This window comes from Klebsiella sp. Q11 (assembly GCF_964241505.1).
Taxonomy (GTDB): Bacteria; Pseudomonadota; Gammaproteobacteria; order Enterobacterales; family Enterobacteriaceae; genus Klebsiella; species Klebsiella michiganensis.
On the sequence record NZ_CAXSXW010000002.1, the window covers coordinates 404,737 to 462,407 of the forward strand.

Annotated in this window: 44 protein-coding genes (1 of these 44 running past the window's edge); 28 read left to right on the forward strand and 16 right to left on the reverse strand. The window is 57.0% G+C overall.

Annotated features, from left to right (window positions below):
- Window positions 1–208: 208 nt before the first annotated feature.
- The gene (panM, locus tag ACESQ2_RS04265) at window positions 209–595 is read right to left on the reverse strand and encodes an aspartate 1-decarboxylase autocleavage activator PanM (protein WP_032751578.1); all 387 of its coding nucleotides are present in this window, start codon (window positions 593–595) and stop codon (window positions 209–211) included.
- A 420-nt stretch (window positions 596–1,015) separates the two neighbouring features.
- Between panM and livK the strand changes: the two genes are divergently transcribed.
- The 5 genes from livK to livF are packed head-to-tail and all read left to right on the forward strand — an operon-like array spanning window position 1,016 to window position 5,884.
- A complete protein-coding gene (livK, locus tag ACESQ2_RS04270; protein ID WP_046877934.1) occupies window positions 1,016–2,125 on the forward strand; it encodes a high-affinity branched-chain amino acid ABC transporter substrate-binding protein LivK in 1,110 nt (369 codons plus the stop codon).
- 60 nt (window positions 2,126–2,185) lie between these two features.
- Window positions 2,186–3,112 (forward strand): high-affinity branched-chain amino acid ABC transporter permease LivH, encoded by a 927-nt coding sequence (gene livH / locus ACESQ2_RS04275; protein WP_014227088.1) that lies wholly within the window; start codon window positions 2,186–2,188, stop codon window positions 3,110–3,112.
- Window positions 3,109–4,389 carry a branched chain amino acid ABC transporter permease LivM gene (gene livM, locus ACESQ2_RS04280; protein ID WP_032751575.1) on the forward strand — a complete coding sequence of 427 codons (1,281 nt, stop codon included), beginning with the start codon at window positions 3,109–3,111 and terminating at the stop codon, window positions 4,387–4,389. The genes livH and livM overlap by 4 nt, the downstream gene beginning before the upstream one ends.
- Window positions 4,386–5,153, forward strand: a complete 768-nt coding sequence (gene livG / locus ACESQ2_RS04285) for a high-affinity branched-chain amino acid ABC transporter ATP-binding protein LivG (RefSeq protein WP_004855045.1) — start codon at window positions 4,386–4,388, stop codon at window positions 5,151–5,153. Before livM ends, livG begins: the two co-directional genes overlap by 4 nt.
- Window positions 5,154–5,170: 17 nt before the next feature.
- A complete protein-coding gene (livF, locus tag ACESQ2_RS04290) occupies window positions 5,171–5,884 on the forward strand; it encodes a high-affinity branched-chain amino acid ABC transporter ATP-binding protein LivF (RefSeq protein ID WP_004126158.1) in 714 nt (237 codons plus the stop codon).
- A 44-nt stretch (window positions 5,885–5,928) separates the two neighbouring features.
- Here livF and ACESQ2_RS04295 read toward each other — a convergent pair whose 3' ends face one another.
- The 4 genes from ACESQ2_RS04295 to ACESQ2_RS04310 form a co-directional block, all read right to left on the reverse strand.
- Entirely contained in the window at window positions 5,929–7,524 is a 1,596-nt protein-coding gene (locus ACESQ2_RS04295) for a UxaA family hydrolase (RefSeq protein ID WP_014839706.1), read from the reverse strand.
- A 33-nt stretch (window positions 7,525–7,557) separates the two neighbouring features.
- Window positions 7,558–8,868 carry an MFS transporter gene (locus ACESQ2_RS04300; protein WP_009654269.1) on the reverse strand — a complete coding sequence of 437 codons (1,311 nt, stop codon included), beginning with the start codon at window positions 8,866–8,868 and terminating at the stop codon, window positions 7,558–7,560.
- A gap of 18 nt (window positions 8,869–8,886) precedes the next feature.
- The gene (locus ACESQ2_RS04305) at window positions 8,887–9,786 is read right to left on the reverse strand and encodes a dihydrodipicolinate synthase family protein (protein ID WP_373170182.1); all 900 of its coding nucleotides are present in this window, start codon (window positions 9,784–9,786) and stop codon (window positions 8,887–8,889) included.
- 228 nt (window positions 9,787–10,014) lie between these two features.
- A complete protein-coding gene (locus ACESQ2_RS04310; protein WP_014227084.1) occupies window positions 10,015–10,782 on the reverse strand; it encodes an IclR family transcriptional regulator in 768 nt (255 codons plus the stop codon).
- Window positions 10,783–11,053: 271 nt separating this feature from the next.
- Between ACESQ2_RS04310 and ugpB the strand changes: the two genes are divergently transcribed.
- From ugpB to ugpQ, 5 genes are all read left to right on the forward strand, one after another.
- The gene (gene ugpB, locus ACESQ2_RS04315; protein ID WP_004855028.1) at window positions 11,054–12,370 is read left to right on the forward strand and encodes a sn-glycerol-3-phosphate ABC transporter substrate-binding protein UgpB; all 1,317 of its coding nucleotides are present in this window, start codon (window positions 11,054–11,056) and stop codon (window positions 12,368–12,370) included.
- 122 nt (window positions 12,371–12,492) lie between these two features.
- On the forward strand, window positions 12,493–13,380 hold the full coding sequence (gene ugpA / locus ACESQ2_RS04320) for a sn-glycerol-3-phosphate ABC transporter permease UgpA (RefSeq protein ID WP_046877931.1): 888 nt from the start codon (window positions 12,493–12,495) through the stop codon (window positions 13,378–13,380).
- Entirely contained in the window at window positions 13,377–14,222 is an 846-nt protein-coding gene (gene ugpE / locus ACESQ2_RS04325; RefSeq protein ID WP_004116045.1) for a sn-glycerol-3-phosphate ABC transporter permease UgpE, read from the forward strand. The genes ugpA and ugpE overlap by 4 nt, the downstream gene beginning before the upstream one ends.
- Window position 14,223: 1 nt before the next feature.
- Window positions 14,224–15,294, forward strand: a complete 1,071-nt coding sequence (locus ACESQ2_RS04330) for a sn-glycerol-3-phosphate import ATP-binding protein UgpC (protein ID WP_025107858.1) — start codon at window positions 14,224–14,226, stop codon at window positions 15,292–15,294.
- Complete coding sequence (gene ugpQ, locus ACESQ2_RS04335; protein WP_049070350.1) at window positions 15,291–16,031, forward strand: glycerophosphodiester phosphodiesterase; 741 nt, start codon at window positions 15,291–15,293, stop codon at window positions 16,029–16,031. The genes ACESQ2_RS04330 and ugpQ overlap by 4 nt, the downstream gene beginning before the upstream one ends.
- Window positions 16,032–16,054: 23 nt before the next feature.
- On the opposite strand, the gene ACESQ2_RS04340 is transcribed toward ugpQ, so the two are convergent.
- Window positions 16,055–16,375: a DUF2756 family protein gene (locus ACESQ2_RS04340; RefSeq protein WP_004855016.1), complete on the reverse strand. Its 321-nt coding sequence runs from the start codon at window positions 16,373–16,375 to the stop codon at window positions 16,055–16,057.
- Between the two features lie 299 nt (window positions 16,376–16,674).
- Between ACESQ2_RS04340 and ggt the strand changes: the two genes are divergently transcribed.
- Complete coding sequence (ggt, locus tag ACESQ2_RS04345; RefSeq protein ID WP_004855015.1) at window positions 16,675–18,417, forward strand: gamma-glutamyltransferase; 1,743 nt, start codon at window positions 16,675–16,677, stop codon at window positions 18,415–18,417.
- A 50-nt stretch (window positions 18,418–18,467) separates the two neighbouring features.
- On the opposite strand, the gene yhhY is transcribed toward ggt, so the two are convergent.
- A complete protein-coding gene (yhhY, locus tag ACESQ2_RS04350) occupies window positions 18,468–18,959 on the reverse strand; it encodes an N-acetyltransferase (protein ID WP_014839699.1) in 492 nt (163 codons plus the stop codon).
- A gap of 246 nt (window positions 18,960–19,205) precedes the next feature.
- Window positions 19,206–19,865: a polymer-forming cytoskeletal protein gene (locus tag ACESQ2_RS04355; RefSeq protein WP_286115287.1), complete on the reverse strand. Its 660-nt coding sequence runs from the start codon at window positions 19,863–19,865 to the stop codon at window positions 19,206–19,208.
- Between the two features lie 253 nt (window positions 19,866–20,118).
- On the opposite strand from ACESQ2_RS04355, the gene ACESQ2_RS04360 reads away from it, so the two are divergent.
- The 11 genes from ACESQ2_RS04360 (at window position 20,119) to glgP (ending at window position 36,374) form a co-directional block, all read left to right on the forward strand.
- Entirely contained in the window at window positions 20,119–21,156 is a 1,038-nt protein-coding gene (locus ACESQ2_RS04360; protein ID WP_345911752.1) for an oxidoreductase, read from the forward strand.
- A 121-nt stretch (window positions 21,157–21,277) separates the two neighbouring features.
- The gene (locus tag ACESQ2_RS04365) at window positions 21,278–21,973 is read left to right on the forward strand and encodes a pirin family protein (RefSeq protein ID WP_025107853.1); all 696 of its coding nucleotides are present in this window, start codon (window positions 21,278–21,280) and stop codon (window positions 21,971–21,973) included.
- A gap of 114 nt (window positions 21,974–22,087) precedes the next feature.
- The gene (gene gntR, locus ACESQ2_RS04370; RefSeq protein ID WP_004106498.1) at window positions 22,088–23,083 is read left to right on the forward strand and encodes a gluconate operon transcriptional repressor GntR; all 996 of its coding nucleotides are present in this window, start codon (window positions 22,088–22,090) and stop codon (window positions 23,081–23,083) included.
- A 181-nt stretch (window positions 23,084–23,264) separates the two neighbouring features.
- On the forward strand, window positions 23,265–23,795 hold the full coding sequence (gene gntK / locus ACESQ2_RS04375; RefSeq protein ID WP_032694236.1) for a gluconokinase: 531 nt from the start codon (window positions 23,265–23,267) through the stop codon (window positions 23,793–23,795).
- Window positions 23,795–25,135 carry a gluconate transporter gene (gntU, locus tag ACESQ2_RS04380; protein ID WP_014227075.1) on the forward strand — a complete coding sequence of 447 codons (1,341 nt, stop codon included), beginning with the start codon at window positions 23,795–23,797 and terminating at the stop codon, window positions 25,133–25,135. Before gntK ends, gntU begins: the two co-directional genes overlap by 1 nt.
- A gap of 452 nt (window positions 25,136–25,587) precedes the next feature.
- Window positions 25,588–26,694 carry an aspartate-semialdehyde dehydrogenase gene (gene asd, locus ACESQ2_RS04385; RefSeq protein ID WP_004854992.1) on the forward strand — a complete coding sequence of 369 codons (1,107 nt, stop codon included), beginning with the start codon at window positions 25,588–25,590 and terminating at the stop codon, window positions 26,692–26,694.
- A gap of 248 nt (window positions 26,695–26,942) precedes the next feature.
- Complete coding sequence (gene glgB / locus ACESQ2_RS04390) at window positions 26,943–29,129, forward strand: 1,4-alpha-glucan branching enzyme (RefSeq protein WP_014227074.1); 2,187 nt, start codon at window positions 26,943–26,945, stop codon at window positions 29,127–29,129.
- On the forward strand, window positions 29,126–31,102 hold the full coding sequence (glgX, locus tag ACESQ2_RS04395; protein WP_038422958.1) for a glycogen debranching protein GlgX: 1,977 nt from the start codon (window positions 29,126–29,128) through the stop codon (window positions 31,100–31,102). The genes glgB and glgX overlap by 4 nt, the downstream gene beginning before the upstream one ends.
- Window positions 31,103–31,182: 80 nt before the next feature.
- The gene (gene glgC, locus ACESQ2_RS04400) at window positions 31,183–32,478 is read left to right on the forward strand and encodes a glucose-1-phosphate adenylyltransferase (RefSeq protein ID WP_004106488.1); all 1,296 of its coding nucleotides are present in this window, start codon (window positions 31,183–31,185) and stop codon (window positions 32,476–32,478) included.
- Window positions 32,478–33,911 (forward strand): glycogen synthase GlgA, encoded by a 1,434-nt coding sequence (gene glgA, locus ACESQ2_RS04405; RefSeq protein WP_004854984.1) that lies wholly within the window; start codon window positions 32,478–32,480, stop codon window positions 33,909–33,911. Before glgC ends, glgA begins: the two co-directional genes overlap by 1 nt.
- A 15-nt stretch (window positions 33,912–33,926) precedes the next feature.
- Window positions 33,927–36,374, forward strand: coding sequence for a glycogen phosphorylase (glgP, locus tag ACESQ2_RS04410; protein WP_014227071.1), 2,448 nt, complete (start codon window positions 33,927–33,929; stop codon window positions 36,372–36,374).
- A gap of 51 nt (window positions 36,375–36,425) precedes the next feature.
- Here glgP and glpD read toward each other — a convergent pair whose 3' ends face one another.
- Window positions 36,426–37,934, reverse strand: a complete 1,509-nt coding sequence (gene glpD, locus ACESQ2_RS04415) for a glycerol-3-phosphate dehydrogenase (protein ID WP_004854978.1) — start codon at window positions 37,932–37,934, stop codon at window positions 36,426–36,428.
- Window positions 37,935–38,146: 212 nt separating this feature from the next.
- On the opposite strand from glpD, the gene glpE reads away from it, so the two are divergent.
- From glpE to ACESQ2_RS04430, 3 genes are read left to right on the forward strand one after another with little or no spacing between them, the layout of a single operon-like run.
- Window positions 38,147–38,476 carry a thiosulfate sulfurtransferase GlpE gene (gene glpE, locus ACESQ2_RS04420; protein WP_004126086.1) on the forward strand — a complete coding sequence of 110 codons (330 nt, stop codon included), beginning with the start codon at window positions 38,147–38,149 and terminating at the stop codon, window positions 38,474–38,476.
- Window positions 38,477–38,535: 59 nt separating this feature from the next.
- Window positions 38,536–39,366, forward strand: a complete 831-nt coding sequence (gene glpG, locus ACESQ2_RS04425) for a rhomboid family intramembrane serine protease GlpG (protein WP_014227070.1) — start codon at window positions 38,536–38,538, stop codon at window positions 39,364–39,366.
- Window positions 39,367–39,385: 19 nt separating this feature from the next.
- Window positions 39,386–40,144: a DeoR/GlpR family transcriptional regulator gene (locus ACESQ2_RS04430; protein WP_025107850.1), complete on the forward strand. Its 759-nt coding sequence runs from the start codon at window positions 39,386–39,388 to the stop codon at window positions 40,142–40,144.
- A 165-nt stretch (window positions 40,145–40,309) separates the two neighbouring features.
- Here ACESQ2_RS04430 and malT read toward each other — a convergent pair whose 3' ends face one another.
- Window positions 40,310–43,015 carry an HTH-type transcriptional regulator MalT gene (gene malT / locus ACESQ2_RS04435; protein WP_014227069.1) on the reverse strand — a complete coding sequence of 902 codons (2,706 nt, stop codon included), beginning with the start codon at window positions 43,013–43,015 and terminating at the stop codon, window positions 40,310–40,312.
- A 619-nt stretch (window positions 43,016–43,634) separates the two neighbouring features.
- Here malT and malP point away from each other — a divergent pair.
- The gene (gene malP, locus ACESQ2_RS04440) at window positions 43,635–46,025 is read left to right on the forward strand and encodes a maltodextrin phosphorylase (protein ID WP_224259860.1); all 2,391 of its coding nucleotides are present in this window, start codon (window positions 43,635–43,637) and stop codon (window positions 46,023–46,025) included.
- Between the two features lie 10 nt (window positions 46,026–46,035).
- The gene (malQ, locus tag ACESQ2_RS04445; protein ID WP_224259859.1) at window positions 46,036–48,129 is read left to right on the forward strand and encodes a 4-alpha-glucanotransferase; all 2,094 of its coding nucleotides are present in this window, start codon (window positions 46,036–46,038) and stop codon (window positions 48,127–48,129) included.
- Window positions 48,130–48,189: 60 nt separating this feature from the next.
- Here the strand turns inward: malQ and pckA are convergent, their stop codons facing one another.
- The 5 genes from pckA to ACESQ2_RS04470 form a co-directional block, all read right to left on the reverse strand.
- The gene (pckA, locus tag ACESQ2_RS04450) at window positions 48,190–49,812 is read right to left on the reverse strand and encodes a phosphoenolpyruvate carboxykinase (ATP) (protein WP_014227066.1); all 1,623 of its coding nucleotides are present in this window, start codon (window positions 49,810–49,812) and stop codon (window positions 48,190–48,192) included.
- Window positions 49,813–50,160: 348 nt separating this feature from the next.
- The gene (hslO, locus tag ACESQ2_RS04455; RefSeq protein WP_160741635.1) at window positions 50,161–51,045 is read right to left on the reverse strand and encodes an Hsp33 family molecular chaperone HslO; all 885 of its coding nucleotides are present in this window, start codon (window positions 51,043–51,045) and stop codon (window positions 50,161–50,163) included.
- Between the two features lie 18 nt (window positions 51,046–51,063).
- Window positions 51,064–51,465, reverse strand: coding sequence for a ribosome-associated heat shock protein Hsp15 (hslR, locus tag ACESQ2_RS04460; RefSeq protein ID WP_014227064.1), 402 nt, complete (start codon window positions 51,463–51,465; stop codon window positions 51,064–51,066).
- 11 nt (window positions 51,466–51,476) lie between these two features.
- Window positions 51,477–52,148 (reverse strand): GMP/IMP nucleotidase, encoded by a 672-nt coding sequence (yrfG, locus tag ACESQ2_RS04465; RefSeq protein ID WP_029946960.1) that lies wholly within the window; start codon window positions 52,146–52,148, stop codon window positions 51,477–51,479.
- 61 nt (window positions 52,149–52,209) lie between these two features.
- On the reverse strand, window positions 52,210–54,339 hold the full coding sequence (locus tag ACESQ2_RS04470) for an intracellular growth attenuator family protein (protein WP_373170183.1): 2,130 nt from the start codon (window positions 54,337–54,339) through the stop codon (window positions 52,210–52,212).
- A 327-nt stretch (window positions 54,340–54,666) separates the two neighbouring features.
- On the opposite strand from ACESQ2_RS04470, the gene nudE reads away from it, so the two are divergent.
- Entirely contained in the window at window positions 54,667–55,227 is a 561-nt protein-coding gene (gene nudE / locus ACESQ2_RS04475; protein WP_004854946.1) for an ADP compounds hydrolase NudE, read from the forward strand.
- 144 nt (window positions 55,228–55,371) lie between these two features.
- On the opposite strand, the gene mrcA is transcribed toward nudE, so the two are convergent.
- Window positions 55,372–57,671, reverse strand: partial view of a peptidoglycan glycosyltransferase/peptidoglycan DD-transpeptidase MrcA gene (gene mrcA / locus ACESQ2_RS04480; protein ID WP_009654857.1) — the 3' portion only. The gene runs 259 nt beyond the window's last position; the window shows 2,300 of its 2,559 coding nt (coding positions 260–2,559); its start codon lies beyond the right edge, outside the window; its stop codon occupies window positions 55,372–55,374.

A 57,671-nucleotide genomic window follows, 5' to 3' on the forward strand; every position in this document is an offset into this window, starting at 1 on the left:
CTACAGGCTGGTGCGGTCTGGTTTTTTGTAGCCCGGGTAAGGCGTTACGCCGCAACCCGGGGAATGCGCCGGAGTTGATGCATTGGTACGGTTTCTTCCCGGGTCGCGCTGCGCTTACCCGGGCTACAGGCTGGTGCGGTCTGGTTTTTTGTAGCCCGGATAAGGCGTTACGCCGCAATCCGGGAATGTTCAGCCTTCTTTCGCCGATTTATTGCTTTTTTACCCAACCGCCGGTTTGCGCGTTAAAGCCCAGCGCCTGCATAAACGCCGCCATCACGCCGCGGTCTTCCGCGTCGGCATCCGCGATGCGCCAGCTGCTGATTTCCGGGTTATCCCTTAGCACCTCTTCCACTAAATACTGTCCGACGCCGCGACGGCGGGTCACTTCACGCACGCACAGCGCGCTGAGTTCGCCCTCAACGCCGTTTAGCGTTACGCGAACCGCGGCCAGCAGGCGCTCATTGAAGCGGGCGGCATAAATACGATGGCTCTCATCCAGAGCCAGCGCCGCGAGATCCTGCGACGGCCAGATTTTACCTAAGTCGATGCGATCCTGATCGCTGAAGTGCTGTAAACGAATAATGGTCAGTTTCATACGCGAGGGTCCAGTCAAAACAGAGGCGTTAGTGTATCCAAATTCCCCGCCAGGCGGAGCGCCGTTTTTTGCCTGTTCATCAGGGGATTCGTTTTCCTGGAAGGAGCAGGGTAGAGCAATTCATCATGGATCGAAAAATAAGCAGAATTTTAACCTAAAATGTAGCGTTTTATTCCGCCTTATGTATCGTTATTTTATGCTGTTTACTGGACTTTTTTTGTTTATCTTCCAGTAAATACAGAATATTATCTTTGCTTAATCGCCTGAAAAATAGAGATTTTACTCTGTATTCAGGCAAAAAACCTCGCTAAACCATTAAAGATAATGGTAAAAGTAGCGTTGTTTAATAAAAGTACAGAATGCTTTTTAACCATAAAAATACAAAATATTTACACCACATCACGAACGGGGTTCTGCAGCATGAAAAGGAACGCGAAAACGGTTATCGCGGGGTTAGTCGCACTGGCGATGTCCCAGGCGGCTTTTGCCAAAGATATTAAGGTCGCCGTTGTTGGCGCGATGTCTGGCCCGGTAGCCCAGTGGGGCGATATGGAATTCAACGGCGCGCGCCAGGCGATCAAAGATATTAATGCCCAGGGCGGCATCAAGGGCGATAAGCTGGTTGCCGTGGAGTACGATGACGCCTGCGACCCGAAACAGGCCGTTGCGGTGGCGAACAAAATCGTCAATGACGGCATTCAGTACGTTATCGGCCACCTCTGCTCTTCTTCCACCCAGCCGGCATCCGATATCTATGAAGATGAAGGCATTCTGATGATCTCCCCGGGCGCGACCAACCCGGAGCTGACCCAGCGTGGCTATCAGTACATCATGCGTACCGCCGGTCTGGACTCTTCGCAGGGGCCGACCGCCGCAAAATACATCATGGAAACCGTCAAGCCGCAGCGTATTGCTATCATTCATGATAAGCAGCAGTACGGCGAAGGCCTGGCGCGTTCCGTCCAGGATAGCCTGAAAAAAGGCGACGCGAATATCGTCTTCTTCGACGGCATTACCGCCGGTGAAAAAGACTTCTCCGCGCTGCTGGCGCGCCTGAAAAAAGAGAATATCGACTTCGTTTACTACGGCGGCTACTACCCGGAAATGGGCCAGATGCTGCGCCAGGCGCGCTCCGTGGGCCTGAAAACCGTGTTTATGGGCCCGGAAGGCGTGGGTAACGCGTCGCTGTCCAACATCGCGGGCGATGCGGCGGAAGGCATGCTGGTGACGATGCCAAAACGCTATGACCAGGACCCGGCCAACAGCGCTATCGTTGACGCGCTCAAAGCCGAGAAGAAAGACCCGAGCGGTCCGTATGTCTGGATCACCTACGCCGCCGTGCAGTCGCTGGCGCAGGCGATGGACCGGGCCGGAAGCCAGGAGCCGCTGGATTTAATCAAAGATCTAAAAGCTCACGGCGCGAAAACCGTGATTGGGCCGCTGAATTGGGACGAAAAAGGCGATTTGAAGGGATTTGAATTTGGTGTCTTCCAGTGGCACGCGGACGGGTCATCCACCCTCGCGAAATAAGCCATAAGACAAGTTATCCCACCGCCCGTGCAAAGCGGGCGGGTAGAAAAAGGTTACCTTATGTCCGAGCAGTTTCTCTATTTTCTGCAGCAGATGTTTAACGGCGTCACGCTGGGAAGCACCTACGCGCTGATTGCCATCGGCTATACCATGGTGTACGGCATTATCGGCATGATCAACTTCGCCCACGGCGAGGTCTATATGATTGGCAGCTACGTCTCCTTCATGATCATTGCCGCCCTGATGATGATGGGCATTGATACCAGCTGGCTGCTGGTTGCCGCCGGATTCGTCGGCGCTATCGTGATTGCCAGCGCCTACGGCTGGAGTATCGAACGCGTGGCCTACCGGCCGGTGCGCAGCTCAAAACGCCTGATTGCGCTGATCTCCGCCATCGGGATGTCCATCTTCCTGCAAAACTACGTCAGCCTGACGGAAGGTTCGCGCGATGTCGCGCTGCCGAGCCTGTTCAACGGCCAGTGGACGGTAGGCAGCAGCGATAACTTCACCGCCACTATCACCACCATGCAGCTGGTTATCTGGGTGGTGACGTTTATCGCCATGCTGGCGCTGACGCTCTTTATCCGCTATTCCCGCATGGGGCGCGCCTGCCGCGCCTGCGCTGAAGACCTGAAAATGGCCAGCCTGCTCGGCATCAACACCGACCGGGTGATTGCGCTGACGTTTGTGATCGGCGCGGCAATGGCGGCGGTTGCCGGCGTTCTGCTCGGTCAGTTCTACGGCGTAATCAACCCGTACATCGGCTTTATGGCCGGGATGAAGGCCTTCACCGCCGCGGTGTTGGGCGGCATCGGCAGCATTCCCGGGGCGATGATCGGCGGGCTGATCCTCGGTATCGCCGAAGCGCTCTCTTCTGCCTATCTCAGTACGGAATATAAAGACGTGGTCTCCTTCGCGCTGCTGATCCTGGTTCTGCTGGTGATGCCTACCGGTATCCTGGGCCGTCCGGAGGTAGAAAAAGTATGAAACCGATGCATTTTGCGATGGCGCTGCTGTCCGCGGTGATGTTCTTTATCCTGGCGGGCGTCTTTATGGGCGTGCAGCTGGAGCTGGACGGCACGAAGCTGGTGGTGGATACCGCCGCCGATATCCGCTGGCAGTGGATCTATATCGGTACCGCGGTGGTCTTCTTCTTCCAGCTGCTGCGTCCCGTTTTCCAGAAAACCATGAAGAACGTCTCCGGGCCGAAGTTTATTCTGCCGGCTATCGACGGTTCGACGGTAAAACAGAAGCTGTTCCTGATCGCCCTGCTGGTTATCGCCGTGGCGTGGCCGTTTATGGTGTCGCGCGGAACGGTGGATATCGCTACCCTGACGATGATCTATATCATCCTCGGCCTGGGCCTTAACGTGGTGGTGGGGCTTTCCGGCCTGCTGGTGCTGGGCTACGGCGGTTTCTACGCTATCGGCGCCTATACCTTCGCGCTGCTGAACCACTATTACGGTCTGGGCTTCTGGACCTGCCTGCCGCTGGCGGGGCTGGTGTCGGCGGCGGCGGGCTTCCTGCTTGGCTTCCCGGTCCTGCGCCTGCGCGGCGACTATCTGGCGATTGTCACGCTTGGCTTTGGCGAAATCGTGCGCATCCTGCTGCTTAACAACACCGAAATAACCGGCGGCCCGAACGGCATCAGCCAGATCCCGAAACCGACGCTGTTCGGCCTTGAATTTAGCCGCAGCGCCCGCGAAGGCGGCTGGGATACGTTCAGCAACTTCTTCGGCGTGAAGTACGACCCCTCCGATCGCGTGATTTTCCTCTACCTGGTCGCTTTGCTGCTGGTGGTGTTAAGCCTGTTCGTAATTAACCGCCTGCTGCGTATGCCGCTGGGCCGCGCGTGGGAAGCGCTGCGTGAAGATGAGATTGCCTGCCGCTCGCTGGGCCTCAGCCCGACGCGCATCAAGCTGACCGCCTTCACCATCAGCGCCGCGTTTGCCGGTTTTGCCGGCACCCTGTTCGCCGCCCGTCAGGGCTTCGTCAGTCCGGAATCCTTTACCTTCGCCGAGTCGGCCTTTGTGCTGGCGATTGTGGTTCTCGGCGGTATGGGCTCCCAGTTCGCGGTGATCCTGGCGGCGGTTCTGCTGGTCGTCTCGCGCGAGCTGATGCGTGATTTCAATGAATACAGCATGCTGATGCTGGGCGCGCTGATGGTACTGATGATGATCTGGCGTCCGCAGGGACTTCTGCCGATGACCCGTCCGCAGCTGAAGCTGAAAAATGGGCAGGCCAAAGAAGGAGAGCAGGCATGAGTCAGCCATTATTATCCGTAAACGGTTTGATGATGCGTTTTGGAGGCCTGCTGGCGGTCAACAACGTGTCGCTGGAGCTGCGCGAGCGGGAAATCGTTTCGCTTATCGGCCCTAACGGCGCGGGCAAAACCACCGTCTTCAACTGCCTGACCGGCTTCTATAAGCCAACCGGCGGCACCATTATGCTGCGCGACCAGCATCTGGAAGGGCTGCCGGGCCAGCAGATTGCCCGTATGGGCGTGGTGCGAACGTTCCAGCACGTGCGTCTGTTCCGCGAAATGACGGTGATTGAAAACCTGCTGGTGGCGCAGCATCAGCAGCTGAAAACCGGGGTTTTCTCCGGCCTGCTGAAGACGCCGTCCTTCCGCCGCGCCCAGAGCGAAGCGCTGGACCGCGCCGCGACCTGGCTTGAACGTATTGGCCTGCTTGAGCACGCCAACCGGCAGGCCAGTAACCTGGCCTACGGCGACCAGCGCCGTCTGGAGATTGCCCGCTGTATGGTGACCCAGCCGGAAATCCTGATGCTTGATGAGCCCGCGGCGGGGCTGAACCCGAAAGAGACCAAAGAGCTGGACGAGCTGATCGTCGAGCTGCGCAGCCATCACAACACCACCATCCTGCTGATTGAGCACGATATGAAGCTGGTGATGGGCATTTCCGACCGTATTTACGTGGTAAACCAGGGCACGCCGCTGGCCAACGGTACGCCGGAAGAGATCCGCAACAACCCGGACGTGATCCGCGCCTATTTAGGTGAAGCATAATGGTGGTGACGCATAAGATGGAAAAAGTGATGTTATCTTTTGACAACGTCAGCGCGCATTACGGCAAAATCCAGGCGCTGCACAACGTCAGTCTGCATATCAATCAGGGAGAGATTGTCACCCTGATTGGCGCCAACGGCGCGGGAAAAACTACTCTGCTGGGTACTCTGTGCGGCGACCCGCGCGCCTCCAGCGGCCGCGTGGTTTTCGACGGTAAAGATATTACCGACTGGCAGACGGCGAAAATCATGCGCGAAGCGGTGGCGATCGTGCCGGAAGGGCGCCGCGTTTTCTCGCGGATGACGGTGGAAGAGAACCTGGCGATGGGCGGTTTTTTTGCCGACCGCGACCAGTTCCAGACCCGCATCAAATGGGTGTATGAGCTGTTTCCGCGCCTGCATGAGCGCCGGGTTCAGCGGGCGGGCACCATGTCCGGCGGCGAGCAGCAGATGCTGGCTATCGGGCGCGCGCTGATGAGCCAGCCGCGCCTGCTGCTGCTGGATGAGCCTTCGCTCGGTCTGGCGCCGATTATCATTCAGCAAATCTTCGATACCATCGAACAGCTGCGCGAGCAGGGGATGACTATCTTCCTCGTCGAGCAGAACGCCAACCAGGCGCTGAAGCTGGCCGACCGCGGCTACGTGCTGGAAAACGGACACGTGGTGCTTGAGGATACCGGCGACGCGCTGCTGGCGAATGAAGCGGTACGCAGCGCCTATCTGGGCGGGTAGCGAAGACAAAACGCCCGGCATCTGCCGGGCGTTTTACTTGATTCCTACAGCTCCAGAGAGCGTTTCCATAGCATAAAATCATACTGTTCGAGCGCATCCGCTTTGGTGCGCCAGGTCCCACTGGCGGTGGCGATGATTTTCTCAAACAGGCCGTCGGCGATGTCCGCCAGCGGCGTGCCTTCGATAATCGGCCCGCAGTCATAATCGATAATATCCGGCATCTTTTTCGCCAGCGCGGAGTTGGTTGAAACCTTAAGCACCGGAACGATAGGGTTCCCCGTCGGCGTACCTAACCCGGTTGAGAAGATCACCACGTTGCACCCCGCCGCGACCAGGCCCGTTACCGCGTCCACATCGTTGCCCGGCGTGCAGACCAGCGAAAGGCCGCTTTCTCCCATCGGTTCGGCGTAGTCGCATACCGCGCTTACCGGCGCTCTGCCGCCTTTTTTCGCCGCGCCGGCGGATTTTATCGCGTCAGTGATCAGCCCATCGGCAATGTTTCCCGGGCTGGGGTTATCGGCGATGGTGGTGCCAAAGAAGTTCGCGACATGCTCATAGTTTTTCATCAGCGACAAAAACTTCTCTTTCAGCTCGCGGGTCGCGCAGCGTTGCACGATATCCCCTTCAGCGCCGCACAGCTCGGGGAATTCCGCCAGCCCCGACGCGCCGCCGAGGGCGACAAGACGATCCGACACTTCGCCCATCGCCGGGTTTGCGCTGATCCCCGAGAACCCGTCAGAAGCGCCGCACTTCACGCCGATTTTGAGGTGGGAGAGCGGGACGTCCTGCCGCTCGGCGACGGGGGCTTCGCGGATCGCGTTATAGGTTTCAGTCAACGCATCCTGCATCATTTTTTCTTCGCTACTCCAGTCCTGCTGTCTGAAGTAAATAATCGGTTTGTTGAAATTCGGGTTGCGCTTCGCCAGCGCGGCGTTGAAATCAACAATCCGCGCTTTTTCACAGCCGAGGGCAAAGACCGTCACGCCAAGAACGTTGGGATGATCGGAATAGGCGGCCAGCACGTCGCACATCGTCATGCTGTCCGAGGTGGCGCCGCCGCAGCCGGAATTGACGGTAATACAGCGGATGCCGTCAAGATGCGGGAAGGGCAGATGGCGGGTATCGTTTAATGCCCCTGCCGACGTCACCTGGCGAGCAAAATTTTTCAGGCCGTTATTGGCGTAGCCGAGGGCGTCGTTCAGCGCATCGGTGACGCGCTGAACGTTGCGGTTTTCACAGAATACCAGCGGAATGACCAGCCAGTAGTTCGCGGTGGCGACCCGGCCATCTTCGCGCACTATGCCCTTGAAAGTCCGCTGCTGCCAGGCTGAAACATCCGGCTGCTGCCAGTCATAGGGCGCGACGTCGTCAAGCGAAACCGGGGCCGCGTAGTGTTTGATATTCTCAGTGGTAATGGCTTCGCCGCGGGTGATGGGGCGCGTCGCTTTGCCGACCGGAACGCCGTACAGCGACACGATATCGCCGGGCGCAATATCCTCGGTGGCGAATTTATGTTTGGCTTTGACATCGCTACGCAGAACGTAGGCTTCATCGTTCCAGTGAACCCGCTGCTCTTTGCGTAAGTCCTGCAGCGCAACGATCAGGTTATCGGTAGGGTCAATTTTTAAGATGGTCTGCATGTTCATTATCCTTTGTTATAAGCGCATCAGGACTTAGTGATGGGGGACCGCGACGCCGTTTGTCGCTTTTCTGCCGGCAAGGGCGGCAATCAGCAGCGCGCAGCAGACGGTGATGAGCGACAGGGCGACCAGACCCGCCGAATCGTTGCCGAAGAAGGCATCGACCTCAACGCGAATCAGCGGCGCGAGGAAGCTGCAAAATGCGCCCATGGTGGTGCAAAAGCCGATACTGGCGGCCAGCGCCGAGCCTGACACAATCTGCGCCGGGAAAGTCCAGAAGATAGGTTGCACGGAGAGAAAGCCGATGGCCGACAGCGAGAGCGCGGCAATGGCGAGTACCGGGCCGGACCAGGCAGAAACAAACAGCCCCAGCGCCGCCGCCAGCATACAGATAACTGAAATCAGCACCCGACGGGCCGGCATTTTGTCCGCCAGACGCGGAATGTAATAGACGCCGACGGCGGAGCAGGCCCACGGAATGGCGGCGACCAGCGACTCCTTAAAGCCGAGCGTGGAGCCCATTAGCGAGGCGACTTGCGAAGGCAGGAAGAACATCAGCCCGTAAACGCTGATCTGGATGGTGCCGTAGATCAGCGCCAGGTGCCAGACTTTCAGGCTTTTCAGGGCGGTGCCGACGCTGCTGGTTTCCGTCTGCCGCTGCTCCTGCTGAAGCTGAGCAATCAGCGCCTTTTTCTCTTCGTCGTTCAGGAATCGCGCTTTGGCCGGCGTATCATCAAGCCAGAACCAGGCGAAGATCCCCATGATGACCGCCGGAATGCCTTCGATAAAGAACATCCAGAACCAGCCGGGTTTGCCGAGGAAGCCGTGCATTTCCAGAAGCGCCCCGGAGATGGGCGAGCCTAAGGTTAATGCCAGCGGAACGCCGAGCACGAAGATACCGACGACGGAGGCGCGAACTTTATTGGGAAAGTAGATGGAGGCCAGCAGCAGAATACCGGGATAAAAACCGGCTTCGCCTAACCCCAGTAAAAAGCGCAGAACAATAAACTGGGTTTCCGTCTGCACCAGTCCGGTGAGGGCAGAGAGAACGCCCCACAGCGCGGTGGTGATGCTTAACCATTTTTGCGCGCCGATTTTATTCAGAATCAGGTTAGCGGGAATACCAAACAGCGCATAGGCGGCGAAAAAGATCCCCGCGCCGAGGGCGAAGGCGGAATTGGAGAGCCCAATATCCACCTGCATCGCCTCTTTGGCGAATCCCACGTTCACCCTGTCGATAAAGGCGATGAAGTACAAAATAAACATCAGTGGCACCAGGCGCTTCCATGATTTGGTAATCGCGGAATTGAGGGCCGGATTGTCGTAAGCTGTGATGGTTTTCATAATACCTCCGCGTGGGGGTCAGGCATTAATTTCAATACCAGCGCGGGAAAGTATCCGCAGAATACTTTCGGTCTGGCAGGTGGCGAGCGAGCTAAACGGTGGCGTGCAGCGGTCGGACTGAATAATTCCGCGCAGCTGTAACGCTTTTTTAAATGTTGGAATGAACGGATCGTTAACCGCGTAAATATCCATTAACCCATCCACTTTTTTCTGATACCGCGAAATTTGCTGCACATCGTTATCGTTAAATGCCTGCATCCAGTTGCGGAATATTTCAGGGCAAATATTGGATAACCCGCCAATACATCCATCGCCCCCCGCCAGGACATTGTGCGCGAAGTTATTGTCATAACCGGCATAGACTTCAAAATACGATAGTTCAGATTTTACCTGGCGAATCACCTGCGACGTGTGATTGGTGTCCGGAATGGTGTCTTTAAGACCGACAATGTTTGGGAACTCGCTGGCGAGTCGTAAACAGACCTCCGGCGAGACGGAATAGCCGGTGCGCTCCGGAAAGTTATAGATGAATATTTTGGCGGCGGTGCGGCGGGCAATCTGGCTATAAAATGTATAAATGCCTTCATCAGTCAGGCGGAAGTACCACGGGCTGATAATCATGACGCCATCCAGCCCGCACTCATCTGCATAGTTTGCCAGCTCTACGCACTCGTCAATATCCATGCGGCTGGTTCCCGCATAGGCCTTTATTCCCTCGCGAGGGAACTCTGCCGCCATTTGAATTATCTGACGGGATGTTTTCATATCCAGCGAGAAAAACTCGCCGGTACTGCCCATGACGACAAATCCCGATACGCTGCTTTTAATGAAATCATACAGGCGAAAGTTGCCTTCAGGATCCAGCCTGCCCTGCTCATCAAAAACCGTTATTGCCGGGGTGATGTAACGACTTTGCATATTCAACCTCTTTGTTGTTCGTATATACAAACACTGTTTGTATTTGCGATTAAGCATAAGTAAACACGCCATCGACGTGAAGTCAAATGGCGTAAAAGGCGGATGGATAATTGCTTAAATCAATGAATAGATGGGGAATTATGCAGAAGAGGCGGGCGTCACGGCGGATCATTAAATCTCGGTATTGTGTGGGTAATCACAATTCCGACGGCACCGCTGGCGAATAAATCAGTAATTTTTAATATCAGGCAGCTTATTCAGCACGCTTTCGATACGACCCTTTGCCTCTTTTAACGCGTGAATAACCTGCTGCGTTTTTTCATCGCTGGCGCGGAAAGAGGGCAATGAGACGCTGATCGCCGCCAGAATAATGCCTTTCTGCAGCAGGGGGACGGCAAAGCAGATGGTATCGTCGTTGATTTCCCGATCGTCCATGGCATAACCGTTGGCGGCGACCCATTCCAGCTGCTGACGAAGCTGAGCCATATTCGTTACGCTGCGGGCGGTAACGGAAGGAAAACCCTGCGGATAGAGCTCCAGGATCTCTTCGTCGCGGTGCTTATGCAGCAGCGCCTTGCCCAGGGCAGAGCAGATTGCCGGAAGGCGAGTCCCTACCTTAGAGACCAGCTGCACGGTTTGGTCGCCCTGAACTTTATCAACATAGAGCACCCAGGCGTCATCCAGAATGCCGAGCTGGCAAACTTCATTGCATTCATTGACCACCGCGTGCATTTCGCTATTGATCGTTTTCAGCCAGAACTCTTTTTCCACCGTTGAGCTGGCCAGAACCGCGCACGAAATCCCCAGCGTATATATGCCGTTGCGATCGTCGTGGCTGATATATTTCCGGTACTGCAGCGATTTGAGGATCGGGAAAATGGTTCCCTTTGAAATATCCGTTTTGAGCGATAGCTCGGAAAGCGTCATTCCGTCCGCGTTGGCTAAGGTTTCCAGAATGAGTAAAACGCGTTCGGTAGGTTTATGAAGCGTCTTCATATTTTTCCTTATGACGGCTCGCCGGAGAGTGCTGTTTAACGCCCCCTATTTAACTACAGATCCCCGCTTATCTGTAGCCTGCGCCGCCTCTCTTTTTCGCTTTGCCATTTCCCTGCCACTTTTTTTTCACCGTTTCATCATGTTTTTGCCAATTTATTGTAATATTTTTGTAATGCAATAGTTATTTTTCTGTCATTCGAGCATGTCATGTTACCCCCGCGAACATAAAACGCGTGAAATCGCGCATCCGGAACAACAAGAGAGATAACCGATGATATCGTTACGACATACAGCTTTAGGACTGGCGCTCAGCCTGGCATTTGCCGGACAAGCCCTGGCGGTAACCACTATCCCGTTCTGGCACTCGATGGAAGGGGAGTTGGGGAAAGAAGTTGATTCACTGGCGCAACGTTTCAACGCAGCCAACCCGGACTACAAAATTGTTCCGGTGTATAAAGGCAACTATGAGCAGAGCCTGAGCGCCGGCATCGCCGCCTTCCGTACCGGCAACGCCCCGGCTATTCTGCAGGTTTACGAAGTCGGCACCGCGACGATGATGGCCTCGAAGGCGATTAAGCCGGTCTATCAGGTGTTCAGCGATGCGGGCATTCAGTTTGATGAAACGCAGTTCGTGCCAACCGTTTCCGGTTATTACACCGACTCCAAAACCGGCCATCTGCTCTCCCAGCCGTTTAACAGCTCCACGCCGGTGCTGTACTACAACAAAGACGCCTTTAAAAAAGCCGGATTAGATCCGGAACAGCCGCCGAAAACCTGGCAGGATCTGGCGGCGTATACCGCGAAGCTGAAAGCTGCCGGGATGAAATGCGGCTACGCCAGCGGCTGGCAGGGCTGGATTCAGATTGAAAACTTCAGCGCCTGGCACGGCCTGCCGGTGGCGACCAAAAACAACGGCTTCGACGGTACCGATGCGGTACTGGAGTTCAACAAGCCGGAGCAGGTGAAGCATATCGCTCTGCTCGAAGAACTGAATAAGAAAGGCGACTTCAGCTACTTCGGGCGTAAAGACGAATCCACCGAGAAGTTCTATAACGGCGACTGCGCCATTACTACCGCCTCTTCCGGCTCCCTTGCGGATATTCGCCAGTACGCGAAGTTCAACTATGGCGTAGGGATGATGCCGTACGACGCCGACGTGAAAGGCGCGCCGCAAAACGCCATTATCGGCGGGGCCAGCCTGTGGGTGATGCAGGGTAAAGACAAAGAAACCTATACCGGCGTCGCCAAATTCCTCGATTTCCTGACCAAGCCGGAAAACGCCGCCGAATGGCATCAAAAAACCGGCTATCTGCCGATTACCACCGCCGCTTACAACCTGACCCGCGAACAGGGCTTCTATGATAAGAACCCCGGTGCCGATATCGCGACGCGCCAGATGCTGAACAAGCCGCCGCTGCCGTTCACCAAAGGTCTGCGCCTGGGCAATATGCCGCAGATTCGCACCATCGTAGATGAAGAACTGGAAAGTGTATGGACCGGGAAGAAAACGCCTCAGCAGGCGCTGGACGCCGCGGTTGAGCGCGGTAATCAGCTGCTGCGCCGTTTCGAGCAGTCAACCAGGTCGTAATCTTATAGCCAGCCCCTCACCCTCTCCCCGTCGGGGAGAGGGGATCGCCCGGAGCCGTCTTTTCATCCTCGCCCGTTTAGGGAGAGGGCCGGGATGAGGGGAAACCAACTCAGAGTTTAACTATGTCATCATCCCGTCCGGTGTTCCGCTCGCGTTGGCTGCCCTATGTGCTGGTCGCGCCGCAGCTGGTTATCACCGTCATCTTTTTTATCTGGCCCGCGGGCGAAGCGCTGTGGTATTCGCTGCAGAGCGTCGATCCGTTTGGGCTCTCCAGCCAGTTTGTCGGCCTGGATAACTTTTTAGCCCTCTTCCAGGACCCGTACTACCTGGACTCCTTCTGGACCACCATTAAGTTCAGCACGATGGTTACCGTCAGCGGCCTGCTGAGCTCGCTGTTTTTCGCCGCGCTGGTGGATTACGTGGTGCGCGGCAGCCGCTTCTATCAGACGCTGATGCTCCTGCCCTATGCCGTTGCGCCCGCGGTGGCGGCGGTGCTGTGGATCTTCTTGTTCAACCCCGGACGCGGGCTGATTACGCATCTCCTCGGTGAGATGGGCTACGACTGGAACCACGCGCAGAACAGCGGTCAGGCGATGTTCCTCGTGGTTTTCGCCTCGGTCTGGAAGCAGATTAGTTACAACTTCCTGTTCTTCTTCGCCGCGCTGCAATCGATTCCCCGCTCGCTGGTAGAAGCCGCCGCGATTGACGGCGCCGGCCCGGTTCGCCGCTTCTTCAGGCTGGCGCTGCCGCTGATCGCCCCGGTGAGCTTCTTCCTGCTGGTGGTTAACCTGGTATACGCCTTCTTTGATACCTTCCCGGTTATCGATGCCGCAACCGGCGGCGGGCCGGTTCAGGCGACAACAACCCTGATTTATAAGATCTACCGTGAAGGTTTTGCCGGGCTCGACCTTTCCGCTTCCGCCGCCCAGTCGGTGGTGCTGATGTTCCTCGTCATTATTCTGACGGTGGTGCAGTTCCGCTACGTTGAACGAAAGGTGCGCTACCAATGATTGAGAATCGACGCGGGCTGACGATTTTCAGCCACACCATGCTGATTTTAGGGATCGCGGTCATTCTGTTTCCGCTGTATGTCGCCTTTGTCGCGGCGACGCTGGACAGTAAAGCGGTTTTTGATACGCCGATGACGCTGATTCCCGGCGGGCATCTGCTCGAAAACATGAAGTTTATCTGGGTGAACGGCGTAGGGGCCAATAGCGCGCCGTTCTGGCTGATGATGCTCAACAGCTTCATCATGGCCTTCGGCATCACGGTGGGCAAAATTACGGTCTCGATGCTCTCCGCTTTCGCCATCGTCTGGTTTCGTTTTCCGCTGCGCAACCTGTTCTTCTGGATGATCTTCATCACGCTGATGCTGCCGGTTGAGGTGCGTATTTTCCCGACGGTGGAAGTGATCGCCAACCTGAAAATGCTCGACAGCTATGCCGGGCTCACCCTGCCGCTGATGGCCTCGGCGACCGCCACCTTCCTGTTCCGCCAGTTCTTTATGACCCTGCCGGACGAGCTGATAGAGGCCGCACGTATCGACGGCGCGTCGCCGATGCGCTTCTTCCGCGACATCGTGCTGCCGCTGTCGAAAACCAACCTGGCGGCGCTGTTCGTCATCACCTTTATCTACGGCTGGAACCAGTATCTGTGGCCGCTGCTGATCATTACCGACGTGAATCTCGGCACGGCGGTCGCGGGCATCAAAGGGATGATCGCCATCGGCCAGGGTACCACGCAGTGGAATCAGGTGATGGCGGCGATGCTGCTCACGCTGATTCCTCCGGTTGTCATCGTTTTAGCCATGCAGCGCGCGTTTGTGCGTGGTTTAGTGGATAGTGAGAAATAAAATGGCAGGACTTAAGCTACAGGCAGTAACCAAAAGCTGGGATGGCAAAACCCAGGTGATCCAGCCGCTGACGCTGGACGTCGCGGACGGCGAATTTATTGTGATGGTGGGTCCCTCGGGCTGCGGAAAATCAACCCTGCTGCGCATGGTGGCGGGCCTGGAGCGGGTCACCAGCGGCGATATCTGGATCGACCGCAAGCGCGTCACCGAAATGGAACCGAAAGATCGCGGTATTGCGATGGTGTTCCAGAACTACGCCCTCTACCCGCATATGAGCGTGGAAGAGAATATGGCGTGGGGCCTGAAAATTCGCGGTTTAGGTAAAGGATTAATTGCCGAACGTGTCCAGGAAGCGGCGCGCATTCTGGAGCTGGATGGCCTGCTGAAGCGCCGTCCGCGCGAACTCTCTGGCGGCCAGCGCCAGCGCGTGGCGATGGGGCGGGCTATCGTGCGCGACCCGGCGGTATTCCTGTTTGATGAGCCGCTCTCCAACCTCGATGCCAAACTGCGCGTGCAGATGCGTCTGGAGCTGCAGCAGCTGCACCGTCGGCTGAAAACCACCTCGCTGTACGTGACGCACGATCAGGTGGAAGCCATGACCCTCGCGCAGCGGGTGATGGTGATGAATAAAGGCATCGCCGAGCAGATTGGTACGCCGGTCGAGGTCTACGAAAAACCGGCCAGCCGCTTTGTGGCGAGCTTTATCGGCAGCCCGGCAATGAACCTGCTGGAAGGCCGGGTCAGCGACGACGGTAGCCGCTTCGAGCTTGAGGGCGGGATGCTTTTACCCATCAACAGCGAGCATCGCCGCTATGCCGGGCGTAAGATGACCCTGGGTATCCGTCCGGAACATTTTGCATTAAGCTCCGAGGCGGAAGGTGGCGTACCGCTGGTGATGGATACGCTGGAAATTTTAGGTGCCGATAACCTCGCCCACGGGCGCTGGGGCGAGCAAAAGCTGGTGGTCCGGCTGCCGCACCAGCAGCGTCCGCAGGCGGGCAGCACCCTGTGGCTGCATCTGCCGCAGGAAAGTCTGCATCTTTTTGATAGTGAAACAGGACAACGCGCATGAGTCACTGGCCTTATCCTCATATCGTCGCCCACCGCGGCGGCGGTAAACTGGCTCCGGAAAATACCCTGGCGGCCATCGATACCGGCGCTCGTTACGGCCATACGATGATTGAGTTTGACGCTAAGTTATCGAAAGACGGGCAGATTTTTTTACTGCACGATGACAATCTCGAACGCACCAGCAACGGCTGGGGCGTGGCGGGCGAACTGGCGTGGAACGATCTGCTAAAAGTGGATGCCGGCAGCTGGTACAGCGGCGAGTTCAAAGGCGAGCCGCTGCCGCTGCTGAGCGAGGTGGCCGACCGCTGCCGTCAGCACGGCATGATGGCCAATATCGAAATTAAACCGACCACCGGCACCGGGCCGCTGACCGGCAAAGCGGTGGCGCTGGCGGCGCGTGAGCTGTGGCAGGGAATGACACCGCCGCTGCTCTCATCGTTTGACGTTGATGCGCTGGAAGCCGCGCAGGAGGCGGTGCCCGAACTGCCGCGCGGGCTGCTGCTGGATGAGTGGCGCAACGACTGGTGCGAACTGACCGCGCGTCTCGGCTGCGTCTCTATTCACCTCAACCATAAGCTGCTGGATGAAGCGCGCGTGGCGAGCCTGAAGGCCGCGGGCCTGCATATTCTGGTCTATACCGTTAACAAACCGCAGCGCGCCGCCGAGCTGCTGCGTTGGGGCGTGGACAGCATCTGCACCGATGCGATTGACGTCATCGGCCCCAACTTCCCGGCGTAACCCGCTTCTGCGTCAGGCGGCCCTTACGGGGTCGTCTGGCGCTGCAGCATCCCACCGTTGGTGTTAGGGAGAGGCTGCTCACGGGTCAGATTGTTATTCTGCTGTACCCGCTGCCGATCGTTATTCAACTGCGTCTGAAGATGCTGCTGCTGCGCGCGCGACTGGCTTTGAATACCCTGCTTAAGATTGTTTTGCTGCTGCATTTGCTGGGTCTGCATCTGATTTTGCATCCGCTGCTGGCTGGGCACCACGTACCCCGGCTGATTGGGGTTATTGTCGATATTGATCGGCTGCGCCATAACGCTCAGCGGCAGCAGCGCCGCCAGATATAACATTGCTTTCATTGTTCTCTCCTCACTTCGGGGGATCGCTTAAGTTTACTCCCTTTCCGGCGCAACAATGATCTTTTAGGACTTATCAGCCAGGCTTATACCCTGAATAATTCGAGTCGCAGGACAAACCGGTTAACCGTTTTGAACAGCGTTTGCGCTGGCCCCGTAAGGGGCGAGGCCTCAGGCCGGGTAATGCGGCCCGATGAGCTTACTCGGGTAAGTGATTCGGGTAAACGAGCGTAGCCAACGTCCGTGCGACCTGGAGTATGACGGGTATAGACGGGGATAAAACACATTTCAGGAGTATGACAATGATAAGAACAACGCTCTGGCGTCAGGTGGTCATCGCTGCGTTGCTGGCGGGCGGCAGTTTTACCGTTGCGGCAGATCCCGCCCCTCCGCCGGTATCTTATGGCGTAGAGGAAGATGTATTTCACCCGGTCCGCGCTCAGCAGGGGATGGTGGCCTCGGTGGACGCGCTGGCAACGAAGGTAGGCGTGGATATTCTGCGTCAGGGCGGCAACGCGGTCGATGCCGCCGTGGCGGTGGGCTACGCGCTGGCGGTCACCCATCCGCAGGCCGGTAATATCGGCGGCGGCGGGTTTATGATGCTGCGGACCAAAGACGGTAATACCACGGCGATCGACTTCCGCGAGATGGCCCCGGAACAGGCCACCCGGGATATGTTTCTCGACGATCAGGGCAACCCGGACAGCAAGAAATCGCTGACCTCGCATCTGGCTTCAGGCACGCCGGGCACCGTCGCCGGGTTCTCCCTCGCGCTGGAAAAATACGGCACAATGCCGCTCAACAAAGTGATTCGCCCGGCGATTAAGCTGGCCGAAGAGGGCTTCACGGTAAATGATGCGCTGGCCGACGACCTGAAAACCTACGGCAGCGAAGTGATCCCCGACCATGCCAACAGCCGGGCTATCTTCTGGAAAAACGGCGAGCCGCTGAAAAAGGGCGATAAGCTGGTGCAAAAACAGCTGGGGAAAAGCCTGGAGCTGATTGCCGAGCTGGGGCCGGATGCCTTCTATAAAGGCGCGATTGCCGACCAGATTGCCGCTGAGATGAAGAATAACGGCGGGCTTATCACCAAAGCGGATCTGGCGAATTACAAAGCGGTCGAACGTACGCCGGTGAGCGGCGAGTATCGCGGCTATCAGGTATTCTCGATGCCGCCCCCATCGTCCGGGGGCATTCATATCGTGCAGATCCTCAATATCCTCGAAAACTTCGATATGCATAAGTACGGCTTCGGCAGCGCCGACGCCATGCAGGTGATGGCGGAAGCCGAAAAGCACGCCTATGCCGACCGTTCGGAATACCTTGGCGATCCGGACTTCGTCAAGGTGCCGTGGCAGGCGCTGACCAGCAAAGCGTACGCCAAATCGATTGCTGAGCAGATTGATATCAATAAGGCGAAGCCGTCGAGCCAGATTCGCCCCGGTAAGCTGGCGCCGTATGAAAGCAATCAGACCACCCATTTCTCGGTAGTGGATAAGGACGGTAACGCCGTTGCCGTGACCTATACGCTGAATACGACCTTTGGAACCGGCATCGTGGCGGGGAACTCCGGCATTCTGCTGAATAATCAGATGGATGATTTCTCAGCTAAACCCGGCGTGCCAAACGTCTACGGGCTGGTGGGCGGTGACGCCAACGCCGTCGAGCCGAAAAAACGTCCGCTGTCGTCGATGTCGCCAACGATTGTGGTGAAAGATGGCAAAACCTGGCTGGTGACCGGTAGCCCCGGCGGCAGCCGCATCATCACCACCGTCCTGCAGATGGTGGTGAATACCATTGATTTCGGAATGAACGTCGCGGAAGCCACCAACGCCCCGCGCTTCCATCATCAATGGCTGCCGGACGAACTGCGTGTAGAGAAGGGATTTAGCCCGGATACGCTGAAGCTGCTGGAGAGCAAAGGGCAGAAAGTGGCGGTGAAAGAGGCGATGGGCAGCACCCAGAGTATTATGGTTGGCCCGGACGGCACGCTGTACGGCGCATCCGATCCGCGTTCCCCGGATGATTTAACGGCAGGGTATTAGGTTTACCCTCACTCCGACCCTCTCCCTGCCGGGAGAGGGTTAGTTGAGCGTCACCCCTTCAGCCGCGCCATAAAGTAGGCATCGACATATTCGCCGTTGCGCAGGGCATACTTTCTCCCCGTCCCTTCAATTTCAAAGCCTAATTTCTGATACACCGCCACCGCGGGAGCGTTATCCACAAACACCGTCAACTCAATACGGTCAACGCGGAGCCAGTTGTCGCACATGTCGATCATGGTGCGAATCAGCTCGCTGGCAACGCCGCGATTGTGCCATCGTGAATCCACGCAAATGCCGAAATCGGCGACGTGGCTCCGGCGCGGGCGCTGGATAACCTCAATGGCGAGGTGTCCCACGACCTGGTCATCTATGCTGGCGACCAGCTGTTTGACGCCCGGTCGGTCGGTTAGTCGCTCGTGCCACATATGGCTGGAAGGATGAGGAACCTGTAGCGTATTGCGATATACCTCCGGCTGAGCATGGATCTGATGGATTGCGTCGTAATCTTTGGCTTCGGCATGGCGTATCACTATGTCGCTCATTCTTCATTTACCTTTTTGGGTTAATCGTCCCCTTAAAGATCGCTGACTTTAAAAAAGGGAGCAACGCCTATTTTTTGCAAAAAGAGGTGGACAAGTGCGAATGAGAATGATTATTATTGCTCTGCATTCAGGGAGACCCTTGCGGAAAGCCTGAAAGCACGACATTGCTCACATTGCTTCCAGTATTACTTTAGCCAGCCGGGTGCTGGCTTTTTTTTTGCTTTTTTTAGCCTGCATTCGAAGACGCTACTGCGCCGCTTCTGCGGTGTGTCTGTCTGCTCTGTTTTTGGTTTCAGCCGCGGTATCCGCGATAAACCCCACCACGTTACTCTTATCTGCCGCCGCAGGCAGCAGCTCTGCCTGGCCGGAAAAAACGCCGCCCTTGTTAATGGCCAGCGTGCGGTAGGCCAACGTGCCGGTGACCTGGCCGTTCTTATCGATTTCAATCGTCTCGCTGCGGCACTGGCCGAGGATGCAGCCGTCGATAATCAGCTCGCGGCAGGTGATATTTCCCTCGACCAGGCCTCCGGCCATAATCTTAATCTGGCTCTCTTCGGCGTCGATATTGCCGCTTACGGTACCGTAAATATCGACATCTCCCTCGGCGATAATATTGCCGTCAAAGCGGATGCCGCTGGCGATAACCGTGGCGGCAGGTTTGCGGGAAACGGCTAACGGGGATGCGCTGTTGAGTACCGGCGTAGCCGCCGTCTGTGGCGTCGCTTCAATGTTTTTATTCTTTTTAAACATATGGTTAATCCGATGATATTGAAAATGAAAAACGAAAGATGACAAGGAGAAAGAGCCCGATAGCCAGGCCAGATACGTGGATTCGCAGCACCAGGCCATCAGGCCAAGCAGCCAAAAGAGAAGGGCGCTATTCAGGGCAATATACTTGCTTTCCATACGAACGAGATGGCTACTCCTTTAGTCATCGTGTTTTGGGAAACGGCGAGCGCGATACGGCGTCATGCTCCCACGCGCTGGATAAAAAACGTTCTTTTCCCGAGGGCCCTCTTATCCAGAATTTAGGCCGTAGGGTCAATGAATTTGAGCGTTAAATTTTACATTTAAGAATTTGGCACACTTATTGAAGGGGTTAAGTTCGCAGCCAGCTTGCGCTATGGTTAATAGCAGAGACCTAACAAAGGACCGCGTTATGACTTTGCACTGCGCATTTATTGGATTCGGCAAAAGCACCACCCGCTACCATCTTCCCTATGTCCTGCACCGAAAAGACCGCTGGCACGTGGCGCATATCTTTCGCCGCAGCGCAAAGCCGGAGGAACAGGCACCGGCATACTCGCATATTCACTTCACCAGCGACCTCGACGAAGTGCTTAACGATCCGCAGGTCAAGCTGGTGATTGTGTGCACCCATGCGGACAGCCATTTTGCCTATGCCAAAAGGGCGCTGGAGGCGGGCAAAAATGTGCTGGTCGAAAAGCCCTTTACCCCGACCCTTGACGAGGCAAAAACGCTATTCGCCCTGGCGAAAAGCAAGGGATTAACGGTCACGCCGTACCAGAATCGTCGCTTCGACTCCTGCTTCCTGACCACGAAGAAAGTGATTGAGAGCGGAAAGCTGGGCGAGATCGTCGAGATTGAAAACCATTTTGACAACTATCGCCCGGTAGATAGAGGGAAACCCGGCCTGCCTCAGGACGGCACGTTTTACGGCCTGGGCGTCCATACCCTGGACCAAATTATCTCCCTGTTCGGTCGCCCTGACCATGTCTCTTACGACATCCGTAGCCTGCGCAACAAGGCCAATCCGGACGATACCTTTGAGGCCCAGCTGTTCTACGGCAACCTGAAGGCGATTGTCAAAACCAGCCATCTGGTGAAGCTGCCCTACCCAAAATTCATCGTCCATGGTCATAAAGGGTCGTTTATTAAATATGGTATCGACCAGCAGGAGACCAGCCTGAAGGCCAATATTATGCCGGGCGAGCCGGGATTCGGCGCGGACGACACGGTTGGTCTGCTGGAGTACGTCAATGAGGCGGGCGAAACCGTACGGGAAGAGATCCCGCTTGAAACCGGCGACTATGGGCGGGTCTATGATTCGCTGTATGAAACCCTCGTTAACGGTCAGCCAAATTTCGTCAAGGAATCTGACGTTCTCACGAATCTGGAGATCCTCGAACGCGGCTTTGAACAGCCATCTCCAGCCACGATTACCCTTACCCGATAAGCCCTCATGGCTCCTCTGCACTCGTTCATATTTTTTGAACAGAGGAGTCAATTTTCACCCTCTATGATCGCCAGGGGATTGGGTCCACACTTATCCCATCGAAAACATACGGGGGTGCAACATGATCTACTTACGCAAAGCTAACGAACGCGGCCACGCTAACCACGGCTGGCTGGATTCCTGGCATACTTTCTCTTTCGCGAACTATTACGACCCTAACTTTATGGGCTTCTCGGCGCTGCGGGTGATCAATGACGACGTGATTGATGCAGGCCAGGGCTTCGGAACCCATCCGCACAAGGACATGGAAATCCTGACCTACGTGCTGGAAGGGGCCGTTGAGCACCAGGACAGCATGGGGAATAAAGAGCAGGTGCCGGCGGGTGAGTTCCAGATCATGAGCGCGGGTACCGGGATTCGTCACTCGGAGTACAACCCAAGCAACACGGAAAAACTGCATCTGTACCAGATCTGGATTATGCCGGAAAAAAATGGCATCACGCCGCGCTACGAACAGCGCCGCTTTGACGCCGCGCAGGGCAAACAGCTGGTGCTGTCGCCGGATGCCCGCGAAGGTTCGCTGAAGGTGTACCAGGATATGGAACTGTACCGCTGGGCGCTGCTGAAAGACGAGCAGTCGGTGCACCAGATTGCCGCTGAACGGCGGGTGTGGATCCAGGTGGTGAAAGGTGACGTCACCATCAACGGAACGAAGGCCACCACCAGCGATGGCCTGGCCATTTGGGACGAGCAGGCGATTTCCGTACACGCCGACGGCGATAGCGAAATTCTGCTGTTCGATCTGCCGCCCGTCTGATTGTTCTCCGATCGGGTCTAAATAAATTGCGCAACCTTCCCTGATGTTAGGGAAGGTTGCGCTTTGTCCGTGATAAACTGAGAAAATGTTTCCCCGTTGATCGCAGTCAGGACGATGAAAAAGAAAAGACCCGTACTTCAGGATGTAGCCGATCTTGTCGGCGTGACCAAAATGACGGTCAGTCGCTACTTACGTAACCCGGAACAGGTTTCCGAAGCGCTGCGTGGCAAGATTGCCGTTGCTCTCGATGAACTGGGTTATATTCCTAATCGCGCCCCCGACATCCTCTCGAATGCCACCAGCCGCGCTATTGGCGTGCTGCTGCCCTCGTTAACTAACCAGGTTTTCTCAGAAGTGCTGCGCGGTATTGAAAGCGTGACCGACTCTTTCGGTTATCAGACGATGCTGGCGCACTACGGCTATAAGCCGGAAATGGAAGAAAAACGCCTGGAATCCATGCTTTCCTGGAATATTGACGGCCTGATTCTTACCGAACGAACCCATACGCCGCGCACCCTGAAGATGATTGAAGTGGCGGGTATCCCGGTTGTGGAGCTGATGGACAGCCAGTCGCCGTGCCTCGATATCGCCGTCGGCTTTGATAACTTTGAAGCGGCCCGGCAGATGACCGCGGCGATTATCAATCATGGCCATCGTCACGTTGCCTATCTTGGCGCACGTCTTGATGAACGTACTATCATCAAACAGAAGGGGTATGAGCAGGCGATGCTTGATGCCGGAATGACGCCCTACAGCGTGATGGTTGAGCAGTCTTCCTCTTATTCATCGGGGATTGAGCTGATGCGCCAGGCGCGTCGCGAATATCCGCAGCTTGACGGCATTTTCTGTACCAACGATGACCTTGCGGTCGGCGCGGCGTTTGAGTGCCAGCGGCTGGGGCTTAAAATCCCTGACGATATGGCGATTGCCGGTTTCCACGGCCACGATATCGGCCAGGTGATGGAGCCGCGCCTGGCCAGCGTGCTGACGCCGCGCGAGCGGATGGGGCGGATTGGTGCTGAACGTCTGCTGGCGCGTATTCGCGGTGAAGCGGTGACGCCTAAGATGTTAGATTTAGGTTTCACATTGTCACCGGGCGGATCTATTTAAACTGACAAATTTGAAGTAGATCACACATATTCACATCTGGCACGAATGGTTATTGCTTCTCCACAACTCCGGCATGACAATGTTACCGATAACAGTTACCCGTAACAATTAACCTGTACGCCAGTATTCCACGCCGTTAAACGCTGCCAGGCTGCGCGTATGTGTCCAGTGGGAGGAAGCTTTGAGCACGACTAACCATGATCACCACATCTATGTCCTGATGGGCGTTTCCGGCAGCGGCAAATCCGCTGTCGCCAGCGAAGTGGCGCATCAACTGCACGCCGCGTTTCTCGACGGCGACTTTCTGCATCCGCGCAGCAACATCAACAAGATGGCTTCCGGCGAACCGTTAAATGACGATGACCGCACCCCGTGGCTGCAGGCGCTGAACGATGCCGCGTTTGCCATGCAGCGTACCAATAAAGTGTCGCTGATTGTCTGCTCCGCGCTGAAAAAGAGCTACCGCGACATCCTGCGTAAAGGTAACCCGAACCTCTCATTTATCTACCTGAAAGGCGACTTCGCGGTTATCGAACAACGTCTGAAGGCGCGTAAAGGCCACTTCTTTAAAACTCAGATGCTGGTCACGCAGTTTGAAACGCTGCAGGAACCGGGCGCGGATGAAAACGATGTTTTAATCGTCGATATCGACCAGTCATTGGAAGGCGTGGTCGCCAGCACCATTGAGGTGATCAACAAAGGCAGTAAATAGTGAGTACATTAACGCTTGTTTTAACAGCAGTCGGCTCCGTTTTGCTGCTGCTGTTTTTAGTGATGAAGGCGCGTATGCATGCCTTCGTGGCTTTGATGGTGGTTTCTATTGGAGCAGGGCTTTTTTCCGGAATGCCGTTGGACAAGATCGCGGCGACGATGGAAAAAGGCATGGGCGGCACGCTGGGCTTTCTGGCTATCGTCGTCGCGCTGGGGGCTATGTTCGGTAAGATCCTGCATGAAACCGGCGCGGTCGACCAGATTGCCGTTAAGATGCTGAAATCTTTCGGCCACAATCGCGCCCACTATGCGATAGGCCTGGCCGGACTTATCTGCGCGCTGCCGCTGTTTTTCGAAGTGGCGATCGTGCTGCTGATCAGCGTGGCTTTCTCAATGGCGCGCCACACCGGCACCAACCTGGTGAAGCTGGTGATCCCGCTGTTTGCTGGCGTAGCCGCTGCGGCCGCGTTCCTGCTGCCGGGGCCCGCGCCGATGCTGCTGGCCTCGCAGATGCACGCCGACTTTGGCTGGATGATCCTGATTGGCCTGTGCGCCGCGATCCCGGGGATGATTATCGCCGGACCGCTGTGGGGTAACTTTATCAGCCGTTACGTTGAGCTGCATATTCCGGACGATATTAGCGAGCCGCACCTCGGCGAAGGCAAAATGCCGTCATTCGGCTTCAGCCTGTCGCTGATTCTGCTGCCGCTGGTGCTGGTTGGCCTGAAAACTATCGCCGCGCGCTTTGTGCCGGAAGGCTCTACCGCCTACGAATGGTTTGAGTTTATTGGCCATCCGTTTACCGCGATTCTGGTGGCGTGCCTGGTGGCTATCTATGGCCTGGCGGTACGTCAGGGGATGGCCAAAGATCGGGTGATGGAGATTTGCGGTCATGCGCTCCAGCCTGCGGGCATTATCCTGCTGGTCATCGGTGCGGGCGGCGTGTTCAAACAGGTGCTGGTCGACTCTGGCGTCGGTCCTGCCCTCGGCGAAGCGTTGACCGGTATGGGCCTGCCGATTGCCATCACCTGCTTCGTGCTGGCGGCGGCGGTGCGTATTATTCAGGGCTCCGCGACCGTTGCCTGCCTGACGGCCGTTGGGCTGGTGATGCCGGTTATCGAACAGCTGCACTACAGCGGCGCGCAGATGGCGGCGCTCTCTATCTGCATCGCCGGCGGCTCTATTGTCGTCAGCCACGTTAACGACGCGGGCTTCTGGCTGTTCGGTAAGTTTACCGGCGCGACCGAAGCGCAAACGCTGAAGACCTGGACGATGATGGAAACCATCCTCGGCACCGTCGGGGCGATTGTCGGCATGATTGCGTTTACGCTATTGAGCTAAACGACAAAGTGAAACACCCGGCGGAGCGAGGCGATGCCGGGTTAATTTTTCCGCTCTACTTATATCGAAAACCCTTAGCTTTACCCCTCTCCCGATCTGCCACTATCAGAAATACGATAAACGTCATACGGCTCACAAACCCGCGCCACGCCTGGCTTTAACCGGTTTGGTTAGCAAGAGTAAAACAACCGAATTTCTGCCGTAATCCATAATCCTGATCAATAAAATAGCGGCGGAAAATATTTCCTTCGCGATATAAATTCCCTGATAATTATTAGGGTATTCCGGGGGGCCAGCGACGGCTGCCGCTATGCAAAATTAGTTACGTTACTGATTGCCTGGCAATCATTGATTAATTTCACTTGCGACTTTAGCTGCATTTTGTAATGTGAAGGACTAACCAGTAGGAAACTGGCCTGGAACAAACAGCACACACCTCGCAGGAATACGTTATGAAAAATGTTGGTTTTATCGGCTGGCGCGGAATGGTCGGCTCTGTCCTCATGCAACGCATGGTTGAAGAGCGCGATTTTGATGCCATTCGCCCTGTTTTTTTCTCCACCTCCCAGCTGGGGCAGCCTGCTCCATCTTTTGGTGGCAGTACCGGTGGCACGCTTCAGGATGCATTCGATCTGGAAGCACTGAAGGCGCTGGACATTATTGTCACGTGTCAGGGCGGCGATTACACCAACGATATTTACCCGAAGCTGCGTGAAAGCGGCTGGCAGGGCTACTGGATTGACGCCGCCTCTTCGCTGCGCATGAAAGACGACGCCATCATCATTCTCGACCCGGTGAACCAGGACGTTATCACCGCCGGTCTGAACAACGGCGTTAAAACCTTTGTCGGCGGCAACTGTACCGTCAGCCTGATGCTGATGTCTCTCGGCGGCCTGTTTGCTCAGGATCTGGTTGAGTGGGTTAGCGTGGCGACTTATCAGGCGGCTTCCGGCGGCGGTGCGCGGCATATGCGCGAGCTGCTGACCCAGATGGGCCAGCTGCACAGCCATGTTGCGGCTGAGCTGGCGGATCCGGCTTCCGCGATCCTGGATATTGAACGCAAGGTCACCTCGTTGACCCGCAGCGGCGAGCTGGCGGTAGACAACTTTGGCGTTCCTCTGGCGGGCAGCCTGATCCCATGGATCGACAAACAGCTGGATAACGGCCAGAGCCGTGAAGAGTGGAAAGGCCAGGCGGAGACCAACAAAATTCTCGCGACCGCCTCACCGATTCCGGTAGACGGCCTGTGCGTTCGCGTTGGCGCGCTGCGCTGCCATAGCCAGGCGTTCACCATCAAGCTGAAAAAAGATGTTTCTATTCCGACCGTTGAGGAACTGCTGGCCGCGCATAACCCGTGGGCCAAAGTGGTACCGAACGATCGTGATATCACCATGCGTGAGCTGACTCCGGCTGCCGTTACCGGCACCCTTACCACCCCGGTGGGTCGCCTGCGTAAACTGAACATGGGGCCGGAGTATCTGTCGGCCTTCACCGTTGGTGACCAGCTGCTGTGGGGGGCCGCCGAGCCGCTCCGCCGCATGCTAAGACAGCTGGCGTAGTCGTCACAAGATGAGAAAAGGGGTGTTGAAACACCCCTTTTTTTTGCGTAATACAAGGAGTAAACGCGAATGTTAGATTTTTCCCAACGGAGGTAACTCAGCCTTGGCTATGCTTTAAGTAAGGAGTCACGATGTCTCCTTACCTGAAGGTGGGACGGAGCAGGGGGACGCATAACGTGCTGCGCCGTTCAGGTCAAAAAAAAGTCGCCGGATACAGGAAAGGGCGACACCTACAACAGGATGAAACCATGTCTAATCGTATTGATAAGGACGTGATTAATGCGCTTATCGCCGGCCATTTTGCGGATCCTTTTTCCGTGCTTGGCATGCATTACACCGACGCCGGGCTGGAAGTTCGTGCATTATTACCCGATGCCACCGATGTGTGGGTCATTGAACCAAAAACCGGACGCAAAGTCGGCAAGCTGGAATGCCTCGACTCGCGCGGTTTCTTCAGCGGCGTTCTGCCGCGTCGTAAAAATCCTTTTCGCTATCAGCTGGCCGTCACCTGGCACGGGCAGCAGAACCTGATTGATGACCCGTACCGTTTTGGTCCGCTGCTGCAGGATCTCGATGTCTGGCTGCTGTCGGAAGGCACGCATCTGCGTCCTTATGAAACGCTGGGCGCGCATGCCGATACCATGGACGGCGTGGTCGGTACGCGTTTCTCCGTATGGGCGCCGAATGCCCGCCGGGTATCGGTCGTCGGCCAGTTTAACTACTGGGACGGCCGCCGCCACCCGATGCGCCTGCGTAAAGAGTCCGGCATCTGGGAGCTGTTTGTTCCCGGCGCGCTGAACGGCCAGCTGTATAAATTCGAGCTTATTGATGCCCACGGCAACCTGCGGGTGAAGTCCGATCCTTACGCTTTTGAAGCGCAAATGCGCCCGGAGAGCGCCTCGCTCATCTGCGGGCTGCCGGAAAAGGTCGCACAGCCGCCGGAGCGCAAGCAGGCTAACCAGTTTGATGCGCCGATCTCGATTTATGAAGTACACCTCGGCTCCTGGCGCCGCCACACCGATAATAACTTCTGGCTGAGCTATCGCGAGCTTGCCGACCAGCTGGTCCCGTATGCCAAATGGATGGGCTTTACCCACCTCGAACTGCTGCCGGTTAACGAGCATCCGTTTGACGGCAGCTGGGGCTACCAGCCGACCGGGCTGTACGCGCCCACCCGTCGCTTCGGTACCCGGGAGGATTTCCGCTACTTTATCAACGCCGCGCACGCCGCGGGGCTTAACGTTATTCTGGACTGGGTGCCTGGCCATTTTCCGGCGGATGACTTTGCGCTCGCCTCGTTTGACGGCACCTCGCTGTATGAACACAGCGACCCGCGCGAAGGCTACCACCAGGACTGGAACACCCTGATTTACAACTACGGCCGCCGCGAGGTCAGCAATTACCTGGTCGGCAATGCGCTGTACTGGATCGAACGCTTCGGCATTGACGCGCTGCGGGTTGATGCGGTGGCGTCGATGATTTATCGCGACTACAGCCGCAAGCAGGGCGAGTGGGTGCCGAACGAATTCGGCGGTCGGGAAAACCTTGAAGCGATTGAGTTTCTGCGCAATACCAACCGCGTGCTGGGCGAACAGACGCCGGGCGCGGTAACCATGGCGGAAGAGTCGACCGATTTTCCCGGCGTTTCTCGTCCTTCCTCCACCGGCGGGCTGGGTTTCTGGTTCAAGTGGAACCTCGGCTGGATGCACGACACCCTCGACTACATGAAGCTGGACCCGGTGCATCGCCGTCATCATCACGACAAGATGACCTTCGGTATGCTCTACAACTACACCGAAAACTTTGTCCTGCCGCTCTCTCATGATGAAGTGGTGCACGGCAAAAAATCGATACTCGACCGCATGCCGGGCGACGCCTGGCAGAAGTTTGCTAACCTGCGCGCCTACTACGGCTGGCTGTTTGCCTTCCCGGGTAAAAAGCTGCTGTTTATGGGCAATGAGTTTGCTCAGGGACGCGAATGGAACCACGACGCAAGCCTCGACTGGCATCTGCTGGAAGGCGGCGATAACTGGCACCACGGCGTCCAGCGGCTGGTGCGCGACCTCAACCATACCTATCGTCACCATAAAGCGCTGCACGAGCTGGATTTCGATCCCTACGGCTTCGAATGGCTGGTGGTGGACGACCATGAGCGTTCGGTATTTATCTTTGTTCGTCGCGACAGGGCGGGCAATGAAATTATCGTCGCCAGCAACTTCACCCCGGTCCCGCGTCATGAGTACCGTTTTGGCATCAACCAGCCCGGCCGCTGGCGTGAAGAGCTCAACACCGACTCCATGCATTACCACGGCAGCAACACCGGCAACGGCGGCGTCGTTGAGAGCGACCCGATCGCCAGCCACGGTCGTGAACACTCCCTCTCCATTACGCTGCCGCCGCTGGCGACGGTGTGGCTGGTGCGGGAGGCGCAATGATCGCACTCACGGCAGGAAAGCCCGCGCCTTTAGGGGCCAGCTACGACGGTAAGGGCGTGAATTTCGCGCTCTTTTCCGCCCATGCGGAGCGGGTGGAACTCTGCGTGTTTGACGAGCAGGGCAATGAGCGACGCGTCGACCTGCCCGCGCGCAGCGGCGATATCTGGCACGGCTGGCTCGCCGATGTCGGGCCTGGCCTGCGCTACGGCTACCGCGTCCACGGGCCCTGGGACCCAGCGCAAGGGCACCGCTTCAACCCGGCGAAGCTGCTGCTTGACCCCTGCTGCCATCAGGTAGACGGCGGGTTGCCTGACGATGAACGTCTCCACGGCGGCGATCGCGTTCCCGATCGTCGCGACAGCGCGGCGATAGCGCCGAAGTCGCGGGTGATCGACCTGCATTACGACTGGCGCGGCGATAAGCCGCCGCGCACGCCGTGGGGCCAGACGGTAATTTATGAAGCCCACGTCAAGGGGCTGACGTATCTGCACCCCGATCTGCCGGAGAATATCCGCGGCACCTATAAAGCGCTCGGTCATCCGGTGATGATCGATTACTTCCGCATGCTGGGCATTACTGCACTAGAGTTAATGCCGGTGGCGCAGTTCGCCAGCGAACCGCGCCTTCAGCGGATGGGGTTAAGCAACTATTGGGGCTACAACCCGCTGGCGATTTTCGCCCTCGACACGCGCTACGCCAGCGCGCCGGAGCAGGCGTTAAACGAGTTTCGCGATGCGGTAAAAGCGCTGCATGCGGCTGGCATCGAAGTGATCCTTGACGTGGTGCTGAACCATAGCGCGGAGATAGACCTGGAAGGGCCGACCTTCTCCCTGCGCGGAATCGATAACCGTAGCTATTATTGGATCAGGGAAGACGGTGATTACCACAACTGGACCGGCTGCGGGAACACCCTCAACCTCAGCCACCCCGGCGTGGTGGAGTATGCCCGCCAGTGCCTGCGTTTTTGGGTTGACGAGTGCCACGTTGACGGCTTTCGTTTCGACCTCGCCTCGGTGATGGGGCGGACGCCGGCGTTTCGTCAGGATGCGCCGCTGTTTGAGGCCATCCGTAACGACCCGCGTCTGGCGGAGGTCAAGCTGATCGCGGAACCCTGGGATATCGGCCCGGGCGGCTACCAGGTGGGTAACTTTCCGCCGCTGTTCGCCGAGTGGAACGACCATTTCCGCGATACCGCGCGTCGATTCTGGCTGCAGCAGAACGTCTCGCTGGGCGACTTCGCTCAGCGTTTTGCCGCATCCAGCGACGTTTTTCAGCGTAACGGCAGAGCGCCTTCGGCGGCGGTTAACCTGGTCACCGCGCACGATGGTTTCACCCTGCGCGACTGCGTTTGTTTCAATCAGAAACATAATGAGGCAAACGGGGAGGAGAATCGCGATGGGACTAACAATAACTACAGCAACAATCATGGTATAGAAGGATTAGAAGGGAGTCTTGCCGTGATTGAACGGCGCCGTGCCAGCGTGCACGCTCTTCTGGCGACGCTACTGCTGGCGCAGGGAACGCCGATGCTGCTGGCGGGTGACGAACACGGTCACAGCCAGCATGGCAACAACAATGCTTACTGTCAGGACAATGCGTTGACCTGGCTGGACTGGAACCATACTAACCGCGGGCTGACCGCGTTCACCGCCGCGTTGATTCATCTGCGCCAGCGCGTTCCGGCTTTAACCGAGAATCGCTGGTGGCAGGAGGGAGACGGCAGCGTTCGCTGGTTAAACCAACATGCGCAGCCGCTGTCCGCCGATGAATGGCAGCACGGTGCGCCGCGTATGCAGATCATATTGTCCGATCGCTGGCTGATGGCGCTCAACGCTACCGCCGAGGTGGCAGAGATGGTTTTACCCGCGGGGGAATGGCGCGCCATTCCACCTTTCGCCGGAGAGGATAATCCGGTCACTATAGCTGTCTGGCATGGGCCCGCGCACGGAGTGTGCGTATTTCAAAGGTCGTAACCTCGGGGCTTCCGGTTGGTCTCGAAGCGGCGGCGCGACGAGAAGGGCAGGCAAGCTGGGGAGTAAAAAAGGAGTTAATTATGGTTGGGGTAGAAAAGAACGATCCATTGATGCTGGCGCGTCAGTTGCCGATCAAATCCGTTGCGCTGATCCTTGCCGGGGGACGTGGTACCCGTCTGAAGGATCTGACCAATAAACGCGCGAAACCTGCTGTCCATTTCGGCGGCAAGTTCCGCATTATCGATTTTGCGTTATCTAACTGTATTAACTCAGGCATTCGACGCATCGGCGTCATCACCCAGTATCAATCGCATACGCTGGTGCAGCATATCCAGCGCGGCTGGTCGTTCTTCAATGAAGAGATGAACGAGTTTGTTGACCTGCTGCCCGCCCAGCAAAGGATGCAGGGGGAAAACTGGTATCGCGGCACGGCGGATGCGGTGACGCAGAACCTCGACATCATTCGTCGTTACAAGGCGGAGTACGTCGTTATCCTCGCGGGCGACCATATTTACAAACAAGACTACTCGCGCATGCTTATCGATCACGTCGAAAAAGGCGCGCGTTGCACCGTGGCCTGTATGCCAGTGCCTATTGAAGAAGCACGGGCGTTCGGGGTCATGGCGGTGGACGAGAGCGATAAGATTATCGATTTCGTCGAAAAACCGGCTAATCCGCCTGCGATGCCGGGCGATGCCAGCAAATCGCTGGCGAGTATGGGTATCTATGTCTTTGACGCGGATTACCTTTATGAGCTTCTGGAAGAAGACGACAGCGATGAAAGCTCCAGCCACGATTTTGGTAAAGACATCATTCCGAAAATCACCAAAGCTGGCATGGCTTATGCACATCCTTTCCCGCTCTCCTGCGTGCAGTCCGATCCGCAGTCTGAGCCCTACTGGCGCGATGTGGGGACCCTGGAAGCGTACTGGAAAGCCAACCTCGATCTGGCTTCGGTGACCCCGGAACTGGACATGTACGATCAGAACTGGCCGATTCGCACCCATATGGAGCCTTTGCCTCCGGCAAAATTCGTCCAGGACCGCTCGGGCAGCCACGGGATGACCCTGAACTCGCTGGTTTCAGGCGGCTGTATTATCTCCGGCTCGGTGGTTGTGCAGTCGGTGCTGTTCCCGCGCGTGCGGGTGAATTCATTCTGTAATATTGATTCGGCAGTCTTGTTGCCAGAGGTTTGGGTTGGCCGTTCGTGCCGCCTGCGTCGCTGCATTATTGACCGCGCCTGCGTGATCCCGGAAGGTATGGTTGTTGGGGAGAACGCGGAAGAGGATGCACGCCGTTTCTACCGCTCGGAGGAAGGTATCGTGCTGGTCACCCGCGACATGCTGCGGAAATTGGGGTATCCACAGGAGCGCTAATGCAGGTATTACATGTATGTTCAGAGATGTTCCCGCTGTTAAAAACCGGTGGACTGGCGGATGTGATCGGCGCGCTGCCTGCAGCGCAAATTGCCGGGGGCGTCGACACGCGCGTACTGCTGCCCGCGTTTCCTGATATCCGCCGCGGCGTGACGGATGCGCAGGTGGTGACGCGCCGCGAGACGTTTGCCGGGCGCATCACTCTGCTGTTCGGTCACTTTAACGGCGTGGGCATCTATTTGATTGATGCCCCGCATCTCTACGATCGCCCAGGGAGCCCTTACCACGATACTAATCAGCACGCCTATACCGACAACGTGCTGCGCTTTGCGCTGCTGGGATGGGTCGGTAGCGAGATGGCCTGCGGCCTGGATCCTTTCTGGCGCCCTGACGTTGTTCACGCCCACGACTGGCATGCGGGCCTGACCCCGGCCTACCTGGCGGCGCGCGGCCACCCGGCTAAGTCGGTCTTTACGGTGCATAACCTGGCCTACCAGGGGATGTTCTACTCGTGGCATATGAACGACATTGAGCTGCCGTGGTCGTTCTATAACGTTCATGGCCTTGAATTTAACGGCCAGATCTCCTTTCTGAAAGCGGGGCTCTACTACGCCGACCATATTACGGCGGTCAGCCCGACCTATGCGCGCGAAATCACCGAGCCGCAGTTCGCTTACGGCATGGAAGGGCTGCTGCGTCAGCGGCAGCATGAGGGCCGCCTCTCCGGGATCCTCAACGGGGTGGATGACCATATCTGGAATCCGGAAAGCGACCTGCTGCTGGCCGCGCGCTACGATCGCGATCGGCTGGAAGAAAAAGCGGAAAACAAACGCCAGCTGCAAATCGCCATGGGGCTGAAGGTGGATGACAAAGCGCCGCTGTTTGCCGTTGTCAGCCGTTTGACCAGCCAGAAGGGGCTGGACCTGGTGCTTGAGGCGCTGCCGGGCCTGCTGGAGCAGGGCGGTCAGCTGGCGCTGCTGGGGGCGGGCGATCCGGTGCTGCAGGAGGGCTTCCTGGCCGCCGCGGCCGAGCATCCGGGCAAGGTCGGCGTACAGATTGGCTACCATGAAGCCTTCTCGCACCGCATTATGGGCGGCGCCGATGTGATTCTGGTGCCCAGCCGTTTTGAACCGTGCGGCTTAACCCAGCTGTACGGCCTGAAGTACGGCACGCTACCGCTGGTGCGGCGTACCGGCGGACTGGCGGACACCGTGTCCGATTGCTCGCTGGAGAATCTCGCCGACGGTCTGGCTACCGGCTTTGTTTTTGAAGATAGCAACGCTTTGTCGCTGCTGCGGGCTATTCGACGCACATTCGTCCTGTGGTCGCGCCCGTCGCTCTGGCGCTACGTCCAGCGTCAGGCGATGAATATGGATTTTAGCTGGCAGGTTGCCGCAAATTCTTACCGCGAACTTTATCAACGCTTGCTGTAACCAGGAGCCAAAGCTATGAATGTACCTTTTAGCTACTCATCACCCACCCTGAGCGTTGAGGCGTTAAAGCACTCTATTGCTTATAAGCTGATGTTTATCATCGGCAAAGATCCGGCTATCGCTAACAAACATGAATGGCTCAACGCCACGCTGTTCGCCGTTCGCGATCGCATGGTCGAGCGCTGGCTGCGTTCAAACCGGGCGCAGCTCTCTCAGGAAGTGCGCCAGGTTTACTATCTGTCGATGGAGTTTTTGATTGGCCGTACCTTGTCCAACGCGCTGCTATCGCTCGGTATTTATGAGGACGTGAACAGCGCGCTGGAAGAGATGGGGCTGAATCTTGAAGAGCTGATTGACGAAGAGAACGACCCGGGCCTGGGCAACGGCGGTCTTGGTCGTCTGGCTGCCTGCTTCCTCGACTCGCTGGCGGCGCTGGGTTTGCCGGGCCGCGGCTACGGTATTCGCTACGACTACGGGATGTTTAAGCAGAATATCGTCGACGGGCGGCAGAAAGAGTCCCCGGACTACTGGCTGGAGTACGGCAACCCGTGGGAGTTCGAGCGCCACAATACGCGCTACAAAGTGCGCTTCGGCGGCCGCATTCAGCAGGAAGGTAAACATTCCCGCTGGGTGGAGACCGAAGAGATTATTGCCGAAGCCTACGATCAGATCATCCCGGGTTTCGACACCGACGCTACCAACACGCTGCGTCTGTGGAGCGCGCAGGCCAGCAGCGAGATCAACCTCGGTAAATTCAACCAGGGCGACTACTTCGCGGCGGTGGAAGATAAAAACCACTCCGAGAACGTGTCGCGGGTGCTCTATCCGGATGACTCCACCTATTCCGGGCGCGAGCTGCGCCTGCGCCAGGAGTATTTCCTCGTGTCGGCGACGGTGCAGGATATCCTCAGCCGTCACTACCAGCTGCATAAAACCTACGCCAATCTGGCGGACAAAATCGCGATTCACCTCAACGACACGCACCCGGTGCTGTCGATTCCGGAGCTGATGCGCCTGCTGATTGACGAGCATAAGTTTAGCTGGGATGAGGCGTTCGAGGTGACCTGCCAGGTCTTCTCCTATACCAACCATACCCTGATGAGCGAAGCGCTGGAGACCTGGCCCGTCGATATGCTGGGTAAAATCCTGCCGCGTCATTTGCAGATTATTTTCGAGATTAACGACTACTTCCTGAAGACCCTGCAGGAGCAGTATCCCAACGATACGGCGATGCTGGGCCGTACGTCGATTATCGACGAGTCTAACGGGCGTCGCGTACGCATGGCGTGGCTGGCGGTGGTGGTAAGCCACAAGGTCAACGGCGTGTCGGAGCTGCACTCCCGGCTGATGGTCGAGTCGCTGTTTGCCGAATTTGCCAAAATCTTCCCGATGCGCTTTACCAACGTCACGAACGGCGTCACTCCGCGCCGCTGGCTGGCGCTGGCGAATCCGCCGCTGTCGAAAGTGCTGGATGAAAATATCGGCCACACCTGGCGTACGGATTTAAGCCAGCTGAAGGAGCTGGAGCAGCATATTGACTATCCGAAGGTTAACCAGGCGGTGCGCCAGGCCAAGCTGGAAAACAAGCAGCGGCTGGCGAACTACATCGGCCAGCAGCTTAACGTGGTGGTCAACCCGAAAGCCCTGTTCGATGTGCAGATCAAGCGTATTCACGAGTACAAACGTCAGCTAATGAACGTGCTGCATGTGATCACCCGCTACAATCGCATTAAGGCCGATCCCGACGCCGAGTGGGTACCGCGCGTGAATATCTTCGCCGGCAAGGCGGCTTCGGCTTACTACATGGCGAAGCATATTATTCATTTAATCAATGACGTCGCGGCGGTGGTGAATAACGATCCGGACGTTGGCGATAAGCTGAAAGTGGTGTTCATTCCTAACTACAGCGTCAGCCTCGCGCAGCTGATCATTCCGGCGGCGGATCTCTCCGAGCAGATCTCGCTGGCGGGGACGGAGGCGTCCGGTACCAGCAACATGAAGTTCGCGCTTAACGGCGCGTTAACCATCGGTACCCTGGACGGGGCTAACGTTGAGATGCAGGAGCACGTCGGGGCGGATAATTTCTTTATCTTCGGTAATACGGCGGAAGAGGTTGAAGCCCTGCGGGCTAACGGCTACAAACCGCGTGATTACTATGAGCAGGATGAAGAGCTGCACCAGGCGCTGACGCAGATCGGCACCGGCCTGTTCAGCCCATCGGAGCCGGGACGCTACCGTGACCTGCTGGATTCGCTGATTAACTTCGGCGACCACTATCAGGTTCTGGCGGATTACCGTAGCTACGTGGATTGTCAGGATAAGGTGGATGAGCTGTACCGTCATCCGGAGGAGTGGGCCAATAAAGCGATGCTGAATATCGCCAATATGGGCTACTTCTCTTCCGACCGCACGATTAAGGAGTATGCCGACCATATCTGGCATATCGATCCGGTAAGGTTGTAACGGATTAGTCATAAAAAACGGGGCCTACAGGCCCCGTTACTGTTTGCGGTGTTACGACGCCAGCGACAGCTCAGACTTTCCCGCGTGCTGCGCCAGCCACTCGCTGATGCGCGCCTGCTGCTCGTCATTCAGCCACATACCTTGTTTAGTGCGACGCCAGATCGCGTCATCCAGCGAACGAACCCATTCGTGCTCAACCAGATAGCGCAGTTCGGCTTCAAAAAACTCATGGCCGAAATGCTCACCCAGATCGTCCAGTGAGGTCGCCTTATCAAGGATTAGCTCACTGTTGCTGCCGTAGGTGCGGGCGTAATGGCGGGCCATCGATTCGCTGATAAACGAAAAGCGGCGGCGCAGTTTCGCCGCGTAGTCGTCACGGTCGCTGCCGATATCGCCGCCGGGCAGCACCGCGGTTTTGGTCCATGCCGGGCCGATGCCTTTGTAGTAAGGCGTCAGTTTCTCCAGCGCATGCTCGGCCAGCTTGCGATAGGTGGTCAGCTTGCCGCCAAAGACCGACAGCAGCGGCGCCTGCCCGTTATCATCATGGATATCAAGAGTGTAATCGCGGGTGATCGCCTGCGGCGAGTCGGATTCATCGTCGCACAGCGGGCGCACGCCGGAGTAGGTCCAGACGATATCGTCCCGCGTGAGAGGCTTTTTAAAGTGGGCGTTATAGACGTTCAGCAGGTAGTTAACTTCGTTGTCGTCGATCGCTACCGCTTTAGGATCGCCTTTATACTCCACGTCGGTGGTGCCGATGATGGAAAATTCATCCATCCACGGGATCACAAACACAATGCGTTTATCTTCATTTTGCAGGATGTAGGCCTGTTTCTGCGTGTGCACGCGCGGCACCACGATATGGCTGCCCTTGATCAAGCGAATACCGTACGGCGAGCGCAGATGCATCCCTTCGTCGAAGAACTGTTTGACCCACGGGCCGGTGGCGTTAACCAGACCGCGCGCCTGCCAGGTAAACTTCTCGCCGCTATCAATATCTTCGGCTTCGACAATCCACAAACCGTTTTCACGTTTTGCCGAGATGGCGCGGGTCCGCGTGCGCACTTCCCCGCCTTTACGCACAACCATCTGGGCATTGGCCAGCACCAGACGCGCATCGTCAACCCAGCAGTCGGAATATTCGAAACCGCGCACGATTTCAGGTTTAAGTACCGATTCTGTGCCAAAACGCAACCCGGTTGAGCCGGGTAAGCTGGTGCGCTTGCCCAGATGATCGTACATAAACAGGCCAATGCGGATCATCCACGCCGGACGCAGGTGCGGGCGATGCGGTAAACGAAAGCGCATCGGGAAGGCGATATGCGGGGCCATTTTCAACAACACTTCGCGTTCGGCCAGCGCTTCGCTCACCAGGCGGAACTCATAGTGTTCAAGGTAGCGCAGCCCGCCGTGAATCAGCTTTGAGCTGGCGCTGGATGTGGCGCAGGCAAGGTCGCTTGCCTCCAGCATCAGTACGGATAAACCACGCCCTGCGGCGTCTGCCGCGATACCGGCACCGTTGATGCCTCCCCCTATCACAATCAGATCTTTGGTTTCCACGCTCGCCACCTCTTACACTTTCGTTTAAGCTCACAAATGTTCGATATCGCTCAATATAGCAAACAATCGCGCTATTGGTAACATCAAAAAAACATTTCAGAGTGATGCGTGTAACATATTGGCGTTTATTTAGCGCCAGGCTGTACACTAGACGCTAAAATCCAGGGCGTTTCGCCGCCTGCCTGTATATCCGTATATAAAGAAGAGAGCTTATGGATCGCTTTGAATGTATTAACGTAGAAGAAGCCCACCAGAAAATGCACCAGCAGACGGCGGTGCTGGTCGATATTCGCGACCCGCAAAGCTATGCGATGGGCCACACGCCGGGCGCGTTTCATCTGACCAACGATACGCTGGGCGCGTTTATGCGCGACAACGACTTTGATACGGCGGTCATGGTGATGTGCTATCACGGCAATAGCAGCAAAGGCGCCGCGCAGTATCTGCTGCAGCAGGGTTACGACAAGGTTTACAGCGTGGACGGCGGGTTTGATGCCTGGCACCGGCATTTTCCGGCGGAAGTCGCGCATGGCGCACTTTAGGCGTTAGCGCCGGTTGTGGCTATAATATCTCCCTTTGTGTGGAATAAGCGATCCGCTGCATGTTAATGATTACCTCTTTTGCCAACCCGCGCGTGGCCCAGGCGTTTGTCGACTATATGGCGACGCAGGGCATTATTCTGACTATTCAGCAGCATACGCAGAGCGATATCTGGCTGGCTGATGAGTCCCAGGCCGGACGCGTACAGGCCGAACTGGCCCGCTTTCTGGAAAATCCCGCCGATCCGCGTTACCTCGCCGCCAGCTGGCAGTCGGGGCACACCAATAGCGGGCTGCACTACCAGCGCTTTCCCTTTTTAGCGACGCTTCGCCATAACGCCGGGCCGGTGACCTGGGGCGTGCTCTTCGCCTGCATCGCCGTCTTTGTTCTGCAAACGGTCATTGGCGATCAACCGGTCATGCTGCTGCTGGCCTGGCCCTACGATCCTTCGCTGAAATTTGAAGTCTGGCGCTACTTTAGCCATGCGCTTATGCACTTCTCGCTGATGCATATTCTGTTCAACCTGCTATGGTGGTGGTACCTCGGCGGAGCGGTAGAAAAGCGCATCGGCAGCGGCAAGCTGGTGGTGATTACGGTGATCGCCGCTTTGCTGAGCGGCTTTGTGCAGCATCAGTTCAGCGGCCCGTGGTTTGGCGGACTCTCCGGCGTAGTCTATGCGCTAATGGGCTATGTCTGGCTACGAGGCGAGCGCGATCCGCAGAGCGGCGTTTATTTACAGCGCGGCTTGATACTCTTCTCTTTAGTATGGTTAATTGCTGGATGGTTTGATGTTTTCGGCATGTCGATTGCGAACGGTGCGCACGTGGCCGGTCTGGTGACCGGGCTGGCGATGGCGTTTGTTGATACGCAGAATGTGCGAAAACGAACGTAGAGATTCCCAGGGATATTTCATGAAACAAACACAACGTCATGACGCGATTATCGAGCTGGTAAAAAAACAGGGATACGTCAGTACCGAAGAGCTTGTCGAGCAGTTTGCCGTCAGCCCGCAGACCATTCGCCGCGATCTGAATGATTTAGCCGATCAGAAAATGATTCTGCGTCATCACGGCGGCGCTGCGCTGCCGTCCAGCTCGGTGAATACGTCCTGGCACGACAGAAAATCGACCCAGACCCATGAAAAAGAGCGCATCGCCCGCAAGGTGGCGAGCGAAATCCCCGATGGCGCGACGCTGTTTATCGATATCGGTACCACGCCGGAAGCGGTGGCCCACGCGCTGCTTAACCATAACGATCTGCGCATCGTCACCAATAACCTCAACGTCGCCAATACGCTGATGGTGAAAGAGGACTTCCGTATTATCCTGGCCGGCGGCGAGCTGCGCAGCCGGGATGGCGGTATTATCGGTGAGGCCACCCTGGACTTTATCTCCCAGTTTCGCCTTGATTTCGGCATTCTCGGCATCAGCGGTATCGACAGCGATGGCTCGCTGCTGGAGTTCGACTACCACGAAGTGCGCACCAAACGGGCGATTATTGAAAACTCCCGCCACGTGATGCTAGTCGTTGACCATTCTAAATTTGGCCGTAATGCGATGGTCAACATGGGCAGCATCAGTATGGTTGATGCGGTCTACACCGATGTGATGCCGCCCGCCGGCGTACTGAAGGTGATTACCGATAACAACCTTCAGCTGGAGCTGTGCTGAACCTTTAGCATTTCCGGGTCATGCCAGAGCGTTGCTCCGCCTGACGCGCGCGATTGATGGCGTGATGTTGATGAGTGACGGGATTATCTCCGCCGCCAGGCGGAGGGAAACCTGCCGCCGGCGATGACGTAACGGTTATGTTGCCTGAAGCGAGCCGATAGCGGCTTAAACCCCGTATCCCATCATTTTCAACAGCTGCTGGGCATGCTGAACGGCATCCTGGCGGTGCGCCACGCCCAGCTTCTGATACAAGTTACGGATATGCGTTTTAATCGTAGTGGCGGCCACGTCCAGCTCACCGGCGATCTGCTCGTTGCTGTAGCCGGAATAGATAAGTCCCAGGACCTGCCATTCGCGCTGGGTCAGCGGGCTGGTGCGGATAAGCTCCGGCACTTCCGGGTGGTTCAGCAGCCGTTCGACGAAGCTCTCGTCAAAGTGGGCGAACTTATGCCGATGATGCTGGTTGATATCGCGCAGAATACGCTGGGCGCGGTGCTGCTCCAGCTCCGGCAGCGTATTGAGCTGAATCAGCTGGCGCAGCTGCTGCGCCATCGCTTCGCCTTCAATGACAAAATGATTAATAAACCCGGTGCGGTTAGCGAGGGTGAGCGCTTCCAGCAGCGCTTTTTGCGCTTCGCTCTTACGCCCGGCCTGCCAGTAGAGCTGGTTGAGCAGCAGCAGGTTGCGGTTCAGGTCGCTCATCAAACGCAGCGAGCGGGCGTTATCGTTTAGCTCTTCCAGCACCATTTCGGCGGAATCAAAATCGCCGAGCAGGATCTGCGCGCGGGCGATATTGCGCCACTGGCTCTGCAAGAAATGGTTGTTAGCGAATTCCGGTTTTGGCGTCTGGCGCAGCCAGTTTGCCGCGGCGGCTTTATCGCCGATCATCTGCCAGTAGATCACCCGGACTTTGTCGGCATTGGATACCCAGTCGCTATGGTAATGGCCGTTGCCCAGCAGGTTTTCCAGGCGATTCAAATGGCTGCGGGCGTTATCCAGGTCGCCCCGTGCCAGCGAGCACTGTACCATCAGCGTCAGGCACTGCAGCTGCTGCTGCGGCTGATAGGAGGAAAGCACGTTCATGCCGCTGCGCGCGGAGGTCTCCGCTTCATCCAGCCGCGCCCAGGCCCACAGCAGCTGGGAGCGAATCCGCAGCAGGAACTCGTGCATCGGCAGCTGCTCAAGGTGCTGTTCGCGAATCAGCTGGAACGCTTTTTCCTGAATTTCCCAGGCGGCCTGCAGGAAACCCTGCGCAAAGAGGATTTCGCTTTGCTGGATCATGCTCCATAACGCGTAGTGCCAGACGTCATGACGGCGGGCCATCTGTTCCGTCTGCTGCATGACCGCCAGCGATTTGCTCAGCTGGCCTTTGCAGTGCAGAACTTCACCGTGTACGGATGTGGCAACGATACGGCTGTAGTAGCTGGCCAGCGGCAGTTCATCAAGGGCCACCATCGCCAGGCGCTCGGCTTCGTCCTGATCGCCCGCGTTGATCGCCACCTGGGCGCGCAGGGCGTTGAAATCCCCGTGCATGGCGGTGTCCATTTCCGTATCCATCTCCTGCTCGGCGCGCGCCAGCAGGGTATTCACTTCGCTATAGCGGTGCTGGCTCTGCATCAGCCAGGCCTGCAAAAGAATTAAACGCGGGTTTTCCAGCAGGTTTGACCACGGCAGCGCGGCGAGGGACTGCTCCAGCAAACTCAGTTCGCTGTGGTTAAACATGCCCCACGCGTGGTTGAGCAGAATATCGCGCAGCATTTTGGCGTCACCCGCGGCCAGGGCGTGGTGAATGGCTTCGCTCGGGAAGCCTTGCGCCATCCAGCTTTCTGCCGCCGCGCGGTGAATTTCCGGCAGCTCAACCGCCAGCTCCCACTGGCAGCGCTGGCGCAGGAAGTTGCCGAACAGCGGATGGTAGCGGAACCATTCGCCGGAATCGTCCATCCGCTGCAGGAATAAGCCCTGACGTTCAATTTCTTCCAGCTGCATCTGGCCATTCTCTTCGCCGGTAACGCGGACGATGAGCGCATCGTTCATTGAACGCAGTAGCGAACTTTTCAGCAGGAAATTACGCGTCCGCGGGTCCACGTTATCCAGCACCTCATCGACCAGGTAGTCAGAAAGATGGCTGGCGTTAATGCCGGCAAGACGACGGGCGGAGTGGTGGGCGGAAGTATTGTTCTGGCGCGCCGAGAGGGCAATCAGCTGTAGCGCGGTGGCCCAGCCGGCAACATCGTCGCACAGCCTTTTGCTGTCGTCGGCCTCAATGGGCGAACTGAGACGACAGTCGAAAAACTGCTTGGCTTCCTGATGGGTAAAAGCCAGCTGCTGGCTGCCGATTTCCAGCAGCTGATCGCGCACGCGCAGGTTGGCGATACCCAGCTGCGGCAGATTACGCGACAGCACCACCAGCGTCATATTTTCTGGCTGATGGCGGAGGAAGAAACGCATTGCGTCATGAATCACCGGATTGCTGATCAGATGGTAATCATCAATCACCAGGAACAGCGGGCGCTGCCAGTCGGCCAGCTCAATAAATAGTTGTGCGAAGAGGGAAGGCAGGCTGGCGTACTGGCGCTTTTGCACCATCGCTTCGCTGGCCGCGCAGTGGCCGCCGGTTGCCTGTTGAACGGCGGCGATAAGATAGCTGGCAAAACGCTCCTGTTGGTTATCGCCTTCATCCAGGGAGAACCAGCCGAGATCGTTTTTCCCCGCCGCCCATTGAGACACGAGCGTGGTCTTACCGTAGCCAGCCGGGCTGGTCACCAACGCGAGACGATAATTGTTCGCGCCGGAAAGTTTCGCCAGCAATCGCTCACGAACCACAGTGTGTTCAAGGCGGACCGGGCGACTTAATTTAGACGGAATCAACATAGTTCTTCATTTCGCTGTGCAAGGGAGGAGTTGCGAATTTTTTTGCGCTTCGTAATTAATATCCAATAAGGTCGGCCATAATGAATTTTATTGCAAGTTATGTCCGAGTTTTATGCTCTTGAATTTGCTCTATGTCACAAATTTGGACATAGAGATAAATTCACAGAAATCCGCGTCAGCGTGCGCGGTTGTTGGGATTGCGCAGGTTACAGGCACGATAAGCTAATCTTTTATTACAAAATTAGTAGCTGTTTGTTTTTAATAAAATATTATCAGCGAAATCTTATAAGTCATCTTTTTGAGCTATTTCTACATTAAAGTACGTTTATTCCCCTGATATTTACTTTTATTTGGCAATATTTACACAACGGCATTTCGCTTGCTTTTATCGTCCTGGCTTGTAACAAAATTTTGAGCGCCAGGCGGGCCGGTTTGTTGTTTCGGTATGGCGAATTTTGCAGCATAATTTTTGCCGGTAGGCTAACGTAATAGTGGCCACGATCACACTTTTCGCTCATCCCTGCTACTCCTCCCCGGCTAATCCCTGGCGGGATGAGGACGCGACTCCGGGAGGTCGGCACACTAACGCTAACGTTTTAGTAAAGGACCCGGATTACTTATGTCACAGACTTCTTTTAACAAAGCTCAGTTTCAGGCTGCACTGACGCGTCAGTGGCAGCATTTTGGTTTACAGTCCGCTTCCGAGATGACCCAGCGTCAGTGGTGGCGCGCCGTTAGCGGTGCGCTGTCCGAGCTGTTGTCGGCTCAGCCGGTAGCAAAAGCGGCCGAAGGGCAGCGCCACGTAAACTATATCTCCATGGAGTTTTTGATCGGTCGCCTGACCGGCAACAACCTGCTTAACCTTGGCTGGTATCAGCAGGTCAGCGATGAGCTTCAGGCCCACGACATTAATTTGACCGACCTGCTGGAAGAGGAAATCGACCCGGGTCTGGGCAACGGCGGTCTTGGCCGTCTGGCGGCTTGTTTCCTTGATTCAATGGCTACCGTTGGCCAGTCGGCGACCGGCTACGGCCTGAACTACCAGTACGGTCTGTTCCGCCAGTCTTTCGCTGACGGCCAGCAGATGGAAGCGCCGGATGACTGGGGGCGTAATAGCTACCCGTGGTTCCGCCACAACGAAGCGCTGGACGTGCAGGTTGGCCTCGGCGGTAAAGTGACCAAAAGCGGTGAGTGGATACCGGCATTCGTGATTACCGGCGAAGCCTGGGATCTGCCGGTGCTGGGCTACCGCAACAACGTGGCTCAGCCGCTGCGCCTGTGGCAGGCTAAGCACGCGCATCCGTTTAACCTGACCAAATTCAACGACGGCGATTTCCTGCGTGCCGAACAGCAGGGCATTGACGCCGAAAAACTGACGAAAGTTCTCTACCCGAACGATAACCATCAGGCGGGTAAAAAACTGCGTCTGATGCAGCAGTACTTCCAGTGCGCCTGCTCGGTTGCCGATATTCTGCGTCGCCATCATCTGGCGGGCCGCAAGCTGGCGGAGCTGGCGGATTATGAAGTCATCCAGCTTAACGATACTCACCCGACGATTGCGATTCCGGAACTGCTGCGCGTGCTGATTGATGAGCATCAGCTGAGCTGGGACGACGCCTGGGCGATTACCAGCAAAACCTTCGCGTATACCAACCACACCCTGATGCCGGAAGCGCTGGAGTGCTGGGATGAGAAGCTGGTGAAAGCGCTGCTGCCGCGCCACATGCAGATCATCAAACAGATTAACGACCGCTTTAAAACGCTGGTGGATAAAACCTGGCCGGGCGATAAGCAGGTATGGGCGAAACTGGCGGTGGTGCACGATAAACAGGTTCGCATGGCGAACATGTGCGTGGTGAGCGGCTTTGCGGTTAACGGCGTTGCCGCGCTGCACTCCGACCTGGTGGTGAAAGATCTGTTCCCGGAATATCACCAGCTGTGGCCGAATAAATTCCATAACGTCACCAACGGTATTACCCCGCGCCGCTGGATCAAACAGTGCAACCCGGCTCTGGCCGCGCTGCTGGATAAAACCCTGAAGAAAGAGTGGGCCAACGATCTCGACCAGCTGATCAACCTCGAAAAATATGCCGATGACGCTAAGTTCCGTCAGACGTATCGCGACATTAAGCTGGCCAACAAGGTTCGTCTGGCGGAGTTTGTGAAGCGGCGTACCGGTATCGAGATTAATCCGCAGGCGATTTTCGATATCCAGATTAAACGTCTGCACGAGTACAAACGTCAGCACCTCAACCTGCTGAACATCCTCGCGCAGTACAAAGAAATCCGCGAGAACCCGCAGACGGACCGCGTACCGCGCGTGTTCCTGTTCGGTGCGAAAGCGGCGCCGGGCTACTACCTGGCGAAGAATATTATCTGGGCGATCAACAAGGTTGCCGCAGCGATCAATAACGATCCGCTGGTTGGCGATAAGCTGAAAGTGGTATTCCTGCCGGACTACTGCGTCTCGGCGGCGGAAATGCTGATCCCGGCGGCGGATGTCTCCGAGCAGATCTCTACGGCGGGCAAAGAGGCCTCCGGTACTGGCAATATGAAGCTGGCGCTGAACGGCGCGCTGACCGTGGGAACCCTGGACGGGGCGAACGTGGAAATCGCTGAGCAGGTGGGTGACGAAAACATCTTTATCTTCGGTCATACCGTGGAAGAAGTGAAAGCGCTGAAGGCCAAAGGCTACGATCCGCTGAAATGGCGTAAGAAAGACAAGCTGCTGGACGCGGTGCTGAAAGAGCTGGAGAGCGGCAAATATAGCGATGGCGATAAGCATGCCTTTGACCAGATGCTGTATAGCCTGCTGAAAGGCGGCGATCCGTACCTGGTGCTGGCTGATTTTGAAGCCTACGTGGCGGCGCAGAAGCAGGTTGATGCGCTGTATCGCGACCAGGAGGCCTGGACGCGCGCAGCGATCCTGAACACCGCGCGCTGCGGCATGTTCAGCTCCGACCGCTCGATTCGCGATTATCAGCAACGTATCTGGCAGGCAAAACGCTAAGGACAGGCCTATGGAGACTAAACGCCTTGATAACGCTGCCCTGGCGGCGGGAATAAGCCCAAGCTACATCAACGCTCATGGAAAGCCGCAGTCCATTGCTGCGGTGACCAAGCAGCGGCTGCTTGATGCGATGCATCGTACAGCGAGCGCCGTGAAGGCGGCGGTTAACCCGCTGCCTGCGGTGCAGGTGTTCACCTACGGCAAAAAGATGTCTCTGCCGGTGGCGGGCCAGGGGGAGTTCCACTGGATCCTCACCACCGAAGAAGGGAAACAGTATCAGGGCCAGGCGCGCGGCGGTGAAACGCTGCCGCTGCCGGCAAGATTGCCGGAAGGGTACCACACGCTGACGCTGACTCGGGACGGCGACCGCTGGCACTGCCGGGTCATCGTCGCGCCCGCGCGCTGCTACGAACCGCAGGCGCTGAAGGATGGCAAGAAGCTGTGGGGAACCTGCGTACAGCTGTATACGCTGCGCTCGGAGAAGAACTGGGGGATTGGCGACTTCGGCGATTTACGCGCGATGCTGCCGGAAATCGCCCGCCGCGGCGGTGCGTTTATCGGGCTTAACCCGATCCACGCGCTCTATCCGGCTAATCCGGAGAGCGCCAGTCCGTACAGCCCCTCTTCGCGCCGCTGGCTCAACGTTATCTATATTGATGTCAATGCGGTAGAGGATTTCCGTCACAGCAAAGAGGCGCAGAAATGGTGGCAATCACCGGCTACGCAGCAGGCCCTGCAGGCCGCGCGTCAGACCGATGATGTTGACTACACCGCCGTGACCGCCCTTAAGCTCACTGCGCTGCGCATGGCCTGGAAAGGTTTTTCCGCACGTAACGATGAGACGACGGCGGAGTTCCGTCAGTTTGTGGCGCGCGAGGGGGAAAGCCTGTACTGGCAGGCGGCGTTTGACGCGCTGCACGCCTGGCAGGTTAAGCAGGATCCGCTGCGCTGGGGCTGGCCCGCGTGGCCGAAGGCTTATCAGGATACCGATAGCCCGGAGGTTAAAGCGTTCTGCACCGAACACGCCGATGAGGTGAATTTTTACCTGTGGCTGCAGTGGCTCGCTTTCACTCAGTTTGCCGAATGCTGGCATACCAGCCAGAACGACGCCATGCCGATCGGCCTGTATCGCGACCTGGCGGTGGGCGTTGCGGAAGGCGGGGCGGAAACCTGGTGCGATCGCGAGCTGTACTGCCTGAAAGCTTCCGTCGGCGCGCCGCCGGATATCCTGGGCCCGCTGGGGCAAAACTGGGGCCTGCCGCCGATGGATCCGCATATCATCGTGGCGCGCGCCTATGAGCCGTTTGTCGAACTGCTGCGCGCCAACATGCAAAACTGCGGGGCGCTGCGCATCGATCACGTGATGTCGGTGCTGCGTTTGTGGTGGATCCCTTACGGTGAAACGGCCGATCACGGCGCCTATGTGCAGTATCCGGTCGACGATCTGTTGTCGATTCTGGCGCTGGAGAGTAAGCGTCATCGCTGTATGGTGATCGGCGAGGATCTGGGAACCGTACCGGTAGAGATCGTCGGTAAGCTGCGTAAAAGCGGCGTTTACTCTTACAAAGTGCTCTATTTCGAAAATGACCACGAGAAGACTTTCCGTGCGCCGAAGGCGTATCCGGAGCAATCAATGGCTGTGGCTACGACGCATGACCTGCCAACGCTGCGCGGCTACTGGGAAAGCGGCGACCTGACGCTGGGTAAATCGCTTGGCCTGTATCCGGATGCGGTGGTACTGCGCGGACTGTATCAGGACCGCGAACGGGCGAAGCAGGGGCTGCTGGACGCTCTGCACCGCTACGGCTGTCTGCCGAAGCGTACCGGGCACAAAGCGTCGCTGATGGCGATGACGTCGACCCTCAATCGTGGAATGCAGCGCTATATTGCCGACAGCAACAGCGCCCTGCTGGGCCTGCAGCCGGAAGACTGGCTGGAGATGGCCGAGCCGGTCAATATTCCGGGCACCAGCACGGAGTATCCAAACTGGCGTCGCAAGCTCTCCACCACCCTCGAGGCGATGTTTGCCGATGAGCAGGTGAATAAGCTGCTTAAGGATCTGGATAAGCGGCGCAAGGCGGCGAGTAAGAAGAAGCCTGCGTGATGTCAACGCGATAAAAAAGCCGGGAAGCGATTCCCGGCTTTTTCATTTCTGCGGACCCGATTAGCGTTTCGGCCCCGCGGCCACCAGCGCAGCGCCCGCCGGCGTATCGGTGTACTTCTCGAAGTTCTCGATAAACAGCTTCGCCAGCTGTTCCGCTTTCTCCTGCCACTGCTCCGGCGATCCGTAGGTGTTGCGCGGGTCAAGGATATGGGTATCCACGCCGGGAAGCTCGGTCGGGATCTGCAGCTCAAACATCGGCAGAGTGAAGGTTTCGGCGTTGTCCAGCGAACCATCAAGAATGGCGTCGATAATGGCGCGAGTATCTTTGATAGAGATACGTTTACCGGTACCGTTCCAGCCGGTGTTGACCAGATAGGCCTGCGCGCCGGACGCCTGCATGCGTTTCACCAGCACTTCCGCGTACTGCGTCGGGTGCAGCGACAGGAACGCCGCGCCAAAGCAGGCGGAGAAGGTTGGCGTCGGCTCCGTAACGCCGCGCTCGGTACCCGCCAGTTTGGCGGTGAAGCCAGACAGGAAATGGTACTGGGTCTGGTCGGCGGTCAGGCGAGAAACCGGCGGCAGGACGCCAAAGGCGTCGGCGGTCAGGAAGATAACCTTGGTGGCATGACCGGCCTTAGAGATCGGCTTAACGATGTTCTCGATATGGTTGATCGGATAAGAGACGCGGGTGTTTTCGGTCTTCGAACCGTCGTTAAAATCGACGGTGCCGTCGGCCAGCACCACCACGTTCTCCAGCAGCGCATCGCGGCGAATCGCATGGTAGATATCCGGCTCCGCGGCTTCGGAAAGCTTAATGGTCTTGGCGTAGCAGCCGCCTTCGAAGTTGAAGACCCCGTCGTCATCCCAGCCGTGTTCGTCATCGCCAATCAGACGGCGTTTCGGATCGGTAGAGAGGGTGGTCTTGCCGGTACCGGAAAGGCCGAAGAAGATGGCGACATCCTCTTTTTCCCCTACGTTGGCGGAGCAGTGCATGGAGGCGATGCCCTTCAGCGGCAGCAGGTAGTTCATGATCGAGAACATCCCTTTTTTCATTTCGCCGCCGTACCAGGTGCCGCCGATGAGCTGAATGCGCTCGGTCAGGTTGAACGCGACGAAGTTCTCGGAGTTCAGACCCTGTTCTTTCCACTGCGGGTTGGTGCACTTGGCGCCGTTCATCACGATGAAGTCCGGCTTGAAGTTTGCCAGCTCTTCATCGCCTGGTCGGATAAACATGTTCTTCACGAAATGCGCTTGCCAGGCGACTTCGGTAATAAAGCGGACGCTCAGGCGGGTGTCGGCATTGGCGCCGCAGAAGGCGTCAACGATAAACAGACGCTTGCCGGAGAGCTGGCGGGTCACCAGCCCCTTCAGGTGCTGCCACGTTTCCTCAGAGAGCGGCTTGTTGTCGTTCTTGCCTTTGCCTTTATCAGCCCACCACACCGTATCGCGGGTGGTGTCGTCACGAACGATATACTTATCTTTTGGAGAACGGCCGGTAAAAATACCGGTATCTACGGCGATTGCACCAAGATTTGTTAATACGCCACGTTCATAGCCTTCCAGATTGGGGGCGAGCTCTTCTTCATACAAAGTATCGTAGCTGGGGTTATGAACGATATCCTGGACGTCATTGATACCATAAGCCTTGAGATCCTGCGGGGTTAAACCATTATTAACGCGCATGTCACTGCTCCTTAGCCAATATGTACTGCTTTAAATTGTAGGGTTTATTACGGGGTATAGACCGCGACCAGGCTCATAGATTTACGTATCTCGACAAACGGCGGACTTACGAAAAACGTTGTGACTCCTGTCACGAGGCGTAGGGGATTATCTCAGGAATTGGGGCATAGTTGGGGGTAGATGTTTCTTAATGGTTAAAAAGTAATTAAAAAAACTGTTGAAATGTGAATGTAATCGCTTACCTGAAAGAAAATTACGTAACTCTTTCATGAGGAATCGATTCACCACGCGCAGAAAAAGCGTTGACGCCAGGCGCGAAAAGGGAAACCGCGCCTGGCGAAGGGATGATTAGTGGAGCTGCGGGTCGGCCGGGGAGGCGTTGTTACGAATTTCGGCAATATCCATCGCATTAAAGATGTAGTGATTACCGCAGTAGTCGCAGTGCATATCGATTTCACCTTCATCGGCCAGGATGCTATCGATCTCCTCATCCGGCAGCGTTTTCAGCGCGCCGGCGCAGCGCTCGCGAGAGCAGGTGCACTTAAACTCGACGTTCTGCGGCTCGTAAACGGTGACTTCTTCTTCGTGATACAAGCGCCAGAGCACATCGTTTGCTGGCAGGGTAAACAGCTCTTCAGCTTTGATGGTCTCAGTCAGGGTGCTCAGATGTTCGAAATCCGCCGCCTGTGCGTCCTGCGCCGGCAGAACCTGCAGCAGCATGCCGCCGGCCATCGGTTTACCGTCGTGTTCGCCGCTACGAATGATCAGTCGGGTCGGCAGCTGTTCGGAGCGCTGGAAGTAATCTTCGAGGCAGGCCGCAAGGGTATCGCCCTCGAGGCCGACCACGCCCTGATAGCGCTCGCCCTCTTCCGGAGAGATGGTAATGACCAGATATCCGTTACCGACCATGGTTTTCAGGTCCGCCCCTTCCGGGATCTCGCCCTGGACGCGGGCTACACCGCGCATCTGCTGCTGGTTGTTGCCGTTGATCACCGCCAGCGACAGCGGGCCATCGCCCTGCAGCTGAACGGTAATATCGCCGGCGAACTTCAGCGTGGCGGTCAGCAGGCTGGTGGCAACCAGCAGTTCCGCCAGCACGGTTTTCACCGGCTGCGGGTAGCTATGGTTGGTCAGAATCTGTTCTAAAGTTTCTGAAACGGTTACCAGCTCACCGCGTACGGCATAGTTTTCAAACAGATAGCGGTGTAATTGATCGTGTTGAGTCATAATCATCTCTCTTGCGGGCCACAGTTATTCACTATCGCCGTGTTTAAATCTCATCAGGTCGCGGCGCTCTTTCTTATCCGGTCGCCTGTCGGGATGCGGCATGGTTAACGCGTTCATCTTCCGCGCCAGCGCCATTTTCTCGCGTTTCTCGATGCTCTCCGCCGTCTCTTCATAAAGCGCGACGGCTTCACTGGCGGGTCTGCGCTGTTCGGTAATGCCCTTTACCACGATGGTTCGTTCGTCATTACCCTGGCGAAGCAGCAGGGTCGCGTTCAGCTCGACCACTTTGCCCGGCTTACTGCGTTGTCCGTTATAGTGCACCTTGCCGCCTTCAATCATCTCGCGCGCCAGCGCACGGGTTTTATAAATGCGGGCCGCCCACAGCCATTTGTCCAGCCTGACGGCTTCGACGGGTTTTTCTTTCATGGCCTCTCCTGTTATAGGGTCAGCGAGGGGATCAGATGCCGGTAGTCATTCAACCCCGGATGGCGAGCGTAGCTTTTTTCCGCCAGCCCGGAATCGGGGTTGGTGATACCGAGGCAATAGCGGATGCCGTACTCCGCCGCCGCGTCCAGAATCGCCTCGTTATCGTCGACGAAGAGCGTATTACGCGCGTCGAAGCCGGTCTCTTCAGCCACGGCGTGCCACAGCCGCTGATCTTCTTTCGGATAACCAAATGTGTGGGTGGAAAGCAATAAATCAAGGTGTGCATCCAGCCCGGTGTGCTTTAGCTTCACCGCCAGATTATGCGGATGGGCGTTGGTCAGCAAAATCCGCCGTTTGCCGCTGTTTTTTAGCGCCTCGAGGAACGGCACGGTATCTTCACGCAGCGCGGCCCTTGGCCCCTGCTCGCTGGTCATCGCACAAATATCCAAACCCAGGCGCTCGCTCCAGTAGTCCAGGCAGTACCAGTTTAGCGTATGTTGCACCGCGTGGTACTCCTGGCGCATTGCGTCCCTGGCTTCCTGCAGGTTGAGACCCCGCGCGGCGCCCCAGGTTTCCGGCACCAGTTTTTGCCAGAAGTAGTTGTCGAAGGCGAGGTCGAGCAGCGTGCCGTCCATATCCAGCAGAACGGTATCAACCTCCTGCCAGGCGATATCAAAATGCATGGTGAGTCTCCAGCGAGGGGGAAATTGCGCGACAGGGTATCATACCCGGTCGCGCAGAGAATTATTCTTGCGGTTCCGGCGAGGAAAGGAGATCCGGATTCAGGCAGCTTTCGTAGTATTTCTGAATCTCTTCCTGACGCTGGCGATGGCGCTGATAGCGGCGAAAAGCCTGGAGGCCGTGATACGCCGTACAGCCCAGCATGGTCAGCAGCAGCAGCGTGGTGCCGAGATAGCGCCACAGACCGGTGCGATCGGGAATACGATGCAGGTTGATGTGCTGCGTCCCGTTGGCATCGGTATAAAGATTGGTGACGATGCCTTCTGCCTGGAACGGCGTGTGCATTAACATGCCCGCCAGGCGCTGCAGTTCGCTCCACTGCTGGTGTGCAGGGAAGTCGTATAACCCGGTGCCTGGCCATGGCTGATTCACCAGGTCGCTGCCTTCATCGCTGGCAATCAGGAAACCGCCGGGCGCCGGGCTATTCAGCGCCTGCGCCGCGCGCGAGGTTTCACGGCTGATGAACGGGGCGGTGGAGGTGGTGACCAGATTCTCCAGCGACTCCGCGCTTACCGGGCGTAACAGGACGTTGACGCCATCCAGCTTGCCCGCGTTTGCGCGTTTGATCAGGGTTTCCCAGTTGCGGGTATTACCGAGGTTAACCAGCGCATTCTTCAAACGAACGCAATCGTCTTTCGCAGAGCACAGGTCGTTAGTTTTGGTGACGATATCGCCAAAGTCATCCAGCAGCACCATGCCTGACTTCTGAATGGCGGAACGCAGCGCCGGGCTGACGCGCGAATCGTCATCGGATTCGGGATGGAGCTGGCGCTGAACTGTCTGCATCAGGGCGGTGGCTTTACTGACGATATCTGACTCCGGCAGCGGCAGGGGAGGGGCATCATTCCAGACGATTTGTGAACAATCGAACGGCATAAACGGCGAGTTCTCTTTTGCCGTCCAGGCGCCCGGCGAGTGGATGTTGCACATTCCAGTGCCTTTCAGGCGCAGCGTGTCGCCGATGCGAATCTTTGACTTCTCCAGCTGGGCAACCGTCGTGGCTTCGATAGTTTGTGCGCCCTTGAGCCATGAAAGGGTGAATTTAAAGGGCATATTCAGCGGTACGCTTGCCCACAGCATCACGACGACCAGCAGCGCGCCCAGGGCGATAATCGCGCTGCGGAGCCAGTACTGAAGCGGGAAGTTTTTGACCTCATCATGCAGCGACAGGAAGCGCCCCTGGCGGACAACGTGGCGGCTAAGATAGATGTCGATATCCGTTTGTTGGCCGAGGTCCTGCGCGATCCACGGCTGCCAGTGGCGCGGGTAGATAAGATCGATAATGCCGAGGGAAATATTATTGATATGTTCCTGGTCGTTTTCACCAAACAGCCCCCAGCGTTTAGGCATGCCGCGCAGGCAGTGAATTTCCCGCAGCGATGTTTTACGTGGGGGGGCGTAAATACCCCATATGCCCGCAAGCAGGAGAAGCAACCCGCCGCCCAGTAGCCAGGGGGAAAAAACGTTGGGAGTCATCAGGCTGCAATAAAACAGCAGGAAAGCGGTGACCACCAGGATGGCTTCGCGCAGACCGTCAGGGCGGCTGAGCGCGTACTCTTCAGGGGTTTCCGGGCGGATGTTCAGCAGCTCAATTTGTTCGCTCTCTTCTCCGCGGATGGAAGCCTGAGGCACGGAGGATTTTTCAAGCGCCAACCCTCGGGACTCGTGCGGGTAGTCGCTGAGAGTTTGCCCGTTGAGAGCAATCACCAGCGGCAGGCTATCGGTGGAGATTAATTCGACGCTGTTTTCATCATTGATGTGTTGTTCCCAGAAGGGGGGAAGATGAATTTCCACGGAATCAAGGAAGTAGCGCCATTTGTTGAGGTCGTCGGTGGTGATGCCGTAACGAGTGATGGCTCGGGTGACGCTATAAACGGTGCCGCTCTGTTCGTTCAGGGTCAGGTTTACCGGCGCGCTGCTGGCGCCTGATGCCGGCAGCTGCTGGTTGCGGCTGAGACGGTCGAGGTATTTTTCTACGGCGCTGCGCTCTTCATCGGAAAGCTTGCGCGTCGCGGCATCGCTAAAGGCCTGCAGCAGCGGCAGGCGACGACGTCTTGCATGCGTGCGATACCACCACCCGATAAGCAATGCGCAGATTAGCAGAGCTATCAAAAATATCAGAAAGGTGCCCATGCCCATCCCATCATAGTTATTCTTTTCTTACTGGTATCGTCGGTTGCCATTCATCAATGGAGGTAAAACAGCCGTCGCAATCGGCACTCTGTTAAAGCGGGAAAATCTCTTATGCAAAGCAGCAGCATACAACCTTATCAAAAACGTTAAAATCCAGGAATCAGTATATTCTCAAATACTATTCAACCTATTGACTTTTTAGTCATTGTGATAATCGGGCTCGGGACGGGAAAGTTGCAACTATGTAAATTAGTAGCGATTAGGATTGCCGAAACCGTGCTGCGTATCGCACAATGGCCGCTGTAATCACAGCATAGACCGATGACAATGAGCAAATCATTACAAAAACCCACTATTCTCAACGTTGAAACAGTCGCGCGCTCGCGCCTTTTTAATGTTGAAAGCGTGGACCTCGAGTTCAGCAACGGCGTGCGCCGAGTGTATGAACGGATGCGGCCTTCTACCCGTGAAGCCGTGATGATTGTGCCGATTGTCGATGACCATATAATCTTGATTCGCGAATACGCTGTCGGTACGGAATCCTATGAGCTGGGCTTCTCAAAAGGCCTGATCGATCCGGGTGAAAGCGTACTGGAGGCCGCCAACCGCGAGCTAAAAGAAGAGGTCGGCTTTGGCGCGCAAAAACTGACGTTTTTGAAAAAGCTGAGCATGGCCCCCTCCTACTTCTCCAGCAAGATGAACATTCTGGTGGCGGAAGATCTTTATCCGGAATCGCTGCCCGGCGACGAGCCCGAGCCGCTGCCCCAGGTTCGCTGGCCGCTGTCGCAGCTGATGACGCTGCTTGATGAAGAAGACTTTAACGAAGCGCGTAACGTTAGTGCGCTGTTCCTGCTGCGCGAATGGCTGCAGGCTCAGGGGCGGCTGTAGCGTCACTCCCGGATAACGAAAAATGCCCCGCGGCTGCCTCACGGCGCCGTTGCGGTAGGTCGTGGTAAAGGCGCCAGCCGTGGCACGATATCTACAACCGGTTTTCCGTCAGCCAAAAAAAAGCGCCCGCAGGCGCTTTTTTTGTCAGAACAGTTCGTGGGTTTCCCCACCGCCATCGGTAATGGTGGTGCCGACTTCATGAACCGCCTGCTGGGTAGGCTGAGTGCCCTCAATAAAGTACTCAGCGCGGCTGTTACCGCCGCTGGCCAACTGACCGGTACTGCGGTCAATGTTGACCGTAATAATACCCGGCGGCGGCGTAAGCGGTTCTTCCGGTACGCCTTGCAGCACGTTTTTCATAAAGTCATCCCAGGCCGGCTGAGCGCTTTTGGCGCCGCCTTCATAGCCCGATATCTGATCTTTGATTGCCCCGGAGGCAGTGGTGCGGCCAAGGTCGCGACGGTGGTCATCGAAGCCGATCCATACCGACGTCACCACGCCAGGGCCGTAGCCCGAGAACCACGCATCTTTTGAACTGTTGGTGGTCCCGGTTTTGCCGCCGATATCGTGACGCTGCAGATCGCGTCCCGCTCGCCAGCCGGTGCCCATCCAGCCCGGTTCGCCGAAGATATTAGTGTTCAGGGCGCTTTTAATCAGGAACGCCAGCGGGGTGTTGATCACGTGCGGCGCATACTCCGGTGCGCCACTTTGCGCCACCAGCGACTGGTTCGCCTGCGCCAGCTGCGGCTGCGGAGGAACGCCAGGGTTTTGCGGGTCCTGAGAGGTCGCTACGTCCTCAACGTCTTTGTTCTCGAGCACATCGGACTTCGGCGTATCGCCATAAATCACCGGTATATTGCACTGCGGGCAGGCAATTTTTGGCCGCTCTTCAAAAATGACGCCGCCCTGATCGTTCTCGATTTTGCTGATGAAATAAGGGCTGACCAGGAAACCGCCGTTAGCCATCACCGAATAGCCACGAGCAACCTGAAGCGGGGTGAAAGACGCGGAGCCCAGCGCCAGCGATTCTGTCCGCACGATGTTCTGCGCCGGGAAGCCGAAGCGCTGAAGATACTCTGCCGCGTAGTCCACGCCCATGGCCCGCATCGCGCGAACCATGACAACGTTCTTTGATTGACCCAGCCCCTGACGCAGGCGGATAGGGCCCGCATACTGCGGCGGGGAGTTTTTTGGCCGCCAGTCGGAGCCGGAGCCGGCATCCCAGCGGGAAATCGGCACATCGTTGAGCATGCTCGCCAGCGTTAAGCCTTTATCCATTGCCGCTGTGTAGAGGAACGGCTTAATGTTAGAACCGACCTGGCGCAGCGCCTGAGTCGCGCGGTTGAACTTGCTCTGGTTGAAATCGAAGCCGCCGACCAGCGCAATGATCGCCCCGTTTTGCGGGTTGATCGATACCAGCGCCGAGTTGACATCAGGCACCTGCGATAGCCACCAGCTGCTACCCACCTGGCGGACCCACACCTGCTGCCCGGCCTGTACCACATCGTTCACTTTACGCGGCGTGGCGCCCTGTTGGGTATCAGAGATAAACCGACGCGCCCAGCGGACGCCTTCCATATTCAGCGACACCGAGGTGCCGTTGCTCATGAGTGCGACGGCTTCCTGCGGGCTTGCCGAAGTGACTACCGCCGGAGAGAGCGGTCCGGTACTCGGGGTTTTTTTCAGGGTATCGAGGATTTTCTGGTTATCCCACGGCGTTTCGCCCACCTTCCACAGCACCTTTTCCGGGCCGCGATAGCCGTGGCGCATGTCGTAATCCAGCACGTTATTCCGCACCGCCTGCTGGGCTGCCTGCTGATTTTTACGGGTAATGGTGGTGTAGACGCGATAACCGTCTTCATAAGCCTGCTCGCCGTAGCGACTGACCATTTCCTGACGCACCATTTCGCTAAGATACGGGGAGGAGAAGGCGATTTCCGGCGTATGGTAGCTGGCGTCAATCGTCTGGCTACGCGCTTGATCGTACTGCGACTGCGTGATGTAGCCTTCGCTCAGCATCCGTGAGAGAACAACGTTGCGGCGGGCGGTTGCGCGATCCATGGAGTAGAGCGGGTTAAACGTCGACGGCGCTTTAGGCAGGCCCGCAATGACCGCCATTTCGCTCAGCGTAAGCTGGTCGACGGATTTCCCAAAATAGACCTGCGCGGCCGCGCCGACGCCGTAGGCGCGGTAGCCAAGATAGATTTTGTTCAGGTACAGCTCAAGGATTTCATCTTTATTGAGCAACTGCTCGATGCGGATCGCGAGGAAGGCTTCTTTCACCTTACGCATCAGCGTCTTCTCAGGGCTCAGGAAGAAGTTGCGCGCCAGCTGCTGAGTAATCGTACTGGCGCCCTGCGAGGCGTGGCCGGAGAACATCGCGACGCTGGCCGCGCGGAAAATCCCGACCGGGTCAACGCCATGGTGCTCATAAAAACGGCTAT

Excerpts from the sequence above, each read along its gene's own strand:
- panM (WP_032751578.1), bottom strand. The coding sequence starts at position 595 with ATGAAACTGACCATTATTCGTTTACAGCACTTCAGCGATCAGGATCGC.
- livK (WP_046877934.1), top strand. The coding sequence starts at position 1,016 with ATGAAAAGGAACGCGAAAACGGTTATCGCGGGGTTAGTCGCACTGGCG.
- livH (WP_014227088.1), top strand. The coding sequence starts at position 2,186 with ATGTCCGAGCAGTTTCTCTATTTTCTGCAGCAGATGTTTAACGGCGTC.
- livM (WP_032751575.1), top strand. The coding sequence starts at position 3,109 with ATGAAACCGATGCATTTTGCGATGGCGCTGCTGTCCGCGGTGATGTTC.
- livG (WP_004855045.1), top strand. The coding sequence starts at position 4,386 with ATGAGTCAGCCATTATTATCCGTAAACGGTTTGATGATGCGTTTTGGA.
- livF (WP_004126158.1), top strand. The coding sequence starts at position 5,171 with ATGGAAAAAGTGATGTTATCTTTTGACAACGTCAGCGCGCATTACGGC.
- ACESQ2_RS04295 (WP_014839706.1), bottom strand. The coding sequence starts at position 7,524 with ATGCAGACCATCTTAAAAATTGACCCTACCGATAACCTGATCGTTGCG.
- ACESQ2_RS04300 (WP_009654269.1), bottom strand. The coding sequence starts at position 8,868 with ATGAAAACCATCACAGCTTACGACAATCCGGCCCTCAATTCCGCGATT.
- ACESQ2_RS04305 (WP_373170182.1), bottom strand. The coding sequence starts at position 9,786 with ATGCAAAGTCGTTACATCACCCCGGCAATAACGGTTTTTGATGAGCAG.
- ACESQ2_RS04310 (WP_014227084.1), bottom strand. The coding sequence starts at position 10,782 with ATGAAGACGCTTCATAAACCTACCGAACGCGTTTTACTCATTCTGGAA.
- ugpB (WP_004855028.1), top strand. The coding sequence starts at position 11,054 with ATGATATCGTTACGACATACAGCTTTAGGACTGGCGCTCAGCCTGGCA.
- ugpA (WP_046877931.1), top strand. The coding sequence starts at position 12,493 with ATGTCATCATCCCGTCCGGTGTTCCGCTCGCGTTGGCTGCCCTATGTG.
- ugpE (WP_004116045.1), top strand. The coding sequence starts at position 13,377 with ATGATTGAGAATCGACGCGGGCTGACGATTTTCAGCCACACCATGCTG.
- ACESQ2_RS04330 (WP_025107858.1), top strand. The coding sequence starts at position 14,224 with ATGGCAGGACTTAAGCTACAGGCAGTAACCAAAAGCTGGGATGGCAAA.
- ugpQ (WP_049070350.1), top strand. The coding sequence starts at position 15,291 with ATGAGTCACTGGCCTTATCCTCATATCGTCGCCCACCGCGGCGGCGGT.
- ACESQ2_RS04340 (WP_004855016.1), bottom strand. The coding sequence starts at position 16,375 with ATGAAAGCAATGTTATATCTGGCGGCGCTGCTGCCGCTGAGCGTTATG.
- ggt (WP_004855015.1), top strand. The coding sequence starts at position 16,675 with ATGATAAGAACAACGCTCTGGCGTCAGGTGGTCATCGCTGCGTTGCTG.
- yhhY (WP_014839699.1), bottom strand. The coding sequence starts at position 18,959 with ATGAGCGACATAGTGATACGCCATGCCGAAGCCAAAGATTACGACGCA.
- ACESQ2_RS04355 (WP_286115287.1), bottom strand. The coding sequence starts at position 19,865 with ATGGAAAGCAAGTATATTGCCCTGAATAGCGCCCTTCTCTTTTGGCTG.
- ACESQ2_RS04360 (WP_345911752.1), top strand. The coding sequence starts at position 20,119 with ATGACTTTGCACTGCGCATTTATTGGATTCGGCAAAAGCACCACCCGC.
- ACESQ2_RS04365 (WP_025107853.1), top strand. The coding sequence starts at position 21,278 with ATGATCTACTTACGCAAAGCTAACGAACGCGGCCACGCTAACCACGGC.
- gntR (WP_004106498.1), top strand. The coding sequence starts at position 22,088 with ATGAAAAAGAAAAGACCCGTACTTCAGGATGTAGCCGATCTTGTCGGC.
- asd (WP_004854992.1), top strand. The coding sequence starts at position 25,588 with ATGAAAAATGTTGGTTTTATCGGCTGGCGCGGAATGGTCGGCTCTGTC.
- glgB (WP_014227074.1), top strand. The coding sequence starts at position 26,943 with ATGTCTAATCGTATTGATAAGGACGTGATTAATGCGCTTATCGCCGGC.
- glgX (WP_038422958.1), top strand. The coding sequence starts at position 29,126 with ATGATCGCACTCACGGCAGGAAAGCCCGCGCCTTTAGGGGCCAGCTAC.
- glgC (WP_004106488.1), top strand. The coding sequence starts at position 31,183 with ATGGTTGGGGTAGAAAAGAACGATCCATTGATGCTGGCGCGTCAGTTG.
- glgA (WP_004854984.1), top strand. The coding sequence starts at position 32,478 with ATGCAGGTATTACATGTATGTTCAGAGATGTTCCCGCTGTTAAAAACC.
- glgP (WP_014227071.1), top strand. The coding sequence starts at position 33,927 with ATGAATGTACCTTTTAGCTACTCATCACCCACCCTGAGCGTTGAGGCG.
- glpE (WP_004126086.1), top strand. The coding sequence starts at position 38,147 with ATGGATCGCTTTGAATGTATTAACGTAGAAGAAGCCCACCAGAAAATG.
- glpG (WP_014227070.1), top strand. The coding sequence starts at position 38,536 with ATGTTAATGATTACCTCTTTTGCCAACCCGCGCGTGGCCCAGGCGTTT.
- ACESQ2_RS04430 (WP_025107850.1), top strand. The coding sequence starts at position 39,386 with ATGAAACAAACACAACGTCATGACGCGATTATCGAGCTGGTAAAAAAA.
- malT (WP_014227069.1), bottom strand. The coding sequence starts at position 43,015 with ATGTTGATTCCGTCTAAATTAAGTCGCCCGGTCCGCCTTGAACACACT.
- malP (WP_224259860.1), top strand. The coding sequence starts at position 43,635 with ATGTCACAGACTTCTTTTAACAAAGCTCAGTTTCAGGCTGCACTGACG.
- malQ (WP_224259859.1), top strand. The coding sequence starts at position 46,036 with ATGGAGACTAAACGCCTTGATAACGCTGCCCTGGCGGCGGGAATAAGC.
- pckA (WP_014227066.1), bottom strand. The coding sequence starts at position 49,812 with ATGCGCGTTAATAATGGTTTAACCCCGCAGGATCTCAAGGCTTATGGT.
- hslO (WP_160741635.1), bottom strand. The coding sequence starts at position 51,045 with ATGATTATGACTCAACACGATCAATTACACCGCTATCTGTTTGAAAAC.
- hslR (WP_014227064.1), bottom strand. The coding sequence starts at position 51,465 with ATGAAAGAAAAACCCGTCGAAGCCGTCAGGCTGGACAAATGGCTGTGG.
- yrfG (WP_029946960.1), bottom strand. The coding sequence starts at position 52,148 with ATGCATTTTGATATCGCCTGGCAGGAGGTTGATACCGTTCTGCTGGAT.
- ACESQ2_RS04470 (WP_373170183.1), bottom strand. The coding sequence starts at position 54,339 with ATGGGCACCTTTCTGATATTTTTGATAGCTCTGCTAATCTGCGCATTG.
- nudE (WP_004854946.1), top strand. The coding sequence starts at position 54,667 with ATGAGCAAATCATTACAAAAACCCACTATTCTCAACGTTGAAACAGTC.